We start from the raw sequence: 54,070 nt of genomic DNA, 5'->3' as shown, positions 1-54,070 counted from the left end.
AAAGAATTCGAAAATTCTTCTTGTGCGCTTACCTTGATATAAGGTGACTTGTCACCCTCATCGGCAAACGCCCACATGAATTACCTGATCAAATTATTAAAGAGCTACCGAAGGGCGCTGCCCGTTCGATGTGGGGCGTATTCTACCCACTTTTCCTGATGGGTCAACAACTTTTTGCAATTACTTTAAAGCACTAACGCATTGATACAAGAAGCTAAGTCAATAGCCCTTATACGCTAGCCAGCCTAATACTCGACCACATCAAGGCGGGCCAGCAGCTCTTGGCGCCTGGATTCCGTTGTAAAGGCTTCTTTTATGGCATTACGGTTAAGAGTCAGGAAAGCCTCTTCACCCCAGCCGAATGATTGAGCACAAGCGATGTGATTAGCCAATAGACCACCACCAAAGTAAGCCGGATCATCCGAGCTAATCGTCACATTAAGCCCTTTATCAAGAAGGGCCGGCAGAGGATGATCGGTTAAGCTATCAACCACATTTAAGCTTACGTTGGATAAGGGGCATACGGTCAGCACGGTTTGCTTTTGATATAGACGCTCCACCGCCTCGTCACTCTCCAGACAGCGAATACCGTGATCAATGCGGCACACATCAAGCAAATCCAATGCCTCAATGATATAAGAGGCCGGCCCTTCCTCTCCTGCATGAGCCACCCGAGCCAAGCCCAACTCCTGGGCGCGCGTAAATACGGCAACGAATTTTGAGGGTGGATGGTCGCGCTCAGCACTATCCAGACCAATGGCGTCAAGCTCACTCCAGTAAGGTGCTGCCTGCTCCAGCACCTGAAGTGCCTCTTCGGCAGGCCGGTCACGCAAAAAGGCCATAATCATTCCGACACTTAAATCCAGAGCCTGCTCTGCCTCTTGCTTGGCACGCAATAATCCGGACATGACCACGTCCAGAGAAACGCCGCGCTGTAGATGTGCCTGAGGATCAAAATGTATATCGATATGGACGACACCCTCACTACTAGCGCGCTTGAAATAATCCATCGCCAAGTCATAAAAATCCTGTTCATGACGAAGAACGCTCATGCCCTGGAAATAGAGATTCAAGAAACCTTGTAGATCTTTAAACCGATAGGCTGCCTTGGCCTCCTCGACGGAGGAATAAGGTAATTCGATACTGTTTCGCTCTGCCAGAGCAAACATAAGCTCCGGTTCCAGCGAGCCTTCAATATGCAAGTGAAGCTCGACTTTAGGGAGGTGACGTAAAAAATCCTGCATCATTTTTCCTTAACGCCCAACTCAAGCAATTACTTACCTGGGTTGAGCTTCCCGGCACTTAAGTGCCAGTGATGGGTTATCTGTCGCGTTAGCAAGCTACCCACTTCATGGTGAACAAAGAAGATGGTGGTGCGCCCGACTAACCAGCGAGAAAGCGTGGTAGCTACTATTACGGCCGTATCATGATCAATCGCCGCAAAAGGCTCGTCTAAAATAACCACCGAAGGGTCCATGAGCAACAGCCGAGCCAGCGCCACCCGCCGCGCCTGCCCACCAGACAGTTGCTGCCCTCGCTCACCTACGGGTGTTTGCAACTGGCCCGGAAGAGATTGAGCCCACCCATCGAGCGCTACTGCTTTCAGCACATCCCAAAGCGCTTCATCATCAGCATCAGGATTCCCCAAGCGCAGATTTTCTTCCAATGACGCATCGAAAAGGTCTACCTGCTGGGTTAACAAAGCAATGTGTTGCGAACGCTCCTGCTCTGGCACAGCAGTAGGCACGCAGCCTCCTACATTAACCACACCTTTAGAAGGAGCAAGCCGCCCCGTCAAAAGCGCCGCCAGGGTACTTTTACCCGCACCTGAGCGCCCGGTAATGATAGCCCACTCCCCCGTTGCCAGATGAAACGATACACTATCAAGCGCTGGCATCAGGCTAGAAGGATAACAATGCGTGACTTTCTGCAACCCAAGGTCAAGCTGTTGCCCGGAAAATGACTGGTGTTGACTCTGCTGGCACTCGGGCCCAAGTGCATTTAAACGCTCTGCTGCAGCGGCACTGCCCCCCAAGCGAGCGAAAGCACCCGGAAGCGGTACAAAAACCTCATTCACACCTAGAACCACCAGCAGCAACATCACCAGAATAGGCCCGGTTATTACCCCACTCGCCACCAGCACGCCACCCAGCCATACAACGCTTAACAGCAGCAACCCGGTAATAACGCTAATGAGGCTATCACCCATAGCAACGCTTCGGCCAAGGCGCCGTTGATTATCAAGCGCTGCATCTTCGTGCGCCTCCACCTGCTGACGGTGCCACGCAGCGCTGCGATAGGCAATTAACTCAGCTGAGGCCTGCAACTGATCAACGACCAACCGCCGTAACCCTTCCTGGTCAGCCACTTGGCGATGACTGTGCGCATACCCCAAGCGCGCCATGCCATAGGTAACACTCGCCCACAGAACCAGCAGAACCACGCCGACCCACAGCGCTAACGCAGGCAACCAAATAGCAATAAAGAGGGTTAACCCCACAATAACTACCAAGCTAACCAGGGGTGGCATCAGCAAACGAAGATAAAGATTGTCGAGAGCATCTATATCAGCGGTTAAACGTCCCAGCCAGTCACTGACACGCTCGCGCTGCAACGCCGCCTCATCCAATCGCATAAGCTGGCCAAACACGCGGTAGCGTAAATCAGCCAAGAGGCGAAGCACCGTATCGTGATTATAGAGACGTTCTATATAGCGGGCGACAGTACGTAATAGCGCAAAGAAGCGTATTCCTCCGCCAGGTACGTACACATCCAACTGAACAGGTAAGCCAAGCAAAAAAGCGATGCCCGCTAATGCACATGCGGTAATAAACCACCCAGAAAGGCCCAGCAGTGAAAGCCCCGCAGCAAGCGTTAAGCAAATAAGGAGCGCGCCGATCGCGAACCGCCTTCGACGCTTCATCATTAACGCCACCCAGGGCGACAATGCCTGGCGCGCTTGGGACAGCTCACTTTTTTGTGAGGACGCATTAGGTTGCATCACGCACCTCCTTTAAACGGCCGTCCTGCATATAAAAGTGGAGCTGAGCCGCCTTAATTGCAGCCGGGTGATGCGTTGCCATAATCACCGTACGCCCCTGTGCAGCCCATGCTAACAATGCACTAATCACAGAGGCTTCGGTTTCAGCATCCTGGCTTGCTGTAGGCTCATCGAGCAGGATTAAATCAGCATCACTTAAATAAATGCGCGCCAACGCCAGCCGCTGGGCCTGACCACCCGATAACCCCATTCCGCGCTCTCCTATCATGGTATCCAAACCATCAGGCAATTGGTTTAGAAGCTCCTCCAAACCAGCCTGGTGAAGTGCTGAAAGCATTGCGGGAGTATCGGCATCAGGGTTTGCCAGCCGCAAGTTATCCGCCAAGGTGCCATGCAACAGGCCCGGCTGCTGGTCCAGCCACGCGTAACGCGGCTGAGCCAACTGAAGCGTGCCGCTTGATGGCGTCAAAAAACCGGCCAATAACGCCAACAGTGTCGACTTCCCGCTCCCGGATGGACCACTAATCGCAATGACACTGCCTTTTTTGATCGTCAGATCCATTGGCCCTAACACCCGGCCGCGGATCGGATAGTCAACGCTGACATTTTGAAGCACTGCAATATCGTCATCAGTTGCAGGCTCATCAAACGTACTTCGTTGTATGCTCGACTCATTCAGCACCGTTACCAGGCTTTCTGCGGCACCTAAAGCAGTAGCACGATCATGGTAGTGCTGTGACAAGGTGCGTAACGGCTGGAAAAACTCAGGAGCGAGCAGCAATACGGCTAAGCCCGTAAAGAGCGTTAAAGAAGGTGCAGGCCCGTACTCAATATATCCCAGTAAGCCAAACCCTACGTATATCGCTACTACGGCAATGGCGACCGACGCGAAAAACTCGAGCACTGCAGACGATAAAAAAGCCAAGCGCAACGTTCGCATGCTTAAACGACGGTAATCATCTGTTGCCCACCAAACGTCCTGATGAGCACTCGCCGTGCGACCAAATAGCTGAAGCGTCGACATTCCACGAACACGGTCAAGAAAGTGGGCAGAGAGCCGTGCAACCGCTGCAAACTGGTCCCGATTTATACGCTCAGCTCCCATACCTACTAGTGCCATGAATAGCGGGATAATGGGCGCAGAAAGCAACAAGAAGAGAGCAACGACATAATCCAGTCGTAGCACCACCAATAGAATCAGTAGCGGTAAGAGAGAAGTAATTCTTAGCTGCGTATAGAAGCGCGAAAAATAGCCATCCAGTGCCTCTATATTTTCTACCGCCTGCGTCGCCAAGGCGCCGCTTTGATGATAAGCCAACCACACAGGACCCAATGTCCAGCATTTATCCAGCAGTTGACGTCGGGCGTATTGGCGGATACGTAGGCTAGCCTCCAGGCTTATTACCTCTTGCCCCCACAGGCATACTCCGCGCCCAAGCACGCACAGCGCCAGCCCTATTAATACGTTTAAAAACGGATAAGGCGCTTGTTGATCAATAACCAACTGCTCTACTAACCAGGCCAATCCCACTACAATAATAACCGTTTGAACCCCAGCTAAAATGCCAAGAAAAGCGGCGAGATTTAATCTTCGCCGCTCTAAGGTTGCCAGCATTTTTAACCAGGAGCGCGCGGTTAGCGACTGCTCCGTCATCTGATAGCCTCTGGCTTAATGATAACCTTCACCTACACGCACCTTGCCGCGAAATACCCAATACGTCCATGCGGTATACATCAGGATAAAGGGGATAACAAAGAGCACACCAATCAACAAGAAAAGCTGTGACTCAGGTGCTGACGCCGCATCCCACAAGGTGTAGTTAGGCGGCACTATCATCGGCCATTGGCTCACGATCAAGCCCAGATAGGTAAATACATAAATACCGATAGTCGCAAGGAAGGGATAGCTCTCACGGCGCTGCTTTACCGAGCGGTATACAAGAAAGGCGAAGAAGAGCGCTAGCGCTGGGAAAATCCAGATCAAGTGCAGATGACCAAACCAGCGATCCCAAACAACCGGGTTCACGAACGGCGTCCAGATACTAACAATGGCGAAGACCACCAGCACCATTGCCAGCAGCATAGGCGTGATTTTATACGCCCAATCCTGTACGTGGCCTTCCGATTTTAGAATCAGCCAGGTTGAGCCCAAAAGCGCATAACCTGCCATAAGCCCCAAGCCTGTTAACACCGTAAACGGCGTTAACCAATCAAAGGCGCCCCCGGTATAAACAAAGCCTTCGGTTTGAAAACCCTGAATATATGCACCAACCACAGCGCCTTGAGCGAACGCAGCGACCGCCGAACCCCAGGCAAAGGAGCGATTCCACCAGTGGCGGTTACGGCGCGACTTAAAGCGGAATTCGAACGAAATGCCACGAAAAATCAACCCTGCCAGCATCAAGAAAACACCGATATAGAGTGCCGGTAAGAAAATCGAGTAAACCAAGGGAAAAGCCGCTAACAAGCCAGCCCCCCCCAAAACCAGCCAAGTCTCGTTACCGTCCCAGACCGGTGCCACAGAGTTCATCATGACATCACGAGCCTCTTCATCTGGCGCAAAGGGAAATAGAATCCCCAAGCCAAGATCAAAGCCATCCATCAGTACATACATGATGACGCCGAACCCGATAATGCCAGCCCAAATAATCGACAGATCAAACATTTCCATGGTTAGCTCCTCACCGGATCAATGTCATCATCAAAAGGGGTGTGGGCGGCAGAGAGCGGCCGCTTGGGACGGTCAGCATCCCTATTAACAGACGCCTGTTCTTGCTCAGGCAACATGCCGTTGCGAACCACCCGGGTTAGATAGTAAATACCGGCATAAAAAACCACCGCATATACCAGCACATACCCAATAAGCGTAAACAGCGCCATCCAACCTGTTAGCGAAGGTGTCACACCCTCTGCATGAGACATGATGTTGTATACCAGCCAAGGGGACCGACCTACTTCGGTCACGATCCAGCCAGCCAGAACCGCAATGAAGGGTAAAGAAATCATGCCGACCAATGTTTTCAAAAACAGCTGACTCTCATAAATACGTTGATTGCGCCGCAAGAATAAGCCTACAAAGGAGACAGCAATCATTATTAAGGCAATGCCAACCATCACCCGAAACGCCCAAAATACGATGGCAACAGGAGGCTGGTCTTCAGGTGGCACGGCCGTAAGCCCTGGAACTTCACCATGCAGCGAATGGGTAAGTATGAGACTGGCCACGTTAGGAATGCCAATCTCATAAAGGTTTCTCTGCGCCTCCTGGTCCGGCAGCGCAAACAAGAGCAATGGCACGCTGGTAGATGTTTCCCAGTTCCCCTCCATTGCTGCGACCTTCGTTGGCTGATATTTGAGCGTATTCAACCCGTGGGAGTCGCCTATAAACGCCTGAAGAGGCGTCAGGAAAAGCAGCAACCATAAGCACATGGAAAGCGCACGACGGTTAGCCTCTGGATCTCTTCCACGCAACAAAAACCAGGCGCTAACGCCTGCCACGACAAACCCGCCGGTGATAAAGGAAGCTACAGCCATGTGTGCAAAGCGATGAGGGAAGGAGGGATTGAAAATCGCGTCAAACCAGGAGATCACATGGAAACGATTGTCGATCAACTCAACGCCTGCCGGTGTATGCATCCAACTGTTTGCCGCGAGGATCCAGAACGCTGAAATAAAGGTGCCCAGCGCCACCAAGGCAGCCGCCATCAAATGGATACCCTGCGGCACTTTTCCACGGCCAAACAGCAATATGCCAAGGAAGGCAGCTTCAAGGAAGAAGGCTGTCACAACTTCATAACTGAGCATGGGACCTATAAAATTGGAGGTCGCCAGAGAGAAATTACTCCAGTTCGTACCGAACTGAAACGACATCACGATTCCCGACACCACCCCCATGCCAAAAACCACAGCAAATACTTTCGTCCAGAACAGTGCTAAACGGTCCCATGCAGGATTTTGCGTCTTAAAAAAAAGTGCTTGTAAAAGCGCAATATAAGAGGCCAACCCAATGGTGAAAACCGGAAAGATCGTGTGAAAACAGATAACAAACGCGAATTGTATTCGCGACAGCATTAAGGGATCGAGTTCCATTGCACGCTCCTAACCTGAATTAATACCCCAGTTTTTGTTAACGCAAGCTTAGCTGAAACTTAAAGATTCAGCCTTTAATTATAAGCATCTAGCCTGTTTTTATTTATATTGCCATTTTACTGGCTTACATCTCATTATACACCGATCTATCTTTCGCAAAGCGTGTCGCATTGACGCACATCAAATAATGCCAATTATTCATTAAGATAATACGACAACGCTTATCATATATCCGGTATACGCAATAAAAAGCGTAAAAAGAACAGCGCCTTCGAGGCGATTAATTCGACGCGGACGTCCTTTCCAGGAAAATGCGAAGAGAACCATTAGCAGGGTCATGCAGGTCATAATGCTCCAATCACGCACCAGCACTTCCCGCCCAGCATCAATAGGTGCAATAACCCCCGCAAGCCCCACTACAGCAAGGCTATTAAACAAGTTAGAACCAACAACGTTACCCAGCACCATATCGTGCTCTTTACGGCGCAGCGCGCTAATCGAAGAAGCAAGCTCGGGCAGTGAGGTACCAACGGCTACGACGGTTAGCCCGATAATCAAGTCACTCACGCCAAAACGTTGCGCAATTTCTACCGCTCCCCAAACCAACATACGCGAGCTTGCAACCAAGAACACCAACCCAACCAACGTCCACATAATCGCTTTACCACGCGACATGGGGTTACTGTCCAGCGTCTCAGCGACTTCCTCAACCAGCGCATCGTCCTTTTGCTTTTTTGAACGAAAGATGCTTACGCCGATAAATATGACGAGGGCTACCAATAAAAGGGCCGCTTCCCAGCGAGACACCCAACCATCCCAGAGCATAATCCCAGTGATCAGTGTGACCAGAATTAAAATCGGCATCTCTTTGCGGATGACGCTGGAGTGCACAGCTAACGGTGCAATGAGTGCAACAAAACCCAATACCAAACCAATATTAGCAATATTGGAACCATAGGCATTCCCTACTGCAAGCCCGGGATTCCCCTGCAAGGCTGCCAATACTGACACCATCATCTCAGGGGCTGAGGTACCGAATCCAATGACCAACATACCAATCAATAAAGGCGAAAGACCGAGCCAACGTGACGTTGCAGCTGCGCCATCAATAAATTTCTCAGCACTCCAGATGAGCAACACCAGTCCCATCACTACAGCTACAAGTGGAAGCAACATTTTATTTCCTTATGGCAGAATATTAGGCACTATCGCGGCTGCATCCTTGACTAACCCTTCAGTCGGGTCAAGCATCGGGTTATGCCAGCATGGATCTATTTGGGTTTGATATAAAAAAGGCCCGGTGTTCATTCGGTTTACATCGCATTCGCAGTGAGAGTGTCCCCTTTGCCCCACTTCCGTTTATTAAAGCGTTCCCCACTTTCCGTTAATGCGCCTCTAGTGGATCGGCAACCACCTGAGTCTCGCGTTCAGCGTCGACGTTTACGCGCCTGCCATGAGTGCGACTGGGTATCCGCGCTGCCCCCCTTATGCTCGGGCGAAAAGGCCAGCTGCCCGCGCTGCTCACATGTACTCGTAAAACGCCACCGCTACCCCGCTCAGCGCAGTATGGCACTTGCCATTGCGGCATTAATTGCATTAATCGTGGCTATTTCGTTTCCGTTTGTAAGCTTCAGCGTTAGTGGCGTCGGCAATCGCATAGAGCTGTCACAAACGGCCACCACGTTAATTGCCTTTCACCAACCGGTCGTGGCCATTATCGTCATCATGACCATCGTTGTGCTGCCGACCCTTTATCTGCTTAGCGTGATTTGGCTGCAGCTGGGGCTTTTACACGGCAAGCCACTCGCCTATAGTCGCGACATTGCCCGCTCACTTGCCCACTTGACGCCCTGGATGATGGCGGATGTCTTTATTATAGGGGCGCTGGTAAGCCTGATTAAAATAGCCGGTATGGCGCAAATTGAGTTGGGTATCTCCTTCTGGGGTTTTTGCATCTTTGCGGTACTTTTATTAATGACCATCCAGTCCATTGATGCCGATTGGATGTGGTTTTCCCTCGAAGGAGAACCCTTGGCGCCAGAGGGCACCCAAACAGGAGCAACCGCCGCTAGTCAGCGCCTAACAGGCTGTCCAACCTGTGGGCTTGTCAATTCACTCACCCCAGGACATAAATCTCGCTGCATTCGATGTCATGAGAAACTTCACTCCCGACTCCCCTATAGCTTACAACGCACCTGGGCACTGCTAGGCGCAGCGACTGTCATGTATATCCCTGCGAATGTTTACCCTATTATGACCACGACGAGTCTGGGGCATAGCGGTTCTTCGACCATCATAGGAGGCGTCGTTGAACTGATTCAGATGGGCTCATGGCCAGTCGCCACCGTTATTTTCGTTGCCAGCATTATTGTGCCTGTCGGTAAACTGCTGGCGCTTTCATGGCTATGTATTGTCGTCCGAGGCAACAGCCAACCCAATACCATCAGCCGTACGCGGCTTTATCGCATTACCGAGTTTATCGGACGATGGTCGATGGTCGATGTTTTTGTAGTGGCTATTCTGGTTGCCTTGATACGCGCTGGCTCACTTATGTCGATCACGCCAGGTCCTGCCGCGCTGGCGTTTGGCTCGGTCGTGGTATTGACAATGCTAGCCGCCATGACGTTTGACCCCCGCTTAATATGGGATGCTCCTACCAAGGCAGCGTCCACATCAAATAATAGCCACTCTGGGAGCCATTAATGGGTAACGACACCCCCATAGCTAACAAGCAAGAGCCTGACATGAACAAAGCCAGGTCTTCGCCGCAATCACGCATCTCCCCTATCTGGATTGTGCCTTTTGTGGCTATCATTATTGGGCTATGGCTGGTGTACGATAATTACACCAGCCGCGGCACACTTATCACATTAACCATGAACAACGCCGAAGGTATCGAAGCGGGAAATACCTCCATCCGCAGCCGCAACGTTGAAATTGGCCTCGTGCAAAATGTCCAGCTCTCTGAAGACCTAAGCAGTGCTGTGATTACAGCACGCATTCAGCCTCAGGCTGAAGCCTTGTTGCGTGAAGATAGCCGCTTTTGGGTGGTAAAGCCTCGTATCGGGCGTGAAGGGATTAGCGGCCTGAGTACTGTCCTCTCTGGCGCTTATATACAGCTTGAGCCCGGAAGCTCTGAAGAACAGCGGCGTAACTTTCCGGTAAGCGACGTCCCCCCTGTCGCCACGGCCGGAATGGCCGGCATCAATATCAATCTCATTAGTCAACTCGGCAATTCGTTGCGTGTCGGCGACCCGGTTTCCTACCAGGGCTATACGGTGGGCCGCGTTGAAGAAGCAAGTTTCGACCCCGAATCACGCACCATGCATCACCAGGTATTTATCGAAGAGCCCTATGCACTGCTGGTGACCGACAGCACCCGCTTCTGGTCCTCGAGCGGCATTGACCTACGCCTTGATTCAAATGGCTTTCGGGTTAACGTTGAATCACTTGAAACCCTGTTAGGAGGAGGTGTCACGTTTGGGGTGCCCGAAGACTTACCAATGGGACGCCCTGTAGAAGCGGGCGCCCGCTTTAATCTGTACGGGGATGAGGATGATGCTCGCGAGGGTACCTTCAATCAGTACCTGGAATACGTTCTGTTAGTGGATGACACCGTTCGCGGCCTTTCACGCGGTGCGCCCGTCGAGTTTCGAGGTGTTCGTATAGGCACCGTGGCCGCTGTCCCCTGGAACTTTACATCACCACAGCCAAGCTCACGCGCAAGCTTCGCCATCCCCGTACTCATTCGCCTTGAGCCCCAGCGGCTTGGCATCGAGAATTCGGATATTGATTTGGAAGAGTGGGAAGAGCGCTTTAACCGCATGTTTACACTTGGCCTTCGTGCGTCGCTTAAAAACGGTAACCTGCTAACCGGCGCTTTATTTGTGGATCTGAACTTTCAGCGAGACACCGACGAGGACTACATTGCGTCGACTTTCTCTGGCCGCACGGTTTTCCCCACGGTGTCGGGTGGTTTTTCCCAAATCCAATCCCAAATTACCGATCTACTCGACAAGCTGAACGCGCTTGAAGTGGAGCCCTTACTGGCGGGCATGGACAGTAGCTTACAAGCCTCTGAAAGCATGCTTAATGAGGTCCGCGGTGTCAGCGAGTCGCTCAACCAGCTGCTAAGCGACCCTGAAACTCGTGCAGTAGGCGGCAACCTCAATGCTACGCTTAACGAGCTTCAAAGCACCCTCCAGGGCGTGTCGCCTTCCTCACCGGCTTACCAGGACCTGACGTCGGCCATCGAGCGCCTGGATCGATTAATGCGCGATCTTCAACCACTAACCCGCACACTGAACGATAATCCGCGGGCGCTGCTGTTTGATAATCTGGATACTCAAGATCCTATACCGCGTGCACCGCGCTAAACAGGGGAATATTATGCGTATACTCGTTTTAAAATCCTTATTGCTAATGTCCCTATCGCTCATGCTGGCTGCTTGCGCAAGCAGTGTGACGCCCCCGGCGCGTTATATGCTACCCAGTAACGGGCTGGCCAATATACCAAGTAGCCCCCAAGGCACGCTACAGCTGCGCTCGCCACGCCTTGCTCACTATCTCGATGTCGATGGCATCGTCATGCAACTGGATGACATTACGCTTAACCAGGCGCGAGAGCATCAATGGGCCGAAAGCATTGACCGACAGCTTGCACGCAGCTTACGGACACAGTTGTCGCAAGAGCTACCGCTTATTCGCGTAGTCCGTGATGACAGCAGCCAACCTGAAGCGCTCACCCTGCGGCTTGATGTTGATCAATTTCAAGGCCGCTACGATGGTTTAGCGGTGGTGGCCGGGCAGTGGCAGCTACGCAGCCCAAGTGATGAATTGTTGGCCATGAAGAGTTTTTCTGCGCAAACAATACTGGATGAGGACGGCTACCCCGCCCTGGTACGTGCCCTAAGCGCTAGCTGGGAGGATGTTGCGAGACAAATTGCCGATCAAATACGTCAGGGTAGCTATTTCCATTAGCCGGTTTAAGCGGGATGAAATAACCAAAGCGCTTGAGAGCCCGCCAACCAATCACCACAAGTATGCCCGTCTGAGGTAATCTTCATGTTACACTGACGGGTATATTTTGAGTGTTGCGATAGCGTAACACCCACAGTCAAATGCCCGTCTCTTCCATACTGACCACTTTTTTTCGTTATGGTCATACGTGGCTAATCAACGATCATCGCGGCTTGGCAAGCTTTGCTGTCGCGAGGATAACCATTCTCGTCTTTTGAAAAATTACGCCTAGCAACAACGCTTTTAAGCAGCTGTTGCCTTGTTAGGTGGCTGCGGAGAACGCATGAGCTTTTCTGAACTTGGTCTGCAAGAAGATTTATTACACGCCGTTACGGCGCAAGGCTACACCCAGCCTACTCCGATCCAATTAAAGGCTATTCCTGTCGTATTAGAAGGTCGCGACTTGCTCGCAAGCGCCCAAACGGGCACGGGTAAAACGGCCGGCTTTACCCTACCCATGCTACAGCGTCTTTCCGGTGGAAAACGGCCAGGCAAACGTCAGGTGCGTGCGCTGGTATTGACGCCTACTCGGGAGCTTGCTGCACAGGTAGGTGAAAGTGTATCCACCTATGGGAAGCATCTCTCTTTACGCTCGCACACTATTTTTGGTGGTGTAGGCCAACAGCCCCAGGTCGATGCACTTAAAGCAGGTCTGGACGTACTGATTGCCACCCCCGGCCGCCTGCTGGACCTTCAGCAGCAGGGCCACGTTGACCTTTCAGCCATCGAAATTCTAGTGCTTGATGAAGCCGACCGCATGTTGGATATGGGCTTTATTCACGATATTAAACGTGTACTACGCCTAGTGCCCAAACAGCGCCAAAACCTGCTATTTTCCGCCACGTTTTCAAATGAAATTCAGACGCTGGCGCAGCAGTTGCTCAATAACCCCGCCCTTATTGAAGTGGCTCCACGCAACACAACCGCCGAGAAAATTCTCCAAGCGGTTTATCGCGTAGACCGCGAAAAAAAGCGCGAGCTGTTGGCGCATTTGATTCAGCGCCACGGCTGGTTCCAGGTGCTGGTTTTCACCCGTACCAAACATGGCGCCAACCGGCTTGCCGAACAGCTTTCAAAACAGAATATTCCTGCCATGGCTATTCATGGCAACAAAAGTCAGGGCGCTCGTACCCGTGCGCTGGGGGCTTTTAAAAGTGGTGACTTGCAAGTATTAGTCGCGACGGATATCGCCGCACGTGGGCTGGATATTAGCGAGCTTCCCCACGTGGTTAACTTCGACCTGCCCAATGTGGCGGAAGACTATGTCCACCGCATTGGCCGGACAGGCCGAGCGGGTAGCAATGGTGAAGCAGTATCACTGGTGTGTGTGGACGAGCACGGTTTGCTGGGCAATATCGAGCGGCTGATCAAGCAAAACCTACCCAAACATATAGAGCCCGGGTTTGAGCCAGATCCCACGATCAAACCAGAGCCCATTGAGAATGGTCGTCGCCAGCGCCAACCTCAAGCACGACGCAAACCAACTAGCGATAATGGAAATGCCAACGGCGAGCGCCGTCGGCGCGCACGCCGCTAGCCTGCTAACAAGGAATATGCGAAGGTTATGCCCTCGCATATTCCACTACGTTGGCTACTACATTATCAGGGAGCGATCATGTCATCTTCTCAACTTATTAATGAATATCGGCAGTGGCTCAGTTTTCAACGCCAAGAACAGCTTAGTCGTGAACACCAGGGAATCGTGCAACGCCTGGAAGATGCACGCGCCTCTTCAAAGCAGGTCATACAAGCCTACCGCAGCATGGCGGAGAAAGCCGCTAACGAAGGCGCTTGCTACCGGACGCTGTTCCTACGCGAGCGTGACGATAATGTAGCGCTACCTTGCGAAGGCTGGCTGTTTATTCGCCGTGTACTCAGCGAAGACAACAGCACCCGCGTGCGCGCCACGTTAATCGAAACCTTTACCCTTGAAGATGGCATTCTGGCGCCAGGTGACAAACCTGCTCAGAAAGTGACACTTGAGATTTTCGATAAGCTGGATATCAATCAAGGTATGCGCACTAGTGTCCGTGTGGACTCCATTGAAACACCACAGGATTATCACTTCATCACGCTACTGGATGCAGTCCGCGGCGATTTACGCCCTTACCTCAAGTAGGCCGCACAATGTTGTCTCGACGTTCCGTTACCTTTATTTTACTGATGGTTGTGGTGGGGCTAAATTTACGCCCTGCCCTTTCCTCAGTGGCCCCCTTGCTGACGCGTCTTCAGGAAGCTGCCGGGCTCTCACCCGCGGCAGCGGGCGTACTGACAACACTCCCCGTGCTGTTTTTAGGCCTGGCTGCTCCTATTGCGCCGCTTTTAGCAAAACGGCTAGGTAGCGAGCGGGCGCTTAGTGCTGCGCTACTACTGTTGGCTGCAGGTTTGATTCTGCGCGGTTTACCGTTGCCCGGCGTCCTGTTTATAGGCTCCGCAATGGCGGGCGCCGCCATAGGCATTAGCGGCACTCTACTGCCCGCACTGGTGAAACGCGAGCTACCCGAAAGTGCTGATCTTTTGACGGGCCTCTACACGATGGCACTCTGCTTGGGAGGCGCGTTGGGAGCGGGATTTAGCGTGCCGCTGACAGTGTGGCTGGGCAGTTGGCAGGCAAGTTTGATGAGCTGGTCGTTACTGGCGCTATTTGCTCTGATTCTCTGGCAATGCCAAATGCCCTCGACTTCCTCTCATGGTATGCCTCAGCCGCCATCTTCGGGACTTCTTAAACTGTTACGCAAACCGCTCACGTGGCAAGTAATGCTGTTCATGGGCATTCAATCATCCATGGCATATATCGTTTTTGGATGGCTGCCAACGCTGCTTGTCGATCGTGGCTATGATGAGGCCAGCGCGGGTTGGACAATGGCTATTTCGATCATGTGTCAACTCGTTTCAGCCTTGGGGGCACCCTGGCTTGCCCGCATGGGGTCAGACCAGCGCCCGGCGCTCTTGCTTGTACTGTTTAGTACGGCCCTAGGGCTTTGGCTGCTACTTATAGCGCCCTTAGCCTGGAAATGGCCTGGCGCCATCTTGTTAGGCCTTGGCCAAGGCGGCAGTTTTAGCCTGGCCCTCAGCCTGCTGGTATTAAGAACAGCGACATCACGCCTTGCAGGACAACTTTCCGGCCTGGTACAAGGCGGAGGATATACCATTGCCGCTATTGGGCCTTTTAGTGTCGGCTTGCTGCTCCAATCCGGCGTTCATGCAGACCAAATTGCCTGGCTTTTGATCTCGTTGGTAGGTGTTTGCTGTGGATTCGCCCTGTTGGCTGGCCGCACGCGCCAGCTGGACGATCAAAGCGGCACGCTTCTGGTTCACCGTTACTAACCTGCACTGGAATCAAACAGGAGTTTTAGTGCTTGGCCTTCAAATATTTACGCCAGGAAATCCGTGATGAGTAGCTTCTCACCTTTAACCGCAACGGCTCCCACCCACGAACGCATTTTGGTTATTTATACGGGCGGCACCATCGGCATGCAGCAAAGTGCCAATGGGCTGACTCCCGGCGCGAACTTTGCCCAACGCATGGCGACCGCGCTTGGCAAGCTCCCCATTGCCCAACAGCAATCGCTTCCTGCTTATGATGTTATTAGTTATACCACGCTGATTGATTCCAGCGCGGCGACCCCACTTCAGTGGCAGCAGTTAGCCAGTGACATCGCCACCCGGTTAACGGATTACCGGGGTTTTGTCGTGATTCATGGTACCGATACGCTTAGCTGGACGGCCGCTAGCCTTGCCTATCAATTGCAAGGCCTAGAGCGCCCCGTCGTTGTAACCGGCGCAATGCGCCCCCTGGAAGCACCCAACAGTGATGCTCTTGATAATATTCATGGCGCGCTGCGGTTTGCGGCAAACGCCGAGCTTCAGGAAGTCGCTATTTATTTTGCAAACCGGTTATTGCGTGGCGTACGAGCTATAAAGCTGCACAGTGACGCACTAACAGCCTTCACCTCTCCAGGTTACCCGCTACTTGGTGAGCGAGTAGGCAATGACTTTGTTTACTACCCAAGCCGTGGGCTTGCCTCTCAACAGCGTGGCGCGCCACGCTTTGAACTCCCCAGCTACCAAGGGTTGGATAAAGGCGAAGTGGTTCGTATCGCGCTCTGGCCCGGTTTGGCCGCTTGGCAACTGGAAGCCTGGCTTGGAGATTCACGCGTTAAAGGCGCTGTTATCCAGTTGTGGGGAGCGGGCAATCTGCCTAACGATCCAGCCCTATTGAATGTACTGGCTAGCGCGGCCGGTGAGGGGAAATTGCTAGCGGCGATAAGCCTTTGCCCTGAAGGCAGCGTTCATATGGGAGCATACGCTGCGGGCGAGGGGTTAACAGATGCAGGCGTGCTCTCAGGCGATGCCATGACACCAGAAGCCACCTTTACCAAACTGGTCCATCTTTTAGCTCAACCGCTTGATGTAGAGACACAGCGGCAACGCTTTCTCGCTTCATTAGTCGGCGAACGCTAATAAGCGTGGTGATATCCGTAATTTACGCTATGTTTAATCAATGCTAACCAGTTGACGGAGCCCGTAATTATGGAAAAACCGGTACATCTTTTTAGTGATCTTTTCGAACAACTGGGCCTGCCATCAGACGCTGAGTCGATTGAAGTTTTCATCAAGCGCCATCGCCCTTTGCCCAAAGAGATGGTGCTTTCCGATGCGCCCTGTTGGAATGAAGGCCAAGCGGAATTTCTTCGTGAAGCCATTGAAGACGACGCTGACTGGGCCGAGCTAGTCGACGAGTTGGACGTTGCCATGCACCAAGGGAGTTAACGCGCTGGCGCCGCTTTCGAGCGGCGCTTGACCCAAGCACCAACAAGCAATAGTACCGTAAGAGCAACAAGCGGTAGCAGCACCTCAAACTGAAGTGCATTTTCTTCCTCTATCGCTTCAAGCGCCCCATGAATAGCGCTGCTGTATACGCCCCACTTAATCGATAGGCCTAGCGTTGCCGCAAGAAGAAAAATCGACAGTGGCACACGGCATAGCCCAGCTGCAAAGTTGATCACCGCGTGAGGAAAACCCGGCAAGACACGAAGTGCGCACTGGGTTAATAGATCTCCCCTGTCCTGAAGCGTTTGCATGACTTTTAGGGTTAGCCCTTTAGGTTGCCATGCGCTACGGGTACGTGCTGCTAACTGATGGCCACCGAATGCGCCCGCCACACTTCCAAGTGTCAGCATAATGGTGGCAACGACAGGTGGGTAAAAGGGCGCAATTAGCCAAAAGCCAATACTCCCGGGCAACCCGGCAGCCAGGGTAACGGCCATAAGGACAACCACCCCAACCACTACTGCGGGATGATGTGTCCATTCGTCAACGGTATGCCTGACCGCCATTAAATCCGGCGAGTGCCAAAACCACATACACGCCAGTATGGCTATCATGCCAACGGCTATCGCCAAACGCCACACAAGACGAAAGGCATTACGCATTCAGCCTGGCCTCAACACGCTCAAGAATTTGTCGGCTCACTTTACCTACGAGCGGCTTCGCTGCTTTATTAACGGCTTTTTCCATAAAGCGATTATGAATTTCATAACCAAGCGTAAGCGATACTTCCGTTCCTTCTGGCACTTCACGCAGCCGGTAGCGCCCCTGATTTTTCACCCCATCAAGCGACTCCCAAGCCAGCGTATGGGGCGCCTGAATCTCTGTCACTTCCACGTCAAATGCCCAGTCCATACCTACTGCACGGACATGCCAACGATAGCGGTCGCCCCCCAATACATCAATGGAACGTATTAAATCAGAATAATCAGCAAAATCTTCCACGCGGCGCAATAGCTCAAATACGCGCTCAGGTGATGCTTTAACAATTTCACTGTGCTCTATGGTGGCCATGATCCCCTCGAACCGCTGAAAACTAACTGTTAACCGCTAAGCTACCTGTAAACCGAAACACCATCTGTAACCGCCGGAAACGATAAGCTTAGCAAAACAATGAGCGTAGCATGCTGCTCAATTTATCGGGAATGGCGAACAAGGAGAGACGATCATTCAGACTACGGCTGGTCAGATACGTTCTCATTGCGTAAACTGCCGCCCTCCCGGACCGGACCCCGGCACTCCGTGCAGCCTTATCGCGCACGAAAAATTCTCCGACAGCGAGCACTATTTATGTCCAGTACGTTTTCTCTCCCTTCTACGTCACCGACAGCGACGGTGGTTATCTATTCCGGCGGCATGGACTCCTATACGGTGCTTCACCGCGCACTGCGTGAAGGTCTGGAGGTTCACGCACTATCTTTTGACTATGGCCAACGTCACGCACGCGAGTTGGATGTGGCTACGCACGTGTGCCGTCAGTTGGGTATTCCTCACCAGGTAGTCGACATTCGAGCCATTCACGGTTTGATCGATAACTCCGCACTGACCAACGCCGACCAGGCCATGCCGACGGGTGACTACGCAGATGATAATTTGCGCGCCACTGTCGTTCCCAATCGCAATATGATTTTACTGTCCCTGGCGATTGCCAAAGCGGTCAATATAGGCGCTGGGCGCGTGGATTATGGCGCCCATGGCGGTGACCATGTTTTATACCCGGATTGCCGCCCCGAGTTTGTCGATGCCATGAATCACGTGGCGGGTATTGCCAACTTTGAGCACGTTACGCTGCATGCCCCTTACCTCTACTCATCAAAAGCGGATATTTTACGCGATGGCCTGTCCATGGGGCTTGATTACCAGCATACCTGGACCTGTTATGAAGGACGTGCGTTAGCGTGTGGTCAGTGCGGCAGCTGCCGAGAGCGCTTGGAGGCCTTTGCCGCTAACAATGTGCTCGACCCTTTGGCTTACGATGCGACAGCTCAGGTGAATCGCTGATGTACCACGTTAAAGAAGCCTTTTACACGCTACAGGGCGAAGGCGCACAAGCGGGTCGTGCCAGCGTTTTTTGCCGTTTTAGTGGCTGTAATTTGTGGTCAGGCCGTGAAGTGGATCGCGCTCATGCAAAATGCACCTTTTGCGATACCGATTTTATCGGTACTGACGGACAGAACGGCGGACAGTTCTCAACAGCGGCCGAGCTGGCTGCGCATATTAATGCGCTCTGGCCAAAAGGTAGCGCGAATGCCACCCCGTATGTGGTGTTTACCGGCGGTGAGCCTCTGCTCCAACTGGATACACCGTTAATTGACAAGCTACACCAGCAGGGCTTTGAAGTAGCCGTTGAAACGAACGGTACGTTGCGGCCCCCTCCCGGTATTGATTGGTTATGCGTTAGCCCCAAAGGTAGTAACCCTTTGGCCATTACGCAGGGAAATGAATTAAAACTTGTTTATCCGCAAGCTGACGCATTGCCCCCGGTCTTTGAGGACCTTGCGTTTACTCACTTCTTTTTGCAGCCCATGGATGTAAGCCCGTTAGGGCAACAGTCCGATACCATCGCCCAGGCAACGGATTACTGTATGGCTAACCCACAATGGCGCCTTACGCTTCAAATTCACAAAATCGCAGGGTTTAACTAATGGCTCTCTTTGTAAATCAGTTAACCCATATGGATGTCTCTGTTTGGTGCCCGACACACGGACTCATCGGCTGCAGCTGGCAAGTAGATGCACTCCTTGAAGGCGCCTTGGGTGAAGACGGCATGCTATTTGATTTTGGCGAGGTAAAGCCCTGGATCAAACACACCCTGGACAGCGGCCTCGACCATACGCTTCTGGTGCCCACGCAGGCGCCCGGTGTAAGCATTACTGATTGCGAGGAAGGCCTCTGCGTTCGCACCGAAACGCCTTATCCCCTGGAGGTTCGTGGGCCTGCCGAAGCCTTTAGCCTGCTTCCCTGGGTATCTATTACGCTTGAAGAGGTAGCAGCGTATTTAAGTGCCGAGTTGACCGCACAGCGCCCCGTCAATGTTGACCGTGTCACGCTAACGTTAAGTGATGAAGCTACGACCGGAGCAGCCTATGGCTATAGCCATGGCCTTAAACGGCACCAGGGCAATTGCCAACGTATTGCCCACGGCCACCGCTCCAGACTCTCTATTTGGCAATCGGGCACGCGTCAACCTGAGCTGGAAGCTCGCTGGGCGCACTGGCTGGATAACCGCTACCTACTTGAGCAAGCGGATATTGAACACCAAGACGATGTGTTCTTGACCTGTCGTTACCAGGCCGCCCAGGGAGACTTTTCCATTCGCCTGCCAGCAGACCGCTGTGCGGTATTGCCGGGCCCCACTACCGTTGAGAATATCGCCATCTGGCTGGCACGTAGCATCGCCGATGAAAGCGGCCACGCCACACGCGTTCAAGCATTCGAGGGGATTAACAAAGGCGCCTTTGCGGAATTTACGCCATGAGCGAGGCAGGTATTATCGTTAAGCAAAGCGCTGGCTGCCGGGCAGGTTGCGGAGCTTGCTGTATAGCGCCGTCCATCAGCTCACCGATTCCAGGGATGCCTCAAGGCAAGCCTGCTGGGGTTCGCTGCATTCAGTTGGATGAACAGAATCTATGTCGGCTTTTTGGCGATGCAAGCCGCCCCGCCGTATGCGCCAACTTTAACTTTGATGCCAGCATTTGTGGCGAGCACCGTGATCAGGCGCTCGCCACCCTTGCATACCTCGAAACAGCAACGGGATAACCCCTAACCTTCTACATCCGCAGGCTGGGTCAAACGACGATCCAGCAGGCTCACCCAACGCACCAGCACCGGCGCATCGCTATGGCTAACATCATTCAGCAAATGTCGGAACGCCTCTTTGGCAGTAGGGTCGCCCGGCTCAATGTGCATCAACCATAGTTCAAGCGCCGCCAGCTCCTGGTGGCGGTTCCCATTCTCTCGGGATTGGCTGATGGCCATCTCGGCAAGCGCCCTAACCTCATTCGCAGGATGTCCAAGCTGATGCCGAACGCTCGCCAGCAGCATCGCTAGCTCAGGCAAAAACAGCGTGGTACGCTCGCGGGCGATCACAAGGCATTGATCCAAATAGTCTTCTGCGGCATCAAGCTCACCCAGCTCAATACAGGCATCGATATACCATAATGAGGGCCGCTGGTAGCGGTCGCTCCCTTTAAGCTCGGTCATCCGCTCAAGGCTTTCGCGTATTTGTGCAAGCCCTCCTTGGTCCCCTGCTAACGCGCGCTGCCATCCCAACACCGCTTGGGCCGAGATTTGCCATAATTGCAAGTCGGGCGTGACGGTCATGGCTGCCGCCCTCTCAGCCTGGCGCGCCGCCAGGTGCACATGCCCTAACTGACGATAGAGGGAAGCCGCGAATAACAGCGACATTGCCAGCGTTCCCGGGTGGCCAATTTTTTCCGCCAACCGAAGCGCCGCCGATACTTGCCGCTCTGCACGCTGATAGTCGCCCCGTAAACAGAGCGCCCAACCTTGAAAACACGCTGCCGTTACCTGCGGGTGATCAGAGAACGGCAACCACTCAATCATCATTTGTGCATTGAGCGGATCAATTTCATCCAGATGATCGTGGGCCTGCTGGATACGTCCTGCCCAGTACTCGCATTGAGCGCGTGCATAATCCGCTAAACGGCGATAGCGCGGGTCTTCCAGTCGCTCCGCGATATCCGCAAGCGTCGAGGCAAGCGCAAACGCATCGGCATGCGCATAGCGCTGGCTGCGCCCTACCCAGAGCCCCCACTTAACCAGAAAGACCTGCTCAAGCTCTTCAGGGTCATCCAGCATATCGCTGCCGGACTCACGCAGTAACTCTCGGGCGCGAACAAAACTTTCATGAGCGATGGGTGAGCCGTGCCCTTCCAGGGAAAATGCGGCCTGGCCACGTACCGTAAGCAGACTAACCTCGCGCTCTATCTCATGCTCAACATGGCGCAAGCTTGCCAACCCTGCGTCGGCCATCCGCAACGCCGTTCGGTTAGCACTGACCTTTAGCGCCTCGCGAGCAGAAAGCTCAAAATAGCGTGCGCCGCGTGCGTAATGACCGCTTCTACGCAAGTGTGCAGCAAAGTCGCCAGGATGGCGGCTAATCCACATGGGGAAACGCTCTTCAATTAGCGTAACGACCTGCTGATGCAGTTTGACGCGTACATCGCGCGGGCAGGAGAGATAGGCGGCTTCCTGAAGAAGCTGATGGCTAAATTGGCACTCTTGCTCACCGAGCTCTTTATTAACGGGCTCAATGATCTCGAGCTGACGCATATGCTCAAGCGCTTGCGTTAGTCGAGCGGGCTCCCAGCCGCTGCACTCCAACAAAAAATCCAGCCGGAAACGTTTGCCAAGCACTGCCGCCACGTGGGCAATCGCGCGGTCGGCCTCCAACTGATCAATACGGCTGGCTAGCAAGCCCAGCAGCCCTTTCGGCAGCTCATCAAATTGAATACTACGCCCTTCGCGACGGTCCATGTCCAGACGTCGGCAAATTTCCTGCATGTAAAGCGGCACGCCATCGCACCGCTCTATGATCTGGTTACGCAGCCGGGGGCTTAAATGTATGCGGTAGCGGCGTGACAGCTGGGAAAGCAGGCGTGATGATTGCTGAACGTCCAACTTACCCAACGTGATCTGCTGGTCCCAGTGAAGCTTAACCGGTAAGGGTTCACGGCCATGATGACTGGCAATCAGCATAAACGCCGTATTGATAGGCAAGCGCGCCTGAAGGCCTGCCAGCACTTTAAAAGAGGGCTCATCAATCCATTGAAGATCATCAATCATTAGCACCAGCGTACGTTCACTGGTTTTCTGCTCAATCAAGCGATGTAACAACTGTACGACCAGCTCCGCCGCCTCGCCGTTTTGCGCAAGCTGCGCCACCTCTTGAACGTCCCTAACCCCAAGCGCTTCTTCAAGCAGGTGCTGTCGGCTCTTTTCTAAAAGACCCAAGCCCAGCGTTGCTTGCATGGCATGCAAGGTATCCAGCGCAGGTGGCGCATTTAGATACCAGGCCACCAGGCTGCGGGCAATACCGTAAGGTTCAAGTACGGATAATCGCGTCGTTGGCTGCCAACAAATCGCGGCATCGCGACTTAATTCAAGCTGACGAAACCCCACCATGAGCGCAGATTTCCCCATGCCCGAAGCACCTCGGACAAGCACGCTTTGGCGCAGCCCAATTCCCGCCCGCGCCAAGGCATCGCGGAGCGTACGCAACGGGGCCTCACGCCCCACCAGGCTCGGCGGGAGCGCATCACGCCCCCCCTCGTTTTGCCCCAGGACCAGCGCGCGCAGGCGAATACGCCCATCGCTTGCCACCAGCCGAGACACCAGTCGTGGCTGTAGATCAAGCGCGGGGGGCATGTGCTGGCTGGCCTCCTGAGAAATGACCAGCTCATTGCCCTCTGCCGCACTCATTAGCTCCAAGGCAACTTGCGTCACCTGACCAAGTGGGTCCGCTAGCTGACGCTCAGCCAAATAGACGACCCGCCCGCTATTTAAACCGGCGGCAAGCTCAAAGGCGGGCGGCTCACCTTCCCTGTCCCAATGACGCGCCGACTCTTGCGGCAGCGCATGTTGACAGTGTTCGTAAAGCGCTACCAGCTCCGCAAGCTGGTGTGCGGGCCCATGTGTACCAAAACAGGCGAGCCCGAGTCCTCCGGTTGCCCCAGGTAACCAGAATCCCCCCAGATGATGACACTGCTGCTCTAACCAACGCAGTAACTCCAGCTGCAAGGCCAGACAGCTACGCACTGCTGCACGCTCCTGCCAGTCGCCCTTCAAGCGCAGCCGAATAGCCATCACGGAGAGCTGGCGCAGCTCGATTTCATCGTCGCGTAGCGGCTTGCTGTCCGCTGCCAATACGCGCGAAAAAGCGCCCTGAGGGGACATAGCACGAGGATCATGCGGCCCATCCGACCAATAGCTTGCGAGCTGTAAAAAACTGGGCTCAGGCTGCTGCCCCGAAAGTGCTAATAACTGTAAATAACCATTGTATTGCTCGTGAGCAGCAGCGATTTGGTTCTGCTCGGCAAGCTGGCGCACCAAGCGCTCATGAAAAGGTGCGTAACCAGAAAAGCGGCTTACCAAGCCTTCAAGCATTACATCTGGCGCATCCTCATGGGCTTCCAGGACCTGCTCAGCAAAGCGAATGACACGCTGACGCCATTCGTTGCGCACTTGTACGAACCACCGCTGAAATTCGCTACAGTTGGTTAGCTGGAGCTCCTCAACGAGGTCTCCCTGATAGCAGGTCAGCACCGCTTCGAGTGTTGCTAATTCGCGGGGGCCTTCCAGCAGTTGCTGCAGTTCATGTAAATCGATGCGCCAAGTCGATGGCAGGTTAAAAGCGATGGTTTGGCGCGACACATTCAAGACGTGATCAGCGTTATCCCCGAGCGAATGACGCAGGCAGTGCAGGGCATGGCGCAAGTTAGTCCTGCCTGATGAAAGCCCCTGGTCAGGCCATAACAGCTCGGCGAGCACCGCACGGTTCACCGGCTGGCGGTGAAGCAGTAAGTAGACTAACAGCGCTTTGACTTTGTCATAGCTAAAGTGGGTTAGTACACCATCCCCCTGAGAGAGGGAAAAATGACCAAAGAGGATTAGCTGATCAGACTCACGAGTATCGCGCATGCTACATATCCTGCCTGGGCTAGTGGTGTATTAAGCGGGTACACCACTATGAAAACGAAAAGCCGTATCGGGTGACGTTATCAGCTCTGCTTCCCGGGCCACAAAAAAAGCAATTCTTTCATCAATGGAAGCGTTAGTTTGCTGCTGCGCAAGCAGTAGGTAGTCTTCAAAATGACGCCCTTCGGACTTAACCAGCGTGCGATAAAATTTAGCCAACTCTTCATCCAGGTAAGGAATCAAGCGAGCAAAACGCTCGCAGCTGCGTGCTTCTATTAAGGCGCCAATAATGAGGATATCAATAAGACGCTCTGGATCATTGCTGCGCACATGACGTCGCAAGCCCTCAGCGTACCGGGAAGCGGTTAAATGCTTGTATTCAACGCCGCGCTTTTCCATTAAACCCACAACTTGCTCAAAGTGCAGCAATTCTTCGCGGGCGAGCTGAGACATTTTGCTCAATAAAAGAGGCTGGTCTACATAACGATACAGCAAGCTCATGGCCGTCGAAGCGGCCTTTTTCTCACACTGAGCGTGGTCAACAAGCAGTATTTCGGGGTTATCTAGCGCCCATTTAAGCCAGCTGTCCGGCGTTATACAGGCAAGAAATTCATTTAAACTTTCGGGCAACAAGTCATCTGCTTGAAGTTTATGGTCTGCGGGTGTTAATTCCGGCAATTGCATTGACATAACGTTCTTCCGAGCATTTTTTCACAATTGTACAATATTTAAACGCCGATAGCGTTCACCCCGTTCCCAAACCGCAAGAACAATGCCATGTCTCTTGGGTACATATTGCTGGCCACCGCTAATAGAAATAATGGCGCTCTACGCTTCGCTGTGAGGTTAGCTCAACGTGGAAAGCAACCGTAACGTTATAGCGTCCAAGCCATGGTAACGCGGCGCAACCGCAATCACACCTTTAGCATGCTCAGGCCCATCACACCCTGCCAGAAAGTGTCCCAAACGGCCAAAACACAGGCCTTTAAAGCGGTATTTTTTGTGTATCAACATAAAGTACAACACCTGCCTCTCGCCTTCTTCTTAACATTGTCGACAGTTTGCCGTAGAATCCGTGTCATCCAACCAGACGCTGTTTCCAAGCGTATGTCATGTGTCCGAGCGCACGCTCAAACACCGTGAAAATGTGTGCTCGCCACCATAAAGCAGATGAGAGGGCCCCAACGTGCTTGAAGCATATCGCCAACATGTCGAGGAACGCGCCGCTGAAGGCGTACCACCCAAGCCTCTAAACGCCGAGCAAGTTGCCGCCTTAATTGAGCTGCTAAAAACCCCACCGGCGGGTGAAGAGGAATTTGTTCTTGATCTGATCACCAACCGGGTTCCGCCGGGCGTCGATGAAGCCGCTTATGTAAAAGCGGGCTTTCTTACTGCAATCGCCAAGGGCGAAGCAACCTCTCCGCTGATCGATAAAATCCACGCGGTTAAGCTGCTAGGCACCATGCAAGGCGGCTACAACATCGTATCCATGGTAGAACTTTTGGATAACGAAGAGTTAGCGCGTGAAGCCGGCGAACAGCTCAAGCATACCCTGCTGATGTTTGATGCCTTTCATGATGTTGAAGAGCGTGCCAAAAAGGGTAACAGCGTTGCCAAGGACGTTATTCAGTCTTGGGCAGAAGCAGAGTGGTACCTTTCCAAGCCTGCTTTAGAAGAAAAAATCACCCTGACCGTCTTTAAGGTGCCGGGTGAAACCAACACTGATGATCTGTCACCAGCACCCGATGCTTGGTCGCGCCCCGATATCCCGCTGCACGCCAATGCCATGCTCAAAAACGAGCGTGACGGCATTGTGCCTGAAGTACCAAGCTCTATGGGTCCGCTCAAGCAAATTGAGGAAGTCAAATCCAAAGGCTTCCCGGTTGCTTATGTCGGTGATGTCGTGGGTACGGGCTCTTCACGTAAATCAGCCACTAACTCCGTGCTGTGGTTCTTTGGTGACGATATCCCTTACGTTCCCAACAAGCGCGCTGGCGGCTTCTGTTTTGGTAGCAAAATTGCTCCGATCTTCTTTAACACCATGGAAGATTCTGGCGCACTCCCGATTGAACTGGACGTATCAAAGCTGGAAATGGGCGATGTCATCGACGTCTACCCCTACGAAGGCAGGGTGTGCAAGCACGGCACTGATGAAGTGCTCACCACGTTTGCATTGAAAACTCAGCTGATCCTGGACGAAGTACGTGCTGGCGGCCGTATTCCTCTGATCATCGGTCGTGGCCTGACGGGCAAAGCACGTGAGTCCCTTGGCCTTGAGCCTTCTGACGTATTCCGCCTGCCGGATCAGCCCAAAGACACTGGCAAGGGCTTTACCCTGGCGCAGAAAATGGTCGGTAAGGCGTGCGGCCTGGAAGGCGTTCGTCCGGGCATGTACTGCGAACCTAAAATGTCTACGGTCGGCTCCCAGGATACTACTGGCCCGATGACCCGGGACGAGCTGAAAGACCTGGCCTGCCTGGGCTTCCAAGCGGACTTGGTCATGCAGTCATTCTGCCACACGGCGGCCTATCCGAAGCCGGTTGACGTGGACACTCACCACACACTGCCTGACTTCATTATGAACCGCGGCGGTGTATCGCTGCGTCCTGGCGACGGCATCATCCACAGCTGGCTGAACCGTATGCTGTTGCCAGATACAGTAGGTACCGGCGGCGACTCGCACACCCGCTTCCCGCTGGGCATCTCGTTCCCGGCTGGTTCTGGCCTGGTGGCCTTCGCTGCTGCCACCGGCGTTATGCCGCTGGATATGCCGGAATCCGTACTGGTGCGCTTTAAAGGCAAGCGCCAGCCTGGCGTTACCCTGCGCGACCTGGTTCACGCCATTCCGCTTTACGGCATCAAGCAAGGTCTTCTGACCGTTGATAAGGCCAACAAGAAGAATGCGTTCTCTGGCCGCGTGCTGGAAATTGAAGGCCTTGAAGACTTAACGGTCGAGCAGGCATTTGAGCTTTCCGATGCCTCTGCTGAGCGCTCTGCCGCTGGCTGTACTATTACGCTGTCTGATGAGAGCGTTACCGAGTACCTGAAATCCAACATCACACTGCTGAAGTGGATGATCGCTAACGGTTATGGCGATGAGCGTACGATTAGTCGTCGTATCGAAGGTATGGAAGCGTGGCTTGCCGACCCGAGCCTGATGCGTGCCGATGCGGATGCCGAATACGCCGAAGTCATCGAAATTGATTTGTCCGAGATTAAAGAGCCAGTACTTTGCGCGCCTAACGATCCTGACGATGCTCGTTTGCTGTCAGACGTAGCGGGCGAAAAGATTGATGAAGTATTTATCGGCTCGTGCATGACCAACATTGGTCATTTCCGCGCAGCGGGTAAACTACTTGAAAAGCAGCCTGCAGGCAGCCTCAAAACTCGCCTGTGGCTGGCACCGCCGACCAAAATGGACCAGCACCAGCTGACCGAAGAGGGTTACTACGGCATTTATGGTCGTGCCGGTGCGCGTATGGAAATGCCGGGATGCTCACTGTGTATGGGTAACCAGGCGCGCGTTGCTGCAAAAAGCACCGTTGTGTCTACGTCTACACGTAACTTCCCGAACCGTTTGGGCGATGGTGCCAACGTGTACCTTGCCTCGGCGGAACTCGCCGCGGTTGCCGCGGTGGAAGGTCGCCTGCCAACCGTTGAAGAGTATCAGCGTTACATGAGTGAATTTGACGCCATGGCAGGAGAGATCTATCGTTATATGAACTTCCACGAAATTGAGGAGTATCAGAAAATCGCCTCAAACGTGATTCCGGTTGCTCAAGAAGCGTAACCATCCTATCGCCGATGCTCGCACCATCACAGACTTAATGAAATTCCGTTAATTCTGAGACGATGACCGAACGCCCCTCAACCTCTCGTTGTGGGGCGTTTTTATTACCGCAAGATGTCGGCGACTTGCGAGGGCTTCCGGATACTGCCACTCTGTTAGTTCATCCTTATGATTTAAAAGACAATGCAGCCACTGACACATCTTGGCTCGGCCTTAATGAAGACACTGCGCGATCATCTACGCCCCTTGATCGCCTATCATTTGTTTTTTACCTTACTGGCCTCTGCCCTGTTATTACCCCTGATTGGGTGGATAACCCAAGGCCTGCTTGCCCAATTAAAACGTACAGTGATCACCAATGACGAGCTAATCAGCCTGCTGTTTAGCCCCTTGGGCCTTGCTTGCATGCTGGTCGGCCTGGTCTTTACTTTTCTTATACTTTACTGGCAACAGGCTGGCATGCTCCAGGTCGCCGTTCGGCCTCACGGCAATCATTACCGGCTTGCGTTTGATGCACTCTGGTTAAGCGTTCGCCGCCTCCCCGCACTGGCAGGGTTAGTCGTGTTACAGGTGGGCACGCACCTTTTACTGCTGGCCCCTTTCATGGCCGCACTTGCATGGCTTTATAGTGTTTGGCTAAGCGGCTTGGACCCTTACTATTTACAGCGTGTCATGCCGCCAGTGCTTTGGTATTTTATTGCCTGCGCGCTGCCGCTTGTGGTGATTTGGCTAAGCTTAGCGGCCTGGCTTTATCTGCGCTGGCTGTTAGCGCTTCCTTTAGTAGCGCTTGAAAACTCCAGTCCGTTACGCGCCCTGACGCACAGTTTTCATTTAACCAAAGGCTGGCACCGCTCCATTGGCACGGCCGTACTCATCCTGTTACTGCTCATTATTGCACTACCTGTTATCACCACCATCGCCTTTGATGCGCTGGTAACGCCGCTTCTCTGGTGGCTACCAGAACACAACACTTTTCTAATTCCCATCATGTTTGCCTATTTAACAGGCTATCTGCTGTTAACCCTCGCCGTTACCTTTATCGGTATTGCGGCTAACGCACTGCTTTCTGCTTGTTTGTACCTTCAGTTAGCGCATCACAAGGTGCGCCCTGCCCCTCCATCAAAAATCGTCCTCCCGGGCCGATTTGCCTGGGCGGTTGAACTTAGTGTATTGCTACTGGCCGCCTTACAAGCCTGGTGGATCCTGAACAGCTTTGAACTACGCGACAATGTAAACGTGTTTGCGCACCGTGGTAGTTCAATGGTCGCCCCCGAAAACACCCTGGCCGCGGTTAACCAGGCCATCATCGATAAAGCTGACGCCGTAGAGCTGGATGTTCGCTTGTCCGCCGATGGGCAGGTCATGATTTACCATGACCGGAGCCTGGCAAGATTAACCGGTGATAACAGAGAATTCGGCGACTTAACGCGTGAAGAGCTTAGTCAGTACGACATAGGCAGTTGGTTCGGTGATGCTTTTCAAAACGAGCCTATCGCAGGCCTGGATGAGGTACTTGAACGCGTACGCGGCCATGCCGGATTGATGATCGACATGAAGGCACTGCCCGGCGAGGAACAAGCTCTTGCTGATGCAGTCATTGCCCTACTGCGTGCTGAGACCGATATGCGCTATGCCTGCTGGGCTAAAAGCAGTCATCCTATAACAGCTTATGGCGAGTGCGGCTTTCCCAATGCAATGCTGGAGATGCGGGTAGCCACGATGACGCCATCACTGTCTGCCCACATCAAACGCCAAGCGCCTGAACTACGCGTCACACTGCTGGCACAATTAATCCTGCCAGGCACGCTGGACCGCCGAAGCTTCGATGCCTTGGGACTTCGCCATAACCGTATTACAGCAGAGGAAGTGCGTCTTGCAGCGCTTTATGGCTATGAGATACACGCCTGGACAGTCAATGACCGGGCAAGAATGTCTACACTGATCGATTTAGGGGTTGATGCAATTATTACCGACTATCCCGCGCGTTTACGCGAATTGATTGAAGAGCGGCGAGCGTTAAGCGATGGGGAGCTTCTGTTGGTGAAGCTGCGCAATTGGCTACGTCAGTGACGTGTACTTAAACACGCCACTGACAGCTCATTTCGTAAAGCCAGTTAATGGGATCAATCGCCCATAACAACGCCTTCGCGACGCGGGTCGGCACCGCCAAACAGCGTCCCATCCTCCAGCCTACGGATGGCCTGAAGCCCACTGGTTAGCTCTCTTTCACTGATGGTATGCCCGTACTCCTCAAGCACTTCCAGGGTCGCTTCCGGGAAGCCTCCCTCTTCCAAATAAACATCGCCTCCCATGGTAATGGCGTGAGGCAAATTGAGCGCTTCTTGTGCACTCATCCCCCAATCACGCATCGCAACTAATGTGCGGGCGGTGTAATGAATAATAGCCGCGCCACCCGGCGACCCCAGGCTTGCCACCAGCTCGCCCGACTCTTTATCGAAGACGAGTGTTGGGCTCATGCTTGAACGCGGACGCTTGCCAGGTTCAACCCGATTAGCCACCAGCTCGCCGTCCACCTCTGGGGTAAACGAAAAATCGGTCAACTCATTATTAAGCAAATACCCACCCGGCAACCCGGTTCCTCCATCTGCAAGGATGCGCGAACCAAACGCCTGCTCAATAGATGTGGTCATCGCCACGGCATTGCCTTCAGCATCAATAATACTGATATGGCTAGTGCCGTATTCCGGCTGATCCGGCTGTGAGGCAAAGCTAACGTCAAGATCACCGGGGTTCCCTGGCTCCGCACTATCGCCCATGCTGGTGTCACCAATTAACTTACTACGCTCTGAAAGGTAGTCAGGCGCCAGCATTAATGACCAATCACCGCCCGGCGCCTCTACGAACTCAGGGTCCGCTATATAACGTCCGCGGTCAGCGAAGGCCAGCCGAGAAGCCTCCAGAAACTGATGCAGCCAACCGCTGCTGGATACGCCGTTATCCAAGGGTGCTTCCAACAATGGCTGCTGATCTAAAAGACCCAGTATCTGCATAATGGTAATATGCCCAGACGAGGGTGGTGGAAATCCGCACACTTCCCACTGCTGCCATGGCGTACACAGCGGTTCCCGCTCAATTGTCTGGTAGCCGCCAACATCCTCAAGGGTCATGCTGCCTGGTCGCACCGGATGGTTCTGTACACGATTTACTAAATCCTCAGCAATGTCGCCCTCATAAAAGGCCGCGCTGCCGTTGGTCGCAATTTGACGCAATATGCTCGCCAACGCCGGATTTTTTAACGTGTCGCCAACCGCTAGCGGCTCGCCGTTAGGCTGGTAATAGAAGTTCTCGGCGAGCGGGTCACTACGTAACGCTTCATCATTGGCAAGGCTGGTGTGCAGCCGTTGACTAACGGCAAACCCTTCCTCGGCAAGCGTAATAGCGGGTTCAAAAAGCGCCTCCCAAGCCAACTGGCCGTGCTCTTTATGCGCCTGTTCCAACATTCGCACCGTGCCTGGCACACCAACAGAAAGTCCACTGGCTACCGCATCTGCAAAGGGCAGCGGCTCGCCATTTTCCATGAACAGCTCCCCTGTCACCGCACCAGGCGCTGTCTCTCGGCCGTCGTAAGCCTGAACGTTTGAGCCATCATAGAACATTAAAAAAGCGCCACCGCCAATGCCGCTGGACTGAGGCTCGACCAGTGTTAATACCATTTGCACAGCGATAGCTGCGTCAATGGCATTACCACCATTTGCCAACACTTGATAGCCTGCATCCGTTGCCAACGGGTTAGCCGCCGCGACTGCAAACGACTCCGCCTCCCAGCCGGGTTTTTCCTCATACCCCGACCCAACTTCTGGCGTTATAGAGGGGGTTTCATAGCTAAACCCAAAGCTATAGACCGGCACTAACAGCAATCCTGATAGTGCTAATTTAATCCTTTTTGGGGACATTACACTGCCCTCTCGCATCCTGGGAAATATCAAGTAAGTAACCACACAACAGAGTAGCCTATAAAACGCATGCGCCCGGCACAATGGCCGGGCGAAAAATAGCGGTTTACAGGTCGACGTTAGGTGATTGTCTCGCCTGCCAACATAAACCACGTCTCAAGTACTGCATCAGGGTTGAGGGATACCGAATCAATCCCCTGCTCCATCAACCACTTAGCCAATTCAGGGTGATCTGAGGGCCCTTGCCCACAAATACCCACATATTTGCCCTGGGCTTTACAAGCCTGAATAGCCATTGCCAACAATTTTTTCACCGCCGCATTACGCTCATCAAACAGATGCGCCACGATGCCTGAGTCACGGTCCAGCCCCAGCGTTAACTGCGTAAGATCGTTAGAGCCGATTGAGAAGCCGTCGAAGTGTTCAAGAAATTCTTCAGCCAACAATGCATTAGCAGGTAACTCGCACATCATGATCACTTTCAGCCCGCTTGCATCGCCACGCTTCAAGCCATTTTCTGCCAACAGATCAACCACCTGCTTGGCTTCATCGGTGGTGCGTACAAAGGGCACCATGATTTCGACGTTATCAAGCCCCATCTCGTCGCGTACGTATTTTAAGGCGCGACACTCAAGCTCGAAGCAGGGCCGGAAAGCGTCCGAGATATACCGCGAAGCCCCACGGAAGCCCAACATGGGATTCTCTTCGCCCGGCTCGTAAAGCTTACCGCCAATCAGGTTTTCGTACTCGTTGGACTTGAAATCAGACAAACGCACGATAACCCGCTGAGGATAAAAGGCCGCTGCCAACGTGGAGATGCCTTCCACCAGCTTGTCCACGTAGAAAGTTACCGGGTCGGTATAGCCTGCGGTACGAAGGTCAATCACCTGCTGCAAGTCAGCGGGCAGCGTTGCGTAATCCAGCAGTGCCTTAGGGTGAACGCCAATCATACGATTGATGATGAACTCAAGCCGGGCAAGCCCTACGCCTGCGTTAGGCAGGCTGGCAAACCCAAATGCGCGATCAGGGTTGCCCACGTTCATCATAATCTTGAACGGGATTTCAGGCATGGCATCGACGCTTGAAACCTTGCAGTCAAAATCCAGCAGGCCATCATAAACGTGGCCGGTGTCACCTTCGGCACAGGAAACGGTGACATCGGTGCCTTCTCTGAGCTGCTGTGTAGCGTCACCACACCCAACCACCGCCGGAATGCCCAGCTCACGAGCAATAATCGCCGCATGGCAGGTACGCCCACCACGGTTGGTAACAATGGCTGAAGCCCGCTTCATAATGGGTTCCCAGTCTGGATCCGTCATGTCGGTCACCAGAATGTCACCGTCAAGAACCTTATCCATATCTTCCGGACTCATGACCACTTTGACCGTGCCGCGGCCGATGCGCTGACCAATCGCCCGGCCGGTAATCAGGGTACGGCCCTTCTCGCGCAGTTGGAAACGCTCTAATTTGCCGCCTTCCTGCTGCGAGACCACCGTTTCAGGGCGTGCTTGCACGATATAGAGCTTACCGTCGTCACCATCAAGCGCCCACTCAATATCCATGGGGCGCTCGTAGTGCTGCTCAATCGTCACTGCCTGATGGGCAAGATCCATCACCTGCTGGTCGCTAATACAGAAACGATTACGCTGATTAAGCGGCACATCAACGGTGTCGACGGATTTACCAGCACTGGTTTCCTGGCCGTAAACCATCTTGATGAGCTTGGACCCCAGGTTACGCCGTAAAACAGCCGGGCGGCCAGCGGCTAACGTGCCCTTATGAACGTAAAACTCGTCAGGGTTGACGGCACCTTGCACAACCGTTTCGCCCAGCCCCCACGAGGCCGTCACAAAGACAGCATCGCGGTAGCCTGATTCGGTATCCAGGGTAAACATGACCCCAGAGGCACCCGTCTCAGAGCGCACCATTTTTTGGACACCCGCTGACAGCGCGACGTTTTCGTGGGCGTAGCCACGGTGAACACGGTAGGAAATTGCGCGATCATTAAACAGCGAGGCAAACACCTCGTGTACAGCGCGTTTGATGTTATCGAAACCTTCGATATTCAGGAAAGTTTCCTGCTGGCCCGCAAAAGAGGCATCCGGCAGGTCTTCCGCGGTTGCCGAGCTGCGCACCGCTACTTTCAGCTGAGGGTGCTGCTCCTGCAGTTGCTCATAGGCCTGACGCAGCGCACTTTCAAAAGCGGGCGGCAGCGGCGTATCAATAACCCATTGGCGAATATTAGTACCCGCTTCCGCCAGTGCTTTAACATCATCAACGTCCAGGCGCGATAGCGTGCTGTTAATGCGCTCGTTAAGCCCTTCATGAGAGAGAAATTCACGATATGCGTGAGCCGTAGTGGCAAATCCACCCGGTACGGTTACCCCGGCACCCGACAGATTGGAAATCATCTCGCCCAGCGAGGCGTTTTTACCACCCACGCGTTCGACGTCGGCCATACCTAACTGATCGAACCACAGAATGTACTCTTCCACGCAACCCCCTCGCTTTAAGACGTTGATGCAATCTTTTAGATCGCCAATCATTGATCGTGTCACCCTATCACCGTGCCACCCTATTCGCCATTGGTCTAATAGCGAAGGGAGTGGAGGATTTTTACAACATAAGGCGTATACGGGCAGTTTATGTAGTCGCCTGGGGCGTTGTGCTTAGCGAACACTCGGCACACAATAGCGTATCTATTATTTAATTGACGGGCGTGATTATGAAGCGGACAGCTTTCTTTATTTCCGATGGTACCGGTATTACGGCCGAGAGCCTGGGTCGCAGCCTGTTGGCTCAATTCAGCGATATTGAGATCAACATGCTGACCAAGCCTTATATCGATACGCTTGATAAAGCGGAAGCGCTTGCCCGGGTTATTGAATCCACTGCCGCTCGAGATGAGCAACAACCGATCATTATCGATACCATCGTTGACCAGCAGATACGCGATGTAATTCGCCAAGCGCCGGGCTTCAAGGTGGATATCTTTTCTACCTTTTTGAAACCCTTGGAGCAGGAATTAGGCACCCACTCTTCTTACAGCGTGGGAAGAACTCACTCGATTGGCAGTGACGATGTCTATATGGACCGGATTCATTCGGTACACTTCGCACTCGATAACGACGATGGCGCCCGTACGCATCAATACGACAAAGCCGATATTATTTTAGTGGGCGTATCGCGCTGTGGCAAAACACCCACATCGCTTTATTTAGCGCTTCAGTTTGGCATTCGAGCGGCCAACTATCCGCTTACCGAGGACGACCTTGACGAAGACGGCACGCTCAAGCTGCCCAAGGTGTTAGCACCGCACCAGCGCAAGTTGTTTGGGTTAACTATTGATGCTCGCAGGTTATCCGCCATACGCAATGAGCGTCGGCCGAACAGCCGCTATAGCTCAATGGATCAGTGTCTGCAGGAAGTCGAACAGGCTGAAGCGCTTTACCGGATTATGCATATTCCGTTTATTGATGCGACGCGCTTTTCAGTAGAAGAAATTTCGACACGGATGATTGCCGAGACAGGCTTAGCGAGGCGCTTCTCCCCCCGCTAAACCAGCACTAAATGTACAACGCTAAAAATTACATGCCTTTGGGGGCGAAGATACCTGGGGCGTTACGCCAGTAGCCTTTGTAGTCCATACCAAAACCGAACACATAGCGGTCCGCGACCTCCAGGCTGCAGTAATCAGCTTTCAAGCCCGGCACCGCTTTGCGGTTATGTTGCTTATCCACCAGAACGGCAGTCGTAACGCTGGCTGCCTGAGCTTCTTTACAGTAAGCAAGAATTGCGGCGAGCGTCGACCCTTCATCCAAAATGTCATCCACAATGACGACGTGGCGCCCGGCCATGGGAATTTCAGGGGATACGCGCCAGAAAAGCTCGCCACCGCGCAGCTCGTTGCGATAACGCGTGGCATGCAAATAGTCCACTTCCAGCGGAAACCCCAATCGGGTCAGCAGATGCCCGGTCGTAATCAAGCCACCGTTCATCACACAATAAAAAACCGGCAGTTTGTCCCCCAGGTCTTCAGTAATGGCCTCCGCCATGCGATCCAGCGCCCGCTCGACTTCTTCCTGAGAGATCAGGCAGTCTGCTGTTTCCATTAGCTGGCGCATTGAGTCCAATGACTCAAGCGCTTCTTTATCCAATTTGGACATGGGGTAACTCCCAAAAAATGTAGCAATATTGCGAAAAGAAAAATCAGGTGGGGTTAGGGAAGTCCGCCAGCGCTTCTAGCCTGGCATGCGTACGTCGCCAACGCCCCAGCGCGGTCAGCGCATCCAAATCAGGTCGTGCACGGCCATAGCGGAGTTTCGCAGGGCGCTTATTGGCGATGCCTTGGCTGGCTTCAACAACCTCAAGCGCAGCGGCACGGTCGTTACACACCAGCAACATATCGCAGCCAGCGGCGAGCGCAGCAGCGGCACGCTCGCGTGGCGAGCCCGCTTCGTGAGCACCTGCCATACTTAAATCATCTGAAAAAATACAGCCTTTAAAGCCCAGCGATTCACGCAGCATACCCAACCAACTGGGCGAAAAGCCCGCCGGGCGTGTATCAAACGCTCGATAAATGACATGCGCGGGCATGATGCCATCCAACTGGGGGGCTAGCTGTTCAAAGGGGACAAGGTCACGCTGTTTAATTGCCTCCATTGAACGCTCATCAATGGGCAGTGCGACATGGGAATCCGCGGCTACGCCGCCGTGACCAGGGAAGTGTTTACCCACAGCGGTCATGCCCGCCTGATGCAAGCCCTCAACAAAAGCGGCGCCTAATTGAGCAACGTGCTCAGGGTCACCACTGAAACTACGGTCGCCGATGACGCTAGAAATTCCGCTATCCACATCAAGCACGGGTGCAAAGCTTAAATCCAGCCCACAGGCGGCCATTTCCATGCCAAGCAACCAACCTGCGTCTATGGCGAGAGAGCGGCCTTCTTCAGGGTCTTGAGCATAACGCTCGCCAATCCGGGCCATGGCCGGTAAGCGGGTAAGCCCTTTTTTGATACGCTGTACACGGCCACCCTCTTGGTCAACCGCCAATAAAAGATCGCCCCGTATACGCCTTATATCGCTACACAGCTTGCGCACCTGGTAGGCGTCTTCCACATTACGGGCAAACAAAATCACGCCACCGACAGCAGGTTCAAGCAGCAAGCGCTTTTCAGCATTGGATAATTCAGGCCCTTCCAGGTCGAGCATGACCGGGCCAATAGGTTGAGTCATTAGCAGGGATCCAACAAAAGGGCCGATGATTTTAGACGATCAACGCACAGAGTCAAAAAAGCCTCTGCGTAAGGCCATTACAGATGGCTGCCATGTAGCCAAACAGGCGTTCCAGGCACGGCGCGCTCAAAGATATAAAGCAGGTCCTCGTTGCGCATACGAACACAGCCATGTGAAGCAGGTTTGCCCATCGGTTGATCGGGCGGCGTTCCGTGTACATAAATATAGCGGCGCTGAGAGTCAACCGTGCCTGCACGGTTAAATCCTCGCTCTAACCCACACAGCCATAAAATACGCGTCAAAATCCAGTCACGTGTCGGATGAGCGTCGGCCAAGTCACTTGAGAAAATTTCACCGGTAAAACGCCTGCCTCTAAATACCGCATTGACCGGCTGTTCATGGCCAATTGCCGCGCGAACATAGTGCCAGCCATGCGGCGTTTGGCCACTTCCTTCTTGCTGGCCAACGCCAGCGCGTCCAGTAGAGATAGCGCACTCAAAGTCTGGTGTTTGACCCTGCCACCAGCGCAGGATTTGTGCGCCGGTATCAATTTCGATCCAGCCGTCTTTTTTAGGTGGCAACTCAGCTAACAGGGGCGTTCGCATGCTGCGCTCCTTCAACCTCTTGCGGCAGTGGAGCATTCATGGCGGCAACGACCACAGGGCGCAAGCGTCGCACTAAATCACGCACAGTCACCTGCTCCTGATAATCCTTGGAGGCGATATCACGTAGCGCATCCAGCCCCGACAAGGTGAAAATGACCGTACCCAACATAAAGTGCAGCCGCCAAAAACGCTCGGCATCGGGTAAATCAGGGGTCGCCTTACGCACAAGCCCGGTAAAGCGGGTAAACACATCCCCATATTGCTCTTGAATATGGCGCCGTAAATGCCCCTGCGCTTGGCTATAGGCTAATCCCAATAAGCGCATGAAGACTTTCAAACTATCCCGTTCAGCAGGCACTGCCAGCACCGTGGTGGCCATTGTTTCAAGTAGCTCTTCCAGGGGGATGGCGCGATCGGCATAGTGGGCTTCAAGCTCATCGAGCGCACCATGAAAACGCTGAGTAAACGGGTCTAGATAGCGTGAGAATACGGCTTGGATAAGGGCTTTCTTGGAACCAAAATGATAATTAACAGCCGCCAGGTTTACCCGTGCTTTACTGGTAATGTTACGCAGTGACGTTTCAGCAAAGCCACGCTCTGCAAACAGCACCTCAGCGGTATCCAGAATGCGTGACACCGTGTCAGATTGTGCCATTATGGCCTCCGGAGAAACGAGTGTTTAAAACATGCCAGAATAGTAAGTCATATCTTAATCAGGCTCAATCACCCTTATTCACCGTTTTTTTTATTTGGCTACCCTGCGCATTAGCGTTAATTCAAACGTCTTACCGCTCACAAACAGTGTTTTAACAAGCTGCTTTTTTAACCATGTACTGGATAGAGCAACATACTGTATACTTAAACACATACTGATCAAGCAGACAGATACCGACTGTCTTTTATTGTTTATGGAGTTTGGTATGTCGCGGCCACTCACAGCACGTCAGCAACATGTTTTTGATTTTATAGTAAAAACTATGGGTGAATTCGGCTACCCTCCCACCCGCGCCGAAATTGCCAAGGCCTTGGGCTTTAAATCCCCCAATGCCGCTGAAGAGCATTTACGTGCTCTTGAGCGTAAAGGCGTTATCCGGATTATTCGCAATACGTCGCGGGGGATTCGCCTCCCCAACCAGGAAGCTCAGGACGTTAGCGAATTACCCGCCACCGTTGCAGCCAACAGCAATGAGCTTCCGCCAATGGGCTTGCCGGTTATTGGTGAAGTGGCCGCTGGCAACCCGATCCTTGCAGCGGAGCATATTGACCGTTACTGCCCGCTACCCGCGGAATATTTCACCCCTAAAGCCGACTACCTCCTGAGGGTACGCGGTTTATCCATGAAGGATGTGGGCATCCTGGAAGGCGATTTACTGGCGGTGCACCGCACTGATCGTGTACGTGATGGGCAAATCGTCGTTGCGCGGCTGGAAGATGAAGTCACCGTAAAACGCTTTCAACGCCAAGGGCATCAGGTCATGCTGATTGCGGAAAACGCTGATTTTGCACCGATTGAAATCGACCTGCGAACCCAATCCCTGGATATTGAAGGCGTAGGTGTAGGCGTCATCCGTGGCGGTAATGGCCAAGCGTTAGGCTAATAAGCCGTTTGCGTAAAATCGGTTTTTAAAAGCATCAAGGGGGTGGCCATTTTCATGGCCACCCCCTTGTTTTGTTACTGGTTCAGCTTAAACAGTTTTTAAAACGCTTAGCTAAAGACAACGGTCTTATTGCCGTGGATCAAAACGCGGTCCTCCAGATGCCAGCGCAGGCCTCGCGCCAATACGGCTTTTTCTACATCGCGCCCAAAGCGAACCAGGTCAGTTGGCGTATGGCAATGGCTCACACGATGAATGTCCTGCTCAATAATCGGCCCGGCATCCAACTCCTCCGTCACGTAGTGGCACGTCGCGCCAATTAGTTTTACGCCGCGTTCATAAGCCTGATGGTAAGGCTTGGCACCGGCAAATGAAGGCAAGAAGCTGTGGTGAATATTAATCACCTGCCCAGCGTAACGCTCACACAACGACGGGGGCAGAATCTGCATATAGCGCGCCAATACAATACAGTCCGCTCGCGCGTTATCAATAAGCTCCTGCACCTGAGTAAACGACTCTTCCTTATTATTCGGGTCCACCGGCACATGGTGATAAGGAATACCGTACCACTCAGCGATTGAGCGCATATCTTCGTGATTAGAAATCACACCGGCGATATCACAATCCAGCTCACCTGCCTGCCAACGGTAAAGTAAATCCACCAGGCAGTGAGACTCACGGGAGACCATGAGGATGACGCGCCGACGCTTTTGAGTATCCATTAGCGCCCACTGCATGGAAAACTCTTGAGCAATTGGCTCAAAGGCGCTGCGTAATGTTTCAACGGACATGCCAAGCGAATCGGCCAATATCTCATAACGCATAAAAAAGCGGCCCGTTTGCAAGTCAGAATGCTGACTGGCCTCGGTGATAGAGCCGCCTTGTTGAGCAATAAATCCAGACACACGGGCAACAATACCCACCTGATCGGGGCAGGAAACGACTAAACGGTAATAATGAGACATGTGAAGTACTCTTGACGACCTACGAAATACAAATGACAAACCACTATTGGCATCGTCTATTGGCATAGTGCAACGGCGCCGCAAACAGCGACTAAATAGCGACGCCGTAAATAACGGCTGCCTAGTGTACCGGAACCCTATTAACGAAGCACCGTTATCTAATGTCGGGGGTCATTGTTAGCCGCCCCTGCCTTCCCGTATAGTTAAGGCATTACTTTTTAGGCTTTTCATAACCGATGCATCCACCACGCGTTCAACTTCGTCCTCGCCGCCGCCCACCTCTGCGCCTACTGCCGCTGGGTGGGTGTGGTGAAATCGGCATGAATCTAACGCTGTATGGATACGACGATCACTGGATCGCGGTCGACTGCGGCATGATGATTCGCCAGGATTTGCCTAACTCGCCCCTTCAGGTACCTAACCTGGGCACCGCCGAGGCACTGAACATAACGCCCCAAGCGTTATTTATAACGCATGGACATGAAGATCACATTGGCGCGGTTGCCTGGTTATGGCCCAAGTGGAACTGCCCTATCTATGCCACCCCTCTCGCGGCAGGCCTCTTACGCGCGAAATTCGCTGAACACCAGCTAAGTAGCGCCGCGATTAAGATCATCGAGCCGGGCGAAGCAATGGAAACGGCGCCCTTTTCGGTACGCTATTTGCCGGTTACTCATTCGATCCCTGAAAGCTGCGCACTGGTCATCGTGATGGGCGATTACCGCATAATGCACACAGGGGATTGGAAGCTGGACCCAGAGCCGCTGATTGGCACGCCCATTAACGCGGCGCACTTTCGAGCGCTTGCCCCGATTGATTTAGTAGTAGGTGATTCAACCAATGCCCCTCTGCCTGGCCACTCCAGCAGTGAAGGCGATGTGGCTAAAGCGCTGGCTAAAAGCCTGAAGGAGTGCAAAGGCCGCGTCGTGGTCTCCTGTTTTGCAAGCAATCTGGCACGCGTACTGGCCATAGGCCGGGCGGCTCATCAATGCGGCCGCCGGGTCAGTTTGATGGGGCGATCCATGGAGCGCATGGTGAGCATTGCACGCGGGCTTGGCTACATGGATGACTTCGCAGCGCTTGTCCCCCCCCAGGATTTGGGCTATTTGCCCCCCGATGAAGTGGTGATTATCGCCACAGGTAGCCAAGGTGAGCCTCGTGCAGCACTGCAACGACTCGCCCAAGAGCGCCATCCGTTTATTGACCTTGAGCCTGGCGATAACGTCATTTTCTCTGCCAAAGCTATCCCCGGCAATGAGCGCCCTATTGAGCAGCTCAAAAAACGCTTGGTCCAACTTGGGGTCACGATCTTTGATGAGGTTAATCATCCAGAGCTGCACGCCACAGGCCACCCTGCGCAAGAAGAACTCATCACATTCTACCAGTGGATCAGGCCCAAATATTTGATCCCCGTGCACGGCGAAGCGCGCCACCAGCAGGCCCACCAAGCGATTGCAGACTCCTTGGGCATCAGCGCACCTTTAGCACCCGTTAATGGCGACATGATCGTTATGGACCACTTGGGGCTGCGCTGCGAAGCCCGCCACCCTCAACCGCCCTGTATCGTTAATCAAAATAGCGTTGTACCGCATCCGGGCCTGGAGGCCACCAAAACCACGACGCGCCGAGGCAGTTTATTTCTCGCCCTGCCTGTCGCGGCCAGCGATACCGGATGGTGGCGAATCGGTCGCTTGATGCTGGATAGCAGCAGCGCCAGCCCGCTCGACGAAGATAGCTTTAGCGAATGGCTGGACAATCAGTTGGAGGAGATTAAAGCGGATACGCTGGCTGATTTGCGCCTTGCGCTACAGCCACGCTTGATTCATTGGTTGGCGGACCACATGCAGCACATGCCTGAGGTCCACTTACAAATAATGGCCGCAGAAGCGCCTCTATAAACGCAACGAGGCGTAACCGAATCCTGTAGAACGCAACGCACTCGCCAGGCAGGCAGGCAGGCAGGCAGGCAGGCAGGCAGGCAGGCACTGTAATAGCCTTATGACCAGCGCTCGGCATCTTGCCAATCGGTAGCGCGCTCTTTCACCCAATACTCACCCTTGGTGGAATGCTCCTTTTTCCAGAACGGCGCTTGGGTTTTTAAAAAATCCATAATAAAGTCACACGCTTCAAATGCTTCGCGCCGGTGAGCGCTCGCCACCAGCACCCTAACGATGGGATCCCCCGGCGCCAGGTAGCCCACCCGATGAACAATATAAACCGCTTGAAGCGCCCAACGCTGCCACGCCTGTTCGCCTATCTGCTCCAGCATACGCTCTGTCATGCCGGGGTAATGTTCCAGGGTAAGCCCGGTGACATCAGGCGACTCGTTAAAGTCCCGAACCAACCCTGTAAAACTGACAACCGCGCCAATATCGGTTCGCTGGGCGAGCGTCGACGCATAGCCATCGCCTAATGAAAAAGGCGCTGACTGGACTCGAACCTGGATATTCATCGTTTAGCCCCCTGTCACGGGTGGAAAAAAGGCGACTTCATCCTCGTCAGTAATCCGTGCGCTATCGTTGGCCATCACCTGGTTAATCGCACACAGCGTCCGTTGGTCGGTGAGCACGCTAAATCGCGTATCACGCTGGCTCAGCGCAGCCTTCAAACCCGCAATATCACGGCTCGGCACCTGGTCCAAGTCAAGCACCGTATCACTCACACCGACACGTTCACGCAGCTCGGCTAAAAACTTCACCCGAACACAGGGCGAGGCGCAGCGTTCGCCTAATGTCACTTCGCCTGCCGTCCCTTCTCCCGTCACAATGGGGGCTTGCGGGCGAGCACTGCGCTGATAATCGCCACGTACGCCGCCGCGTTTGCTTTCAAGCTGAACAGCTTCGATACACATATCCTTATCGACGGCTTTACACATATCGTAGAGCGTTAAACACGCGACCGACACTGCGGTAAGCGCCTCCATCTCAACACCCGTACGCCCATTTAATCGACACAGTGCCGTCACGTGGACACAGCCCTGCGCAGGGTCGATATCAAATTCAATGGAGACTTTGGAAAGCGCCAACAAATGACATAAAGGGATTAATTCATGGGTACGCTTCGCGGCCTGAATACCGGCAATACGGGCCGTTGCAATGACATCGCCCTTGGGTAACTCGCCATCACTTAGCAGCTTCAGCGTTTCTGGCTGCATTAAAATCCGCCCCGAGGCGACGGCCTCACGACGTGTTTCGTGCTTATCACCCACATCGACCATATTAGCTTCACCACGCGTATTGAGGTGAGTTAGCTGCATGTTTATCACCTATGTTTTAAAAATGTGCCATTGGGTTGAGTGCTAGCCCACGTACGCACCCAGTGAGTAATTGCATCGATATCATTAAGGTTTAGCGGGGTAATCCGGGGGTCAAGCTCAACCGGTGGTTGATCATCAAGTGCCACCGCCTGAATCGTCGCATCATGAAGAATAGACGGCTCTCCAATTCCCTTACGATACAGTACGAGCTTGGGAATGGGCCATGCTTTGAATCCTTCGACGATAACAAGGTCTGGCTCATGGTAAGCCATCATCGCCAGCAACGCTGCCAGGTCTGGCTCATCCTGACCCGGCGTTTCCTGCATTAGCGCAAAGCGTTCCCGTGAGGCGACCAGCATCGGTGCCGCCCCGGCGCTACGCAGCTCATAGCTATCTTTACCGGGTTTATCCACTTCAAAACTGTGATGGGCATGCTTTATGACAGCTACCTTTAGCCCTGCCTGACGCAATCGTGGCAGCAACTGCGTTAGTAGCGTCGTTTTTCCCGTTCCACTCCAAGCGACAACGCCGAGTACGGGAAATGCAGTGGCTACATTACTTACCATATACATGTCTCCTTCCCTGGTAATGAATCCTGATAAGGACAAGGGAGCTGTTACTCCCCTTCGCGCTCACGAGGCAATAGCCAATTCAGTACGATACCTACGAGAGCCGCCAAGCTTACGCCCTGCAGGGTAAATTGGCCTCCCCCAAATTGCATGCCGCCAATACCAAACACTAAAATCAACGACACCACCACCAGATTGCGTGGCGCGGTTAGCGACTGACCCGCACGTACTAGCGTATTCATTCCGACGACAGCAATCGAGCCAAACAGCAGCGTCATAATGCCGCCCATTACCGGACCTGGAATCGTTTGCAACAGTGCACCCAGCTTGGAAATAAAGGCCAGCAGAATGGCGATAATCGCCGCGACAATCATATAAACAGGGTTAAACGCCCGCGTCAGCGTTACGGCACCGGTTACTTCGGAATACGTCGTGTTGGGTGGGCCGCCAAACAGTGCCGCCGCCATAGTCGCCAAACCATCGCCCAGCAATGTACGGTGCAGGCCCGGTTTTTCGAGATAATTTTTACGCGTTACCGAACCAATCGCCACCATATCTCCGATATGCTCAACCGCAGGCGCAATGGCCACAGGAATCATGAATAAAATAGCCGCCCAATGAAAGCTAGGCGCCGTAAAATTGGGTATTCCAAGCCAGGCCGCTTCATGTACCGGTGTAAAATCGACAACCCCCATCACCAGGGAGAGTGCGTAACCGGTAACAATACCCCCCATAATGGGGATCAAACGCAGCAGGCCACGCCCAAATACCGCTAATACCAGCGTCACCAGCAGGCTGGCCATGGATAAAAAGATCGCTTGACCATAGCTGATATTGTCGCTGGTTTCCCCGGTTGCCATGCTAACGGCCACCGGCGCTAACGCCAGGCCAATCACCATGATGACCGGGCCAACCACCACCGCCGGTAACAAACGATTTAGCCAACCGATACCGCGTACGCGTATGATCTGGGAAATAATGACATACACAAGACCGGCTACCATTAAACCGCCAAGCGTCGCGGAAACACCGAAACTGGCAATAGACCCTTGGATAGGCGCGATAAACGCAAACGAGGACGCCAAAAATACCGGTACCGACTGCTTGGTAACCGCATGAAATATTAACGTTCCCGCACCGGCAGTAAAAAGTGCAACACTTGGATCCAGACCCGTTAACAGTGGAACCAGTACCAACGCGCCAAATGCGACAAACAGCATTTGTGCTCCGGTCAGCAGTACCTTCGGCCAAGACTCGGACCGGCTGCCAGCATTACTCATCACTCAACTCCCAGGAATCAATTTATATCGAAAAGGCAAAAAAATGCCCCCAACGCAAAGCGTAAGGGGCACCGTTAGGCAAAACGCTTAACGCGTTCCAAATATCTTATCGCCGGCATCTCCCAATCCCGGCACGATATAACTATTCTCATCGAGTCGATCGTCTACCGAGGCCGTATAAATTTCCACGTCTGGGTAAGCATCCTGCACACGCTTGATGCCTTCGGGAGCAGCGACAAGAACAATGATCTTCATATGCTCACAGCCCCGCTCACGCAGCATGTCCAGCGTGGCGATCATGGAGCCACCGGTTGCCAACATCGGGTCAATCACCAGCGCCATGCGCTCTTCAATATCGTTGGCGAATTTCGCAAAATACGGCACAGGCTGCAGCGTTTCTTCATCGCGATAAAGGCCGACAACGCTGACGCGCGCACTGGGAATCAAATCCGTAACGCCTTCCAGCATGCCTAAACCAGCCCGCAGAATGGGCACAACCGTTACTTTTTTACCTTTAAGTCGGCGCGTGGCGATAGGCTCGCCGTTCCAACCTTGAATTTCGTGATCCTCAAGCTCCAGGCCTTTCGTGGCCTCGTAAGTCAAGAGCTTGGCCACTTCACCTGCCAGTTCACGAAAGCTCTTGGTGCTCAAATCAACTTCGCGCATCAGTCCCAGCTTATGTTGAACAAGCGGATGGTTAATGGCGTAGACACTCATGGGGCTTCCTCACTGCAGTGTGATATCAGGATAACGACTCAGGCCGCATCTTCAGGCATACAAAATTGCGCGCATTCTACCTGCATCTGTCCATCAGGTTAAGCGCTTTCGGGCAGTTGCCATTCAACGGGCGAACGTCCTTGCCCCACCAGGAACTGGTTCGCTTGAGAAAACTGGTGATTGCCAAAAAAGCCCCGATGGGCAGACAGCGGCGAAGGATGGGGCGATTCCAGCACTAAATGGCGCCGCTGATCAATCAACGCTTTTTTCTGGCGCGCATGACTACCCCATAACAAAAACACGCACGGCGGAGCATGCTGACTTACCGTTTCGATTGCTCGATCGGTAAACGGCTCCCAACCTTTGCCGCGATGCGACGCGGCATTGCCTTGCTCAACGGTTAACGCCGTGTTTAACAGCAAAACGCCTTGTTTGGCCCAGCTAACCAGGCTGCCATGCGGCACCGGTTTAACGCCCACATCGTTTGCCAGTTCTTTATAAATATTGGCAAGCGACGGGGGGATTTTCACCCCCGGCTGAACAGAAAAGCTTAACCCATGCGCTTGACGGGGGCCGTGGTACGGGTCCTGACCTAGAATAACGACTTTCACCTCTTCCAATGGCGTCAGTTCAAACGCACGAAACCAATCAGAAGAGTGAGGGTAAATAACCTTTTTAGCCGCTTTTTCCTGAGCCAAGAACTGTTTCAACGCCTTCATATAGTCGGCTTGAAATTCATCACCGAGCCACCGGCCCCAGTCGTTCGTTAATGGATTAGTCATAAGTCCTTTTAACTTGATCAACGAGAGGCTCAACATAGGCAACTCCCATATCCCAAGGGAATTGAATCCAGCACTGCTGAGCCACTTCAGTGAGATATTGGTCAACCAGGGGGCGCCCTTCTGGCTTGGCATAGATAGTGACAAAATGCGCTTTAGGCATCATTTCACGTACCGCACGCGCGGTTTTACCGGTATCCACCAGATCATCGACCAACAGCCAACCTTCGCCATCATGGTCAACGCCCTTCATGATATTCAGACCGCCCTGATCCATATGGTCATAGCTTTTAATACAGATCGTATCAATCAGGCGCACGTTAAGCTCACGTGCAATAAGTGCCGCCGGGATTAACCCGCCACGGGTAATCGCCACAATACCCTTGAAGTCCCGCTCCATCATTTGGTGGCAAAGCTGACGCACATCTCGGTGCAGCTGGTCCCAGGAAATAATGAAGTGTTGGTGATAGCGTTCGCTGCTCATGAGAGGCGTTACTCGTCTTCGTTGAAAGAACATACCGCGAATACGCTGAAGCCAGCATCGCGAATTTTCTGAGAACCGCCCAACTCGGGTAGGTCAATAATAGTGGCGGTTTCTACGACATGCCCGCCAGAACGCTGAATAAGGTTGGCGGCGGCCAGCATAGTGCCACCGGTGGCAATCAGGTCATCCATCAGCAGGATCCGGTCACCTTCCTGAAAAGCGTCAGAATGTAGTTCTACTTCCGAATGACCGTATTCCAGCTTGTAGGTTTCACTGATCGTTTTAAAAGGCAGTTTGCCTTTTTTGCGCACCGGTACAAAGCTACAACCTAGCTCATAGGCGAGCGGTGCACCGATAATGAAACCACGCGCATCAATCGCGGCGATGGCATCCAGGTTCATTTCCTGATAGCGATGCACGAAACTATCAATTAGTTTGCGAAACGCCGCACTGTTTTGTAATAACGGAGTGATATCACGAAAGTTCACCCCCTGCTCAGGCCAATCAGGAACGGTGCGAATAACCGACTTAATGTAGTCACCGTAGATGCTCATCGCGTCTCTCATAGATTAATAATAAATAGCCTGGGTAATTAACCCAGGAATAGAAACTTCGCTGCAAACAGCAAGGCCAGAATCACGACAGCAGGATTCAGGTCGCTAAACCGGCCTGAAAGCGTTTTAATTCCTACAAAGCTAATAAAGCCCAAGGCAATACCGTCAGCAATTGAAAACGTCAGCGGCATTGCCAATGCTGCAATTAATACCGGAGCAGCATCGGTTGGGTCTTCCCAGTTCGCATGGGATAAACTGCCCGCCATGAGTACCGCAACGTACAGCAGCGCACCGGCAGTGGCATAAGCCGGGATAGAGCCTGCTAACGGCGCAAAGAAAAGACTGATTAAAAACAGTACACCGACCACGACGGCTGTTAGGCCTGTTCGCCCACCCGATGCAATGCCCGCCGTTGATTCGATATAGCTCGTGGTGGTTGAGGTACCGAGTGCCGCGCCTGCCATCGATGCTGTGCTATCGGCCATCATGGCGCGCCCGATACGAGGCAGTTTGCCATCCTTGTCGAGTAGATTACCCCGATGAGCAACCCCTACCAGCGTGCCGGATGTATCGAACAGATCAACAAACAGGAACGCAAAAATAACGCTGAGCATCGCCACATCAAGGGCGCCCACCAGATCCATCGCCATAAAGGTAGGCGCGATAGAGGGCGGCATCGACATCACACCGTTGTATGCATTATGGCCCAACAGCATCGAAATGAGAGTAATGCCCAGGATACCGATTAATACCGCGCCCTTGACCCGCAGGTACGCCAACGCGGTAATCACAAAAAAGCCCAGCAATGAATAAAGAGCCGCTGGCTGTGAAAGATCTCCCATCGCGACCAGAGTCGCCGGATTAGCCACCACAATACCTGCGTTTTTAAGCGCAATCATGGCCAGGAAAAGCCCTATCCCTGCCGCAATCCCTAAGCGTAGCGAGAGTGGAATCGAGTTGATAATCCACTCACGGACTTTAAAAACACTCAGTACGAAGAATATCAAACCCGAGAAGAAGACCGCACCAAGCGCGGCTTCCCAGGTATATCCCATACCTAGCACCACGCCGTAAGTGAAGAAGGCGTTAAGCCCCATCCCCGGTGCTTGCGCAATGGGGTAATTAGCCCAAATCCCCATCACGAAGCAGCCAATCGCTGCCGCCACGCACGTCGCGACAAAGACAGCACCGTAGTCCATACCCGCTTCCGACAGGATGCTAGGATTTACGAAAATGATATAAGCCATCGTCAGGAACGTTGTGATCCCAGCGACCACCTCTGTTTTCACATTCGTATTTAGCTCAGTGAGCTTGAAATACTTATCCAGAAGTTTCATGTATGTTTTATCCTTCGCGCAAACGCAGTATGCGTCCCCTTGGAGCGAGAAAAGCCGCACATATTACCGAAAGCTCCCGCGCGATGCGAGTACCTAACGCACAGCCGGTTTAAGCGGAGCCACCTCCACTGACACTAACGCTAGCAATCTTCAGGCCATCAGCGAACCAGCAGGTCAGCCAACCACCCGCTGCTTTCTTATAATCGTTTAGCCAGCACGCGCTCGACCGTTTCGACAATCACCTGTGTTTGCGGATCAATTTCAATATTGACCTTATCGCCAGGCAGACGCTCTTTGAGCATGGTGCGTGAGAGCGTTTCGGGTATCAGATTCACACTGAACTCAATGCCGCTATCATCTGCCGCGCGACGCACGTCTCCGACCGTCAAACTGATACCATCAACACCGATATACCCCTTTTCAAACACAAAGCGGCCAATCGTGTCGGGTAGAGAAAACCAAAGCCGACGGTTATTGGGAGCTTCTTCTATCGCGACGACGTTGGCCATACAGATAATATGGCCGGACATCGAATGCCCCCCAATCTCGTCGCCAAACCGTGCAGCACGCTCTATATTGACGCGCCCACCCGGTTCAAGTGCACCAAGATTAGTCAAGCGCAGGGTTTCTCGCATCAAATCAAAGCTAACGTTATCGCCTTCAATAGCAGTAACCGTTAAACACACGCCGTTATGGGCCACTGACGCACCAATTTCCAACCCCTCACGCATTTCGGGTGGCAATGCCACTACATGGGTTCGAAACGCGTCAAGTTCATGCACCTCTACTATACTTGCGGTGCCCTGTACGATGCCGGTAAACATAATCCACCCTTACTACGTCGCTGTGAAAGCGCCTATTCAAACACGAAATCAACCCGGCGCAAGTTTATCCGTGAGAAGTTAACAATGCGCACACCGCACCCGGGAAAGTATGATGAGCAGCATGCGTGACACTAATCAAATGCCTTGATGGACGCAAAGCAAAGTGCAGTACGCCTAAAAACGTTTAAAAACGCGCGACTGCGCCTAATCAAGCGGCCACACGCGTAAAGCAGCCGGTTTCAATTGACAAAGAGGAAGGGGCTGCTTAGACTTTCGGCCCATGTAATGGCGCCGATTTGTACCCATATTGCGGGCGCCCACCAAGCCACAGGTTTGGTGAAGTGCAGCTAAAAGGGTGTGTCCAGCGTTGATGGCCACCCGAAAGGGTGGCCTTTTTTTTATTCCTCGCCCTACGCTTGCTCCCTTGCACTCCGTCTTTGGCCTCCTATTAAGGCAGACGCTATGATTGAACTTAGCAACGTCAGTAAAACTTATGGCAGCGGCAATAACGCCGTTCACGCCTTGAAAGATGTTAATTTGCACGTACCTAGAGGCGCTATTCACGGCGTTATCGGCCTATCCGGCGCTGGGAAATCCACGCTAATCCGTTGCGTTAACTTACTTGAGCGGCCAACCAGTGGCAGCGTGACCGTGGATGGCCAAGAGATGACTCGCTTAAACGGCGGCGCCCTAAACCAGGCACGTCACCGCATTGGCATGATTTTCCAGCACTTCAACTTGCTTACTACGCGGAACGTGTTTGATAACGTTGCTCTGCCGCTTGAACTGATGGGTGAAAAACGTAGCGCCATTCAACACCGCGTACTCCCGCTACTGGAAATGGTCGGGCTGGCGGACAAAGCCAAACAGTATCCCGCGCAGCTCTCGGGTGGCCAAAAGCAGCGTGTTGCTATCGCCCGCGCTCTGGCCAGCCAACCCAATGTGCTGCTGTGTGATGAAGCGACATCGGCATTAGATCCACAAACTACCGGCTCTATTCTTGAGTTGCTGCGTGATATTAATCACCAGTTGGGTATCACTATTTTGTTGATTACCCATGAAATGGAAGTGGTTAAGTCAATTTGCCACCGCGTAAGCCTTATTTCCAACGGCACACTAGTGGAAGACGCAGAAGTCGGCGACTTTTTCACGGCCCCCAGCACTCAGCTTGGCCGCGAATTTTTGAACGATTTTCTCCAGCTTAGCCCCCCTAAAGAGCTGATCGAACGCTTAAGCGATACGCCAGGAGAGGCCACTCACCCCGTCGTACGCCTAACGTTTTCTGGCGATGCCGTCTCAACACCGCTTATCTCCCGCCTGGCCCGCGAGTGCAATGTGGATGTCAGCATTTTACAGGCCAAAGTCGAGTCCATTCAGGACCGCACCTTAGGGCTTATGATTGCAGAACTGCTTGGCACGACAGAGCAGACGCGACAGGCAATGGATTATCTTCAGTCTCACCAGTTAGAAGTCGAGGTACTTGGTTATGTCCAGCGCAATGTTTGACCTTATTTTACAGGCCACGCTGGATACGCTGTATATGGTGGCCATCTCTGGCGTCATTTCGACACTGCTCGGCCTACCATTAGGCGTATTGTTGTACGCGACACGGCCAAGGCAAATTCTAGCCCAGCCAGTGCTTAATCAGGTATTGAGCATTATTACTAATATTGGCCGCTCGATTCCTTTCATTATTTTGATGGTGGCCATCATCCCGTTCACACGGATGCTAGTAGGCACCTCGATAGGCATCAACGCCGCATCAGTTCCCCTAACCATTGCGGCCATCCCTTTTGTGGCACGTCTGATAGAGGGTGCACTCAATGAGGTGTCGCCAGGCCTGGTTGAATCTGCTCAATCCATGGGCGCGACCCCTTGGCAGATTATACGCAAGGTACTTGTACCAGAGGCGCGGGGCGGCATCATTACAGGACTAACCATTACGCTGGTAACGCTAGTCAGTTACTCCGCGATGGCGGGCGCAGTAGGTGGTGGCGGCTTGGGAGACCTGGGCATCCGTTATGGATACAACCGTTTTAACCCCACTATTATGCTGATTACCGTGATTATTTTGGTGGTCATGGTGCAAGGCTTTCAAAGCCTGGGCGACTATCTGGTGCGCAAAAGTGATCGTAAATAGTGGTAGCAATTGGCCATGCTCACTTATAACAAAAAAACATTAGAATTATTTTTCTTATTCCAATATTATTAAAAAATGACGATACAACGCATTAGGAGACTTATCATGCAAAAACTAATAATTGGTAGCCTGACAGCCTTGGCACTGGCCGTTAACGTTGCCAACGCAGAAACCCGCACGCTGAAAATGGGTACCGTTGCCGGCCCCGAAACTGAAGTCATGGAAGTAGCGGCGCGGATTGCCAAAGAAGAGTACGACCTCAATGTCGAAATTATCGAATTTACCGACTACGTAACGCCCAACGTTGCGCTGGCCGACGGCAGCCTTGATGCCAATGCCTACCAGCATGCCCCCTACTTGGATGCAATGGTTAGCGATCGCGGCTATGATCTTGCCGTTGCAGGCTATACCTTTGTTTATCCGATCGGTGCTTATTCAGAAAAATTCGACAGTATTGAAGATCTGCCCGACGGCGCGCAGATTGCACTGCCCAACGATCCTTCCAATGAAGGTCGTGCACTAATTTTGATGCATAACGAAGGCCTGATCACCCTGAACGATCCGGAGAACCTGGAAGCAACGCCGATCGATATTGCCGAGAATCCGCGTAACTTCCGCTTCCGTGAAATTGAAGCCGCCCAGTTGCCCCGCGTATTACGCGATGTCGACATGGCGTTTATCAATAACACGTTCGCCCAGCCAGCAGGCTTAAAGCTTGACGACGCCCTGATCAAAGAAGGCCCTGAGTCCCCCTACGTGAACCTTATTGCTGTGCGCGGCGGTGACGAAGAGCGTGAAGACATTCGCCAACTGGTGGATGCCTATCAGCGCGACGAAGTAGCAGCCAAAGCTGAAGAGCTGTTTAAAGGTGCTGCCGTGCCGGGCTGGACTGAATAACCCCTTCAGCAAGCACCTCATCAGGCCGACCTTAGTGTCGGCCTGATGCGTTTATGATGAGATAATGATGCCAACCATTAATTACGCGCTACTCAACCGCCAGCTCGAAGCCCTGCTTGATACACGCGACTGGCTTACCAACAGCGCTCAAATGTGCGCGTTCATTCAGCAGGAAGTACCTGATCTAAACTGGGTGGGATTTTATCTTCAGCGTCAACCCGAGATCCTGGGGCTAGGGCCTTTTCAGGGCAAGCCCGCCTGCCACCCCATCCCTTTTAGCAAAGGCGTATGCGGAGCCGCAGCGCGCCAGCAGCAGACACAGCGGGTCGATGATGTACACGCCGTCGCAGACCATATTGCCTGCGATGCCGACTCACGCTCCGAGCTGGTCATTCCCATCGTGATAGAAGGCTTTCTATGGGGCGTTCTAGACTTGGACAGCCCTCTACCTGCGCGCTTTACCGCAGACGATCAGGCAGGAATCGAAGCGCTAATAGCGACTTTTCAGCGCCAAACAGATCTACCGACCCG

Annotated in this window: 48 protein-coding genes; 21 read left to right on the top strand and 27 right to left on the bottom strand. The window is 53.2% G+C overall.

Going from position 1 to position 54,070, the window contains the following annotated elements; translation table 11 throughout:
• Window positions 1–245: 245 nt before the first annotated feature.
• The 6 genes from ACT3TY_RS14930 to ACT3TY_RS14905 form a co-directional block, all read right to left on the bottom strand.
• A complete protein-coding gene (locus ACT3TY_RS14930; RefSeq protein ID WP_193054677.1) occupies window positions 246–1,244 on the bottom strand; it encodes an adenosine deaminase in 999 nt (332 codons plus the stop codon).
• A 29-nt stretch (window positions 1,245–1,273) separates the two neighbouring features.
• Window positions 1,274–3,001, bottom strand: coding sequence for a thiol reductant ABC exporter subunit CydC (gene cydC / locus ACT3TY_RS14925; protein WP_193054676.1), 1,728 nt, complete (start codon window positions 2,999–3,001; stop codon window positions 1,274–1,276).
• Window positions 2,991–4,655 carry a thiol reductant ABC exporter subunit CydD gene (gene cydD, locus ACT3TY_RS14920; RefSeq protein WP_441679160.1) on the bottom strand — a complete coding sequence of 555 codons (1,665 nt, stop codon included), beginning with the start codon at window positions 4,653–4,655 and terminating at the stop codon, window positions 2,991–2,993. The genes cydC and cydD overlap by 11 nt, the downstream gene beginning before the upstream one ends.
• A gap of 15 nt (window positions 4,656–4,670) precedes the next feature.
• Window positions 4,671–5,672 (bottom strand): cytochrome d ubiquinol oxidase subunit II, encoded by a 1,002-nt coding sequence (gene cydB, locus ACT3TY_RS14915; protein WP_193054674.1) that lies wholly within the window; start codon window positions 5,670–5,672, stop codon window positions 4,671–4,673.
• 2 nt (window positions 5,673–5,674) lie between these two features.
• Complete coding sequence (locus ACT3TY_RS14910) at window positions 5,675–7,090, bottom strand: cytochrome ubiquinol oxidase subunit I (RefSeq protein ID WP_441679159.1); 1,416 nt, start codon at window positions 7,088–7,090, stop codon at window positions 5,675–5,677.
• A 201-nt stretch (window positions 7,091–7,291) separates the two neighbouring features.
• Window positions 7,292–8,266 carry a calcium/sodium antiporter gene (locus tag ACT3TY_RS14905; RefSeq protein ID WP_172118466.1) on the bottom strand — a complete coding sequence of 325 codons (975 nt, stop codon included), beginning with the start codon at window positions 8,264–8,266 and terminating at the stop codon, window positions 7,292–7,294.
• A 222-nt stretch (window positions 8,267–8,488) separates the two neighbouring features.
• Here ACT3TY_RS14905 and ACT3TY_RS14900 point away from each other — a divergent pair, with 222 nt between their 5' ends.
• The 8 genes from ACT3TY_RS14900 (at window position 8,489) to ACT3TY_RS14865 (ending at window position 16,882) form a co-directional block, all read left to right on the top strand.
• Complete coding sequence (locus tag ACT3TY_RS14900) at window positions 8,489–9,793, top strand: paraquat-inducible protein A (protein ID WP_287077581.1); 1,305 nt, start codon at window positions 8,489–8,491, stop codon at window positions 9,791–9,793.
• A complete protein-coding gene (gene pqiB / locus ACT3TY_RS14895) occupies window positions 9,793–11,466 on the top strand; it encodes an intermembrane transport protein PqiB (RefSeq protein ID WP_193054672.1) in 1,674 nt (557 codons plus the stop codon). The genes ACT3TY_RS14900 and pqiB overlap by 1 nt, the downstream gene beginning before the upstream one ends.
• 13 nt (window positions 11,467–11,479) lie before the next feature.
• Window positions 11,480–12,070: a PqiC family protein gene (locus ACT3TY_RS14890; RefSeq protein ID WP_441679156.1), complete on the top strand. Its 591-nt coding sequence runs from the start codon at window positions 11,480–11,482 to the stop codon at window positions 12,068–12,070.
• Between the two features lie 322 nt (window positions 12,071–12,392).
• Entirely contained in the window at window positions 12,393–13,646 is a 1,254-nt protein-coding gene (locus ACT3TY_RS14885; protein ID WP_441679155.1) for a DEAD/DEAH box helicase, read from the top strand.
• Window positions 13,647–13,724: 78 nt separating this feature from the next.
• Window positions 13,725–14,228 (top strand): hypothetical protein, encoded by a 504-nt coding sequence (locus tag ACT3TY_RS14880; RefSeq protein ID WP_193054669.1) that lies wholly within the window; start codon window positions 13,725–13,727, stop codon window positions 14,226–14,228.
• 8 nt (window positions 14,229–14,236) lie between these two features.
• Entirely contained in the window at window positions 14,237–15,436 is a 1,200-nt protein-coding gene (locus tag ACT3TY_RS14875) for an MFS transporter (RefSeq protein ID WP_172118462.1), read from the top strand.
• A 66-nt stretch (window positions 15,437–15,502) separates the two neighbouring features.
• Window positions 15,503–16,573 carry an asparaginase gene (locus ACT3TY_RS14870; protein WP_193054668.1) on the top strand — a complete coding sequence of 357 codons (1,071 nt, stop codon included), beginning with the start codon at window positions 15,503–15,505 and terminating at the stop codon, window positions 16,571–16,573.
• A 69-nt stretch (window positions 16,574–16,642) separates the two neighbouring features.
• Window positions 16,643–16,882, top strand: a complete 240-nt coding sequence (locus ACT3TY_RS14865; protein ID WP_172118460.1) for a DUF2789 domain-containing protein — start codon at window positions 16,643–16,645, stop codon at window positions 16,880–16,882.
• Here the strand turns inward: ACT3TY_RS14865 and ACT3TY_RS14860 are convergent.
• A complete protein-coding gene (locus ACT3TY_RS14860) occupies window positions 16,879–17,544 on the bottom strand; it encodes a VTT domain-containing protein (RefSeq protein WP_441679154.1) in 666 nt (221 codons plus the stop codon). The two genes, ACT3TY_RS14865 and ACT3TY_RS14860, sit on opposite strands and share 4 nt — an antisense overlap.
• A complete protein-coding gene (locus tag ACT3TY_RS14855) occupies window positions 17,537–17,953 on the bottom strand; it encodes an SRPBCC family protein (RefSeq protein ID WP_441679153.1) in 417 nt (138 codons plus the stop codon). The genes ACT3TY_RS14860 and ACT3TY_RS14855 overlap by 8 nt, the downstream gene beginning before the upstream one ends.
• A 276-nt stretch (window positions 17,954–18,229) precedes the next feature.
• On the opposite strand from ACT3TY_RS14855, the gene queC reads away from it, so the two are divergent.
• The 4 genes from queC to ACT3TY_RS14835 are packed head-to-tail and all read left to right on the top strand — an operon-like array spanning window position 18,230 to window position 20,698.
• The gene (gene queC / locus ACT3TY_RS14850) at window positions 18,230–18,940 is read left to right on the top strand and encodes a 7-cyano-7-deazaguanine synthase QueC (protein WP_441679152.1); all 711 of its coding nucleotides are present in this window, start codon (window positions 18,230–18,232) and stop codon (window positions 18,938–18,940) included.
• Complete coding sequence (gene queE, locus ACT3TY_RS14845) at window positions 18,940–19,584, top strand: 7-carboxy-7-deazaguanine synthase (protein ID WP_444628763.1); 645 nt, start codon at window positions 18,940–18,942, stop codon at window positions 19,582–19,584. Before queC ends, queE begins: the two co-directional genes overlap by 1 nt.
• A complete protein-coding gene (locus tag ACT3TY_RS14840) occupies window positions 19,584–20,417 on the top strand; it encodes a 6-carboxytetrahydropterin synthase (RefSeq protein ID WP_444628761.1) in 834 nt (277 codons plus the stop codon). Before queE ends, ACT3TY_RS14840 begins: the two co-directional genes overlap by 1 nt.
• Window positions 20,414–20,698, top strand: coding sequence for a YkgJ family cysteine cluster protein (locus ACT3TY_RS14835; protein WP_193054664.1), 285 nt, complete (start codon window positions 20,414–20,416; stop codon window positions 20,696–20,698). Before ACT3TY_RS14840 ends, ACT3TY_RS14835 begins: the two co-directional genes overlap by 4 nt.
• A 3-nt stretch (window positions 20,699–20,701) precedes the next feature.
• Here the strand turns inward: ACT3TY_RS14835 and ACT3TY_RS14830 are convergent, their stop codons facing one another.
• Together ACT3TY_RS14830 and ACT3TY_RS14825 are read right to left on the bottom strand one after the other, a co-directional pair.
• The gene (locus ACT3TY_RS14830; protein ID WP_444628759.1) at window positions 20,702–24,601 is read right to left on the bottom strand and encodes an AAA family ATPase; all 3,900 of its coding nucleotides are present in this window, start codon (window positions 24,599–24,601) and stop codon (window positions 20,702–20,704) included.
• Window positions 24,602–24,631: 30 nt separating this feature from the next.
• Window positions 24,632–25,288 carry a tRNA-(ms[2]io[6]A)-hydroxylase gene (locus tag ACT3TY_RS14825; protein ID WP_087107350.1) on the bottom strand — a complete coding sequence of 219 codons (657 nt, stop codon included), beginning with the start codon at window positions 25,286–25,288 and terminating at the stop codon, window positions 24,632–24,634.
• Between the two features lie 496 nt (window positions 25,289–25,784).
• Here ACT3TY_RS14825 and acnB point away from each other — a divergent pair, with 496 nt between their 5' ends.
• Together acnB and ACT3TY_RS14815 are read left to right on the top strand one after the other, a co-directional pair.
• Window positions 25,785–28,388, top strand: coding sequence for a bifunctional aconitate hydratase 2/2-methylisocitrate dehydratase (gene acnB / locus ACT3TY_RS14820; RefSeq protein WP_444628757.1), 2,604 nt, complete (start codon window positions 25,785–25,787; stop codon window positions 28,386–28,388).
• Window positions 28,389–28,571: 183 nt separating this feature from the next.
• On the top strand, window positions 28,572–30,458 hold the full coding sequence (locus ACT3TY_RS14815) for a glycerophosphodiester phosphodiesterase family protein (protein WP_444628755.1): 1,887 nt from the start codon (window positions 28,572–28,574) through the stop codon (window positions 30,456–30,458).
• A gap of 53 nt (window positions 30,459–30,511) precedes the next feature.
• Here the strand turns inward: ACT3TY_RS14815 and ggt are convergent, their stop codons facing one another.
• Window positions 30,512–32,302: a gamma-glutamyltransferase gene (gene ggt, locus ACT3TY_RS14810; protein WP_444628754.1), complete on the bottom strand. Its 1,791-nt coding sequence runs from the start codon at window positions 32,300–32,302 to the stop codon at window positions 30,512–30,514.
• 119 nt (window positions 32,303–32,421) lie between these two features.
• Complete coding sequence (ppsA, locus tag ACT3TY_RS14805) at window positions 32,422–34,797, bottom strand: phosphoenolpyruvate synthase (protein WP_444621896.1); 2,376 nt, start codon at window positions 34,795–34,797, stop codon at window positions 32,422–32,424.
• 230 nt (window positions 34,798–35,027) lie between these two features.
• On the opposite strand from ppsA, the gene ppsR reads away from it, so the two are divergent.
• Window positions 35,028–35,861, top strand: coding sequence for a posphoenolpyruvate synthetase regulatory kinase/phosphorylase PpsR (gene ppsR, locus ACT3TY_RS14800; RefSeq protein ID WP_441679143.1), 834 nt, complete (start codon window positions 35,028–35,030; stop codon window positions 35,859–35,861).
• 28 nt (window positions 35,862–35,889) lie between these two features.
• On the opposite strand, the gene ACT3TY_RS14795 is transcribed toward ppsR, so the two are convergent.
• The 4 genes from ACT3TY_RS14795 to ACT3TY_RS14780 form a co-directional block, all read right to left on the bottom strand.
• The gene (locus ACT3TY_RS14795; RefSeq protein WP_087107361.1) at window positions 35,890–36,468 is read right to left on the bottom strand and encodes a hypoxanthine-guanine phosphoribosyltransferase; all 579 of its coding nucleotides are present in this window, start codon (window positions 36,466–36,468) and stop codon (window positions 35,890–35,892) included.
• 43 nt (window positions 36,469–36,511) lie between these two features.
• Window positions 36,512–37,537 carry a beta-N-acetylhexosaminidase gene (gene nagZ, locus ACT3TY_RS14790; RefSeq protein ID WP_441679142.1) on the bottom strand — a complete coding sequence of 342 codons (1,026 nt, stop codon included), beginning with the start codon at window positions 37,535–37,537 and terminating at the stop codon, window positions 36,512–36,514.
• Window positions 37,538–37,614: 77 nt separating this feature from the next.
• On the bottom strand, window positions 37,615–38,142 hold the full coding sequence (locus ACT3TY_RS14785; RefSeq protein ID WP_172118444.1) for a L,D-transpeptidase: 528 nt from the start codon (window positions 38,140–38,142) through the stop codon (window positions 37,615–37,617).
• Window positions 38,120–38,797 (bottom strand): TetR/AcrR family transcriptional regulator, encoded by a 678-nt coding sequence (locus ACT3TY_RS14780; protein WP_172118443.1) that lies wholly within the window; start codon window positions 38,795–38,797, stop codon window positions 38,120–38,122. The genes ACT3TY_RS14785 and ACT3TY_RS14780 overlap by 23 nt, the downstream gene beginning before the upstream one ends.
• A gap of 265 nt (window positions 38,798–39,062) precedes the next feature.
• On the opposite strand from ACT3TY_RS14780, the gene lexA reads away from it, so the two are divergent.
• Window positions 39,063–39,740: a transcriptional repressor LexA gene (lexA, locus tag ACT3TY_RS14775; protein ID WP_441679141.1), complete on the top strand. Its 678-nt coding sequence runs from the start codon at window positions 39,063–39,065 to the stop codon at window positions 39,738–39,740.
• A 107-nt stretch (window positions 39,741–39,847) separates the two neighbouring features.
• Here the strand turns inward: lexA and purU are convergent, their stop codons facing one another.
• Window positions 39,848–40,702, bottom strand: coding sequence for a formyltetrahydrofolate deformylase (purU, locus tag ACT3TY_RS14770; protein WP_172118441.1), 855 nt, complete (start codon window positions 40,700–40,702; stop codon window positions 39,848–39,850).
• A gap of 320 nt (window positions 40,703–41,022) precedes the next feature.
• On the opposite strand from purU, the gene ACT3TY_RS14765 reads away from it, so the two are divergent.
• The gene (locus ACT3TY_RS14765; protein ID WP_444628767.1) at window positions 41,023–42,600 is read left to right on the top strand and encodes a ribonuclease J; all 1,578 of its coding nucleotides are present in this window, start codon (window positions 41,023–41,025) and stop codon (window positions 42,598–42,600) included.
• Window positions 42,601–42,698: 98 nt separating this feature from the next.
• Here ACT3TY_RS14765 and moaE read toward each other — a convergent pair whose 3' ends face one another.
• The 10 genes from moaE to ACT3TY_RS14715 form a co-directional block, all read right to left on the bottom strand.
• A complete protein-coding gene (gene moaE / locus ACT3TY_RS14760; protein ID WP_444628751.1) occupies window positions 42,699–43,154 on the bottom strand; it encodes a molybdopterin synthase catalytic subunit MoaE in 456 nt (151 codons plus the stop codon).
• Window positions 43,155–43,157: 3 nt separating this feature from the next.
• Window positions 43,158–43,958: a cyclic pyranopterin monophosphate synthase MoaC gene (gene moaC / locus ACT3TY_RS14755; RefSeq protein WP_444628749.1), complete on the bottom strand. Its 801-nt coding sequence runs from the start codon at window positions 43,956–43,958 to the stop codon at window positions 43,158–43,160.
• A 5-nt stretch (window positions 43,959–43,963) separates the two neighbouring features.
• Entirely contained in the window at window positions 43,964–44,524 is a 561-nt protein-coding gene (mobB, locus tag ACT3TY_RS14750; protein WP_172118438.1) for a molybdopterin-guanine dinucleotide biosynthesis protein B, read from the bottom strand.
• Between the two features lie 50 nt (window positions 44,525–44,574).
• Entirely contained in the window at window positions 44,575–45,807 is a 1,233-nt protein-coding gene (locus ACT3TY_RS14745; protein WP_444628748.1) for a uracil-xanthine permease family protein, read from the bottom strand.
• Window positions 45,808–45,894: 87 nt separating this feature from the next.
• Window positions 45,895–46,524, bottom strand: coding sequence for a uracil phosphoribosyltransferase (gene upp / locus ACT3TY_RS14740; protein WP_087107382.1), 630 nt, complete (start codon window positions 46,522–46,524; stop codon window positions 45,895–45,897).
• Between the two features lie 98 nt (window positions 46,525–46,622).
• Window positions 46,623–47,306: a uracil-DNA glycosylase gene (gene ung / locus ACT3TY_RS14735; protein ID WP_193054653.1), complete on the bottom strand. Its 684-nt coding sequence runs from the start codon at window positions 47,304–47,306 to the stop codon at window positions 46,623–46,625.
• Window positions 47,299–47,787 carry a xanthine phosphoribosyltransferase gene (gpt, locus tag ACT3TY_RS14730; protein ID WP_087107385.1) on the bottom strand — a complete coding sequence of 163 codons (489 nt, stop codon included), beginning with the start codon at window positions 47,785–47,787 and terminating at the stop codon, window positions 47,299–47,301. Before gpt ends, ung begins: the two co-directional genes overlap by 8 nt.
• Before the next feature lie 8 nt (window positions 47,788–47,795).
• On the bottom strand, window positions 47,796–48,341 hold the full coding sequence (locus ACT3TY_RS14725; RefSeq protein WP_172118434.1) for an adenine phosphoribosyltransferase: 546 nt from the start codon (window positions 48,339–48,341) through the stop codon (window positions 47,796–47,798).
• Window positions 48,342–48,379: 38 nt separating this feature from the next.
• On the bottom strand, window positions 48,380–49,678 hold the full coding sequence (locus tag ACT3TY_RS14720) for an NCS2 family permease (RefSeq protein WP_172118433.1): 1,299 nt from the start codon (window positions 49,676–49,678) through the stop codon (window positions 48,380–48,382).
• 197 nt (window positions 49,679–49,875) lie between these two features.
• Window positions 49,876–50,502: a riboflavin synthase subunit alpha gene (locus tag ACT3TY_RS14715; RefSeq protein ID WP_193054652.1), complete on the bottom strand. Its 627-nt coding sequence runs from the start codon at window positions 50,500–50,502 to the stop codon at window positions 49,876–49,878.
• A 462-nt stretch (window positions 50,503–50,964) separates the two neighbouring features.
• Here ACT3TY_RS14715 and ACT3TY_RS14710 point away from each other — a divergent pair, with 462 nt between their 5' ends.
• The 4 genes from ACT3TY_RS14710 to ACT3TY_RS14695 all read left to right on the top strand — a co-directional run.
• Entirely contained in the window at window positions 50,965–52,008 is a 1,044-nt protein-coding gene (locus tag ACT3TY_RS14710) for a methionine ABC transporter ATP-binding protein (protein WP_444628747.1), read from the top strand.
• Window positions 51,989–52,642, top strand: coding sequence for a methionine ABC transporter permease (locus tag ACT3TY_RS14705; RefSeq protein WP_087107396.1), 654 nt, complete (start codon window positions 51,989–51,991; stop codon window positions 52,640–52,642). Before ACT3TY_RS14710 ends, ACT3TY_RS14705 begins: the two co-directional genes overlap by 20 nt.
• 105 nt (window positions 52,643–52,747) lie before the next feature.
• Window positions 52,748–53,539 (top strand): MetQ/NlpA family ABC transporter substrate-binding protein, encoded by a 792-nt coding sequence (locus ACT3TY_RS14700; RefSeq protein ID WP_087107398.1) that lies wholly within the window; start codon window positions 52,748–52,750, stop codon window positions 53,537–53,539.
• 67 nt (window positions 53,540–53,606) lie between these two features.
• Window positions 53,607–54,070, top strand: a 464-nt coding sequence (locus ACT3TY_RS14695) for a GAF domain-containing protein (RefSeq protein WP_444628744.1), incomplete at its 3' end; no start/stop codon positions are given.

Source organism: Halomonas sp. AOP22-C1-8, assembly GCF_052378905.1.
GTDB classification, from domain to species: Bacteria; Pseudomonadota; Gammaproteobacteria; order Pseudomonadales; family Halomonadaceae; genus Vreelandella; species Vreelandella citrativorans.
This window is presented reverse-complemented; position numbering and strand designations above follow the sequence as displayed.

What these genes read in the sequence shown, in the direction of transcription:
- ACT3TY_RS14930 (WP_193054677.1), bottom strand. Translation starts at nt 1,244, where the DNA reads ATGCAGGATTTTTTACGTCACCTCCCTAAAGTCGAGCTTCACTTGCAT.
- cydC (WP_193054676.1), bottom strand. Translation starts at nt 3,001, where the DNA reads ATGCAACCTAATGCGTCCTCACAAAAAAGTGAGCTGTCCCAAGCGCGC.
- cydD (WP_441679160.1), bottom strand. Translation starts at nt 4,655, where the DNA reads ATGACGGAGCAGTCGCTAACCGCGCGCTCCTGGTTAAAAATGCTGGCA.
- cydB (WP_193054674.1), bottom strand. Translation starts at nt 5,672, where the DNA reads ATGGAAATGTTTGATCTGTCGATTATTTGGGCTGGCATTATCGGGTTC.
- ACT3TY_RS14910 (WP_441679159.1), bottom strand. Translation starts at nt 7,090, where the DNA reads ATGGAACTCGATCCCTTAATGCTGTCGCGAATACAATTCGCGTTTGTT.
- ACT3TY_RS14905 (WP_172118466.1), bottom strand. Translation starts at nt 8,266, where the DNA reads ATGTTGCTTCCACTTGTAGCTGTAGTGATGGGACTGGTGTTGCTCATC.
- pqiB (WP_193054672.1), top strand. Translation starts at nt 9,793, where the DNA reads ATGGGTAACGACACCCCCATAGCTAACAAGCAAGAGCCTGACATGAAC.
- ACT3TY_RS14890 (WP_441679156.1), top strand. Translation starts at nt 11,480, where the DNA reads ATGCGTATACTCGTTTTAAAATCCTTATTGCTAATGTCCCTATCGCTC.
- ACT3TY_RS14885 (WP_441679155.1), top strand. Translation starts at nt 12,393, where the DNA reads ATGAGCTTTTCTGAACTTGGTCTGCAAGAAGATTTATTACACGCCGTT.
- ACT3TY_RS14880 (WP_193054669.1), top strand. Translation starts at nt 13,725, where the DNA reads ATGTCATCTTCTCAACTTATTAATGAATATCGGCAGTGGCTCAGTTTT.
- ACT3TY_RS14875 (WP_172118462.1), top strand. Translation starts at nt 14,237, where the DNA reads ATGTTGTCTCGACGTTCCGTTACCTTTATTTTACTGATGGTTGTGGTG.
- ACT3TY_RS14870 (WP_193054668.1), top strand. Translation starts at nt 15,503, where the DNA reads ATGAGTAGCTTCTCACCTTTAACCGCAACGGCTCCCACCCACGAACGC.
- ACT3TY_RS14865 (WP_172118460.1), top strand. Translation starts at nt 16,643, where the DNA reads ATGGAAAAACCGGTACATCTTTTTAGTGATCTTTTCGAACAACTGGGC.
- ACT3TY_RS14860 (WP_441679154.1), bottom strand. Translation starts at nt 17,544, where the DNA reads ATGCGTAATGCCTTTCGTCTTGTGTGGCGTTTGGCGATAGCCGTTGGC.
- ACT3TY_RS14855 (WP_441679153.1), bottom strand. Translation starts at nt 17,953, where the DNA reads ATGGCCACCATAGAGCACAGTGAAATTGTTAAAGCATCACCTGAGCGC.
- queC (WP_441679152.1), top strand. Translation starts at nt 18,230, where the DNA reads ATGTCCAGTACGTTTTCTCTCCCTTCTACGTCACCGACAGCGACGGTG.
- queE (WP_444628763.1), top strand. Translation starts at nt 18,940, where the DNA reads ATGTACCACGTTAAAGAAGCCTTTTACACGCTACAGGGCGAAGGCGCA.
- ACT3TY_RS14840 (WP_444628761.1), top strand. Translation starts at nt 19,584, where the DNA reads ATGGCTCTCTTTGTAAATCAGTTAACCCATATGGATGTCTCTGTTTGG.
- ACT3TY_RS14835 (WP_193054664.1), top strand. Translation starts at nt 20,414, where the DNA reads ATGAGCGAGGCAGGTATTATCGTTAAGCAAAGCGCTGGCTGCCGGGCA.
- ACT3TY_RS14830 (WP_444628759.1), bottom strand. Translation starts at nt 24,601, where the DNA reads ATGCGCGATACTCGTGAGTCTGATCAGCTAATCCTCTTTGGTCATTTT.
- ACT3TY_RS14825 (WP_087107350.1), bottom strand. Translation starts at nt 25,288, where the DNA reads ATGTCAATGCAATTGCCGGAATTAACACCCGCAGACCATAAACTTCAA.
- ACT3TY_RS14815 (WP_444628755.1), top strand. Translation starts at nt 28,572, where the DNA reads ATGCAGCCACTGACACATCTTGGCTCGGCCTTAATGAAGACACTGCGC.
- ggt (WP_444628754.1), bottom strand. Translation starts at nt 32,302, where the DNA reads ATGTCCCCAAAAAGGATTAAATTAGCACTATCAGGATTGCTGTTAGTG.
- ppsR (WP_441679143.1), top strand. Translation starts at nt 35,028, where the DNA reads ATGAAGCGGACAGCTTTCTTTATTTCCGATGGTACCGGTATTACGGCC.
- ACT3TY_RS14795 (WP_087107361.1), bottom strand. Translation starts at nt 36,468, where the DNA reads ATGTCCAAATTGGATAAAGAAGCGCTTGAGTCATTGGACTCAATGCGC.
- nagZ (WP_441679142.1), bottom strand. Translation starts at nt 37,537, where the DNA reads ATGACTCAACCTATTGGCCCGGTCATGCTCGACCTGGAAGGGCCTGAA.
- ACT3TY_RS14785 (WP_172118444.1), bottom strand. Translation starts at nt 38,142, where the DNA reads ATGCGAACGCCCCTGTTAGCTGAGTTGCCACCTAAAAAAGACGGCTGG.
- ACT3TY_RS14780 (WP_172118443.1), bottom strand. Translation starts at nt 38,797, where the DNA reads ATGGCACAATCTGACACGGTGTCACGCATTCTGGATACCGCTGAGGTG.
- lexA (WP_441679141.1), top strand. Translation starts at nt 39,063, where the DNA reads ATGTCGCGGCCACTCACAGCACGTCAGCAACATGTTTTTGATTTTATA.
- purU (WP_172118441.1), bottom strand. Translation starts at nt 40,702, where the DNA reads ATGTCTCATTATTACCGTTTAGTCGTTTCCTGCCCCGATCAGGTGGGT.
- ACT3TY_RS14765 (WP_444628767.1), top strand. Translation starts at nt 41,023, where the DNA reads ATGAATCTAACGCTGTATGGATACGACGATCACTGGATCGCGGTCGAC.
- moaE (WP_444628751.1), bottom strand. Translation starts at nt 43,154, where the DNA reads ATGAATATCCAGGTTCGAGTCCAGTCAGCGCCTTTTTCATTAGGCGAT.
- moaC (WP_444628749.1), bottom strand. Translation starts at nt 43,958, where the DNA reads ATGCAGCTAACTCACCTCAATACGCGTGGTGAAGCTAATATGGTCGAT.
- mobB (WP_172118438.1), bottom strand. Translation starts at nt 44,524, where the DNA reads ATGGTAAGTAATGTAGCCACTGCATTTCCCGTACTCGGCGTTGTCGCT.
- ACT3TY_RS14745 (WP_444628748.1), bottom strand. Translation starts at nt 45,807, where the DNA reads ATGAGTAATGCTGGCAGCCGGTCCGAGTCTTGGCCGAAGGTACTGCTG.
- upp (WP_087107382.1), bottom strand. Translation starts at nt 46,524, where the DNA reads ATGAGTGTCTACGCCATTAACCATCCGCTTGTTCAACATAAGCTGGGA.
- ung (WP_193054653.1), bottom strand. Translation starts at nt 47,306, where the DNA reads ATGACTAATCCATTAACGAACGACTGGGGCCGGTGGCTCGGTGATGAA.
- gpt (WP_087107385.1), bottom strand. Translation starts at nt 47,787, where the DNA reads ATGAGCAGCGAACGCTATCACCAACACTTCATTATTTCCTGGGACCAG.
- ACT3TY_RS14725 (WP_172118434.1), bottom strand. Translation starts at nt 48,341, where the DNA reads ATGAGCATCTACGGTGACTACATTAAGTCGGTTATTCGCACCGTTCCT.
- ACT3TY_RS14720 (WP_172118433.1), bottom strand. Translation starts at nt 49,678, where the DNA reads ATGAAACTTCTGGATAAGTATTTCAAGCTCACTGAGCTAAATACGAAT.
- ACT3TY_RS14715 (WP_193054652.1), bottom strand. Translation starts at nt 50,502, where the DNA reads ATGTTTACCGGCATCGTACAGGGCACCGCAAGTATAGTAGAGGTGCAT.
- ACT3TY_RS14710 (WP_444628747.1), top strand. Translation starts at nt 50,965, where the DNA reads ATGATTGAACTTAGCAACGTCAGTAAAACTTATGGCAGCGGCAATAAC.
- ACT3TY_RS14705 (WP_087107396.1), top strand. Translation starts at nt 51,989, where the DNA reads ATGTCCAGCGCAATGTTTGACCTTATTTTACAGGCCACGCTGGATACG.
- ACT3TY_RS14700 (WP_087107398.1), top strand. Translation starts at nt 52,748, where the DNA reads ATGCAAAAACTAATAATTGGTAGCCTGACAGCCTTGGCACTGGCCGTT.